Consider the following 55,762-nt stretch of genomic DNA (forward strand, 5'->3'; position numbering starts at 1 on the left):
CGAGAGCGGCCGCCAGTTCGGCCCGGGCCGTGATGCCGAGCTTCGGGAAGAGACGGTAGAGGTGGGTGCCGACCGTGCGCGGCGACAGGAACAGCTGGCGGCCGATCTCTTTGTTCGTCAGGCCTTGCGCGGCCAGCGTGGCGATCTGGAGCTCCTGCGGGCTGAGACTGTCGCGGGCGTTGCCGGCCGGCCGCACCGTCTCGCCGGCCGCGCGCAGCTCCCGGCGCGAGCGGGCGGCCCACGCCTCGGCGCCGAGCGCCTCGAAGACGGTGATGGCCGAGCGAAGGTGCGGCCGGGCCTTGCCGTACTGGCGGTCGCGGCGCAGCCGGACGCCGTACGCGTGGTCGGCGCGCGCCTTGTCGAACGGGTGGGCGGCGAGAGCCGTCGCGGTCTCCTCCGGCGAGTAGTCGTCGAGGGAGTGTTCGAGCCGCACCGCCGCCCGCGCGTAGACCAGCCCGGCCCCGAGCGCGGGCGAGCCGCACAACTTCTCCTCGGCGTCCAGCTGGTCCAGCATGGGTGCCAGCTCATCCGTACGACCGGCGATGATCGCCGACTCGGCCAGCGTGCCCACCGCCCAGAACCGGATGGTCGGGTGTAGGCCATGTCGGCCGCGTCGAACGTACGGCTCAGATGGTCGAAGGCCGCCGTCGCGTTGCCGGAGGCGAGCGCGGTCGTGCCCCGGATCAGCTGGACCAGGCAGAGCATGCCGTGCAGTCCGGCGCCCAGCAACGCCTTCTCGGCGCCGTCGGCCATCTGCGTGGCGATCGCGTCCTCGCCGCGCAGCGCCGCCACCATGCCCTGGGCCATGCGCGCGGTCGCGGTCCAGTGCGGCCATCCGGTCTCGTCGCCCAGGCGCACCGCTTCGGCGGCGGCACCGTCGGCGGCGTACGCGTCATGCCCGAAAGCACTGGTCCAGGCCTGGGTGACCAATGTCTGCGCCAGCAGGCCGACCCGTTGCTGCGTGCGGCAGCGGGCCGCCGCGGTGCCGAGGAACTGCTTGGCGAGGCTCAGCGAGCCGACGGCGAGGGAGGTGGCGCCCAGCAACATCTGGAACTGGGTGTCGATCGGCTGGGTGAGTTGGTGCGGCAGCGCGTCGAGTACGGCGCGGCCGTTGTCCAGCGGAGAGATCAGGCCGAGGAAGGCGAGGACGTGCTGGTCGTCGAGGCCGCGGCCGCTGCGCTCCACGAAGGCGAGCGCGGCCTGTCGAGTGCCGGGCGCCACGTTGATGAAGTACAGCCGGAAGACGATCATGATGATCAGGTCGAAGGCGCCGTCGACATCACCGGCGTCGAGCCACTGCTCCGCCGTACGGATGAAGGTCATCAGCTGCGCGTCGCCCATCTCGCCGTAGCCGTCGACGGCGTTGCGCCGGGCCACGATCGACAGCATCTCGTGCGGGGTGAGGCGGCTTTCGTCGATCAGCGGCCCCAACCGGTTGATGGCGGCCAAGTCCCCCGAGTCGTAGCCGCAGTCGATGGCCTTGACGAGGCGGTAGGCGCGCCGGCCGGGATCGGCGGTGAGCTCGGCCGCGCGTTCCCAGGCCGACAGGGCGGTGTGGGAGGCGCCGCGCGTGCGCAGCCGGAACGCGAGGCCGGCCATCGCCTCCCCGAGCGCCTCGTCCTGACCCGTGACGGCGGCGGCGCGATGCCAGGTGCGCCGGTCGTCGTCGCGCACCGCCGCCGCCAGCGCCGCGTGGACGGCACGCCGCTCGGCGGCCGGGATCGAGCGCAGGACCGCCGACCGGATGAGGGGATGACGCAAGCGCAGGGCGCCGTCGCCGAGCTCGGCCAGGCGGGCGTCGATCGCCGGCCGCACCGCCGCCGCGGTCAGGCCGGCGGCGGCCAGGATCTCCTCGGCGTCGTCGGTGTCGTGCAGGGCCGCGACGCGCAGGACGTGCCGGCTCGGGGCCGGCAGGTCGGCGATCGCGGCCGAGAAGGTGTCGTCGAGCCGCTGGGGAAGGGGAAGGCCGCTCGGCACCAGCGCCCGCTCCCCCGCGGACGAGGCCGCCGTGGCCAGCTCGTGCAGGCCGAGCGGGTTGCCACCCGCCTCCTCGACCACCCGCAGCACCAGAACGGTGGGCAGGCCGGGCGCCTCGCCGCCGACGATCTCGCGGGCCGCCTCGTCGCTGACCGGGCCGATCGTCATCTCCGGCAGCCCCGATCCGGTGAGCCGCCGCGTCGTCTCCTCGCCGTCGCGCATGCTCATCAGCAACAGGAAGGCGTCGTCGCCGAGGCGGCGGCCGACGTAGCTGAGCACCTGCCAGGTCGCCTCGTCGAGCCATTGGGCGTCGTCGACCACCATCAGCGTGGGCCGCGCCTCGCCGTCGTCGAGGCGCTCCAGCACCGCCAGGGCCACCCGGTACGGCCGCAGATCGGCCTCGTCCGTCTCGCCGTCCAGCAGCATCTCGTCGATCGACTGCCGCCGCGAGGCGGTCACCACCGGCCGCAGCAGGCGCTCCAGCCCTCCGTACGGCAAATTGACCTCGGCCTGGACGCCCGCCGCACGCAGCACCCGCCAGCCCTGCCCGCGCGCCTCGGCGGCGGCGTGCGCGACCAGCGTGGTCTTGCCGATGCCGGCCGGGCCGCGCAGGACGAGCGCCTGCCCCTCGCCCCCAGCGACTTCCTGGAGGACGGCCGTGAGCCGCTCGAGCTCTCTTTCCCGGCCACGAAGATGCGGCGTCACCCGGCAAACCTACCCTGACCAGCCCGTCTAAACTCCTTACGGATGAGCGAAGTCTCCCTGCGCCCGATGCGGGCCGCCGACGCCGGGGCCGTGCTGGCCATCTACCAGACCGGGCTGGACGGCGGCGACGCCAGCTTCGAAACGGCGGCGCCGTCCTGGGAGGCCTTCGACGCCGGCCGGCTCCCCGCCCACCGGTTCGTGGCCGTCGACGGGCCTTCGGTTCTGGGCTGGGTCGCCGTCACGGCCGTGTCGAGCCGTCCGGTGTACGCCGGTGTGGTCGAGCACTCCGTCTACGTCGACCCGGCGGCGCGGGGCCGCGGCGTCGGCCGGGCCCTGCTGGGCGCGCTCATCGACTCCACCGAGCGGGCCGGCATCTGGACCATCCAGTCGGGCATCTTCCCCGAGAACGCCGCCAGTCTCGCCCTGCACCAGGCGGCCGGTTTCCGCACGGTCGGCGTCCGCGAGCGCCTCGGCCGCCACGGCGACCGCTGGCGCGACGTCGTGCTGCTCGAACGCCGCAGCCCGCTCGTCTAGGCTTTCCAGGGCAGGAAAACGACACCACCGATCAAAGCCGTTGCGAGTACGGCCAATGCCGTCCGCACCGACGTGGCGGCGGCCAGCGCGCCCGCCGCCGCGATGACGACCGGCTGCACGACCTTGTTCGCGACCGACCAGGACATCACCACGCGCGCCATGTGCCCGTCGCCGGTGGCGTTCATCCGGTAGGTCGCGAAGGTCGGGCTGAACATGCCGGCGAACAACACCATCAGCGTCTCCGCCGCCACGACCAGGACCAGCCCGCCCGTGGACGCCGTGGCCAGCGGCAGCAGGCCCATCCACAGATTGCGCCCGACCCCGGCCACCAGCAGCACCCGATGCTCGCCGATCCGCCGCCGCAACGGCCTCACCAGCAGCGAACCCAGGATTCCGGCCACGCTCGAGACCCCGGCGATCAGCCCGTACTGCCAGGCCGGAAAACCCAGATCTCGCAGGACGAAGACCGCCAGCAGGGGTACGGAGGCCAGCACGCATCCGCCGAAGATCATCGAGTTCCAGAACAGGGCGGCCAGACCGCGATGCCCGAAGATGTGCCGCCATCCGCCGGCGAGGTTCTTCTCCTGCACGGATGACGGCGGCTCCGGAACACGCATCCCGCGCAACAGCACGGCGGAGACGAGGAAGCTGACCGAGTCCACCACCATCGTGGCCGTGGCGCCCAGCCACGAGATGAGCACTCCCCCAGCCGCCGGCCCGACCGCGTTGGCCGTCCACATTGTCGTCTCGAAGCGGCCGTTGGCCTCCGCCCGGTGCTCCATCGGCACGAGCGCCCGCAACTGCGCCACCCCGGCCGCGTCGAAGGCCAGCCGGGCGACCATCTGCACGACCGCGACCACGCACAGGTGCCAGTAGGTCAGCACCCCGAGGAAGGCCGCCGCCGGCACCGATCCGACGGCCACGACCCGTACGAGACCGGCCGCGACCATCACCGGCACCTTGCGCCGCTGTTCGATCCAGGGCCCCAGCGGCAACGCGGCCACCGCGCTGACCACCCCGGCCAGCACCGTCAGGAGCGACACCTGAAAATCGGAGGCCCCGAGCATCAGCACCGCCACGACCGGCAGAGCCGTGTAGCCGAAGGCGCTGCCGAACTCGCTCGCCCCGAACGCGGCCCACCGCCGCCGGAAGTCGCGTCGCCACACTCCCTTTTGCATATCACGGTTCGTCGATATGGTCGGACGCGTGAGATTACGCATCGTCGCTGCCCTCGCGTCCCTGCTCGTCGTCCTCTCGCCGGCCGGCGTGGCCCGCGCGGCCGACGATCCGCTGCTCGACCAGCTGACCGCGATTCCCGGGCTGACCGTGGTCTCGCAGACGCAGGGCACGGGCTACCGGTTCTTCGTGCTGACCTACCGCCAGCCGGCCGACCACCGCCACCCGAAGCAGGGCAGCTACGAGCAGCGCCTCACGCTGCTGCACCGGTCGGCCGACAGCCCGGTCGTGCTGTCAACGAGTGGCTACGGCCTCGCGGCCAGCCCGCGGCCGTCGCAGACGGAGCCGACGGCGCTGCTGAACGCCAACCAGGTCTCGGTCGAGCACCGCTTCTTCACCCCGTCCCGGCCCGCGCCGGCCGACTGGTCCGACCTGAACATCTGGCAGGAGGCGAGCGACGAGCACCGTATCGTGACCGCCTTCAAGACCCTCTACGACACCAAGTGGATCCAGACCGGCGGCAGCAAGGGCGGCATGACGTCCGTCTACCACCGGCGGTTCTACCCGAACGACGTCGACGGCGTCGTCGCCTACGTGGCCCCCAACGACGTCATCAACCCGGCCGACACGGCCTACGACAAGTTCTTCGACAAGGTGGGTACGGCTTCGTGCCGCACCGCCCTGGACGATGTGCAGGCCGAGGCGCTGCGCCGCCGCGACCGGCTGGTGCCGCGGCTGCAGGCCGACGCGGCCGAGAACGGATGGACGTTCGCCCGGACGATCGGCACGGCCGACCGCTCGTTCGAGATGACCGTCCTCGACTCGGTGTGGGCGTTCTGGCAGTACAGCAGCGAGGCCGACTGCGCGACCGTGCCGGCGGCCGCCACGGCCACCGACGACCAGCTGTACGACTGGATCGACGCGGTCGCCGGCTGGAGCTTCTACACCGACCAGGCCCTGGAGTACTACTGGCCGTACTACTACCAGGCGGCCTCCCAGCTCGGCTGGCCCAGCCTGCGCTTCGAGCACCTGCGCGGCCTGCGCAACTACCCGGGCCTGTATACAGCGAACTCGTCCCTGCCGCCGGAGCTGCGCCGCCCGCACAACCCGCTGCCGATGATCGACGTCGACCTGTGGGTGCGCACCGCCGCGCAGCGGATGCTGTTCATCTACGGCGAGAACGACCCGTGGGGCGCCGAGCGGTTCACCCCGAGCCGCCGCGACTCGGCCCTCTACGTGGCCCCGGGCGCCAACCACGGCGCGAACATCGCCCGCCTGAAGCCGGAGGACGCCGCCGCGGCCACCGCCATGCTCCGCCGCTGGGCCGGCGTGCCCGCGGCCGCCACCACCGCGCAGCTGTCGGCGCCCCTGCCGCTGGACGACATGCTGCCGGACCGCCACCGCTACTAGGACGCCAGATCGGTGACCACACGCGTAGCCGTGTCATAGCTCCGGGCCGCCACGAAGAACCCAGCGGCCCGGGGCAGGTCTCCCAGCGCGGCCGGCACAGCTTCGTGCTGGCCGGCCGGCACCCGCAACGCCAGGCTCACGTGCGGCACCCACTCCTGCGGCGGCGGCCAGGCTTCGTCCAGCGCTTCCCAGACCCGCGCCTGAAGCTCCCGCAACTCCGCCGTGGGCCGCACCTCCCAGACCACGGCCCGCCCCAGGGACCGGACCGCCCCGAGCTCCGCCCTCAACGGCAGCTCCACACCCGAGAGCCCGGCCAACGAGGCCGCCGTGGCCACCGTCAGATGCGGCCGGTTGCTCGCGTGCCCGTGCGTGGCCAGGCTCGGCAGGCCGGCTTGCTTCAGGCGAAACCACATTTGGCGTACGAGGGACTCGAGCCCGGAATCAAGCAGCAGCTCAACGGTATGCACGCCTAAAGATGTACCCGCGCGGCGTTAATGGGGCGATCTTCCGGTGCGGCTCGACCTATAGTTGCCCGATGCCGCAGGGGAGGCCGACGCTGGCCGATGTCGCCCGGCGCGCGGGTGTGTCCAAAGCGGCCGTCTCTCGCGTGATCAACGATGCGCCCGGAGTGGCGCCGCAGACCCGTGAGCACGTTCGCCAGGTCATCGCGGCGCTGGGTTTCCGGCCCGATCCGGTGGCGCGGGCGCTCGCCTCGGGGCACGGCGAGGTGATCGAGCTGGTCGTCGTGGACGAGCCGTCGATCTTCGGGTCCAGCCCGTACTACGGCCGGGTCACCGCGGGGATCCTCCAGGAGCTGGCCGGCGGGAACGCGCAGCTGCGGGTGCATGTGGTGGACGAGGCCGGGGCCCGGGCCCTGCTGAGGCGGATCGCCGACACGGTGACGCTCGGCGTGCTGCTCATCAACGTGCCGCCGGAGATCGCCGGTGAGTTCTACGCCCGGTGTGACCGGGTGGTCGCGATGAGCCCGTCGGCGCCCGGCGTCCCGTACATCGGCCTGGAGAACGCCGAAGGCGCACGCGCCGCCGTCACCCACCTGCACGAGAGTGGCCGCCGCCGGATCGCGGCGTTGCACGGGCAGGACGGCAACGCGTGCGCGGAGGGGCGCCGGGAGGGCCACCGCCGGGCCGTGCTGGAGCTCGGGCTGCCCGACATCTCGGCGACCGGCAAGTTCCGCCGCGAGGACGGCTATCTGCTGACCCAGCGCCTGCTGGCCGAGGAGCCGGAGATCGACGCCTTCTTCGTCGGCTGCGACCTGATGGCCACCGGCGCCATGCAGGCCCTGGCCGACGCGGGCCGGCGCATCCCGCAGGACGTCGCCGTCGTCGGCTTCGACGACAGCGTCATAGCGGAATGCGCCACCCCACCGATGTCCTCGGTCCACCAGCCGGTCGAGGCCATGGCCGCGGCCGCGACCAGGGCGATGGTCGGCCGCCAGCTGGCCCCGCACTGGCGCTGCGTCTTCCCCGCCGACCTACGGGTCCGCCAGAGCTCCCACCCCAGCACCACCTGAGACGACACCCTCTTCCATCGCCCCGACAAACGCGAGCGCCGCGAACGCGCGAACGTGCGCGAAGGCGCGAACGTGCGCGAAGGCGCGAACGTGCGCGAAGGCGCGAACGTGCGCGAAGGCGCGAACGTGCGCGAAGGCGCGAACGTGCGCGAAGGCGCGAACGCAGGCGAAGGCGCGGACGCTCAGGAAGCTGGCCGACGGCCCTCAGCCGGGCGGGAACGATCGAAACGCATGCGCGAACGTGCAGGAAACGTGCGCGAACGTGCGGGGAGCATGCGTGAACGCGCGGGCAGCGTCAGGAACGCCAAGCCGGCGGTGAGGACGGCCAGGCCGGCCCAGGAGAGGGCGGGCAGGCGCTCGCCGAGGAGGACGACGCCCAGCAGGGCTGCGACGGCGGCTTCGGCCAGGGACAGCACCGTGGCGGTGGTCGCCGTGGTGTGCCGGAGGCCGTAGCCGAAGAGGCGGTAGGCCGCGTATGTCGGCACCAGGGCGAGGTAGACGGCGACCGCGGCGCCGCGGGCCGAGAGCAGCCAGCTGGGGCCACCGGCGAACACCACCGGAAGGACGAGCAGGCCGGCGGTACCGAACATCGTTCCCATCACGGCTCCCGACGGGTGGCCGCGGGCGATGAGGTTGCCGCCGACCATCGTGTACGCGGCGTACGACAGGCCGGCGACCAGGGCCAGCGCCACGCCCAGGACGTCCATGCCGGCGCCGCCGCCGGTCAGCTCGGGCCCGAGGACGAGGACGGCGCATCCGGCGATCGCCGCGACGGTGCCGACGGTCCAGCGCCGGGCCGGGCGTGCACCTTGGAGGAGCCAAGCGAGCAGACCGGCGAACACGGGCGCGCTGCCGAGCGTGATGACGGTCGCGACGGCCACCCCTGAGCGCGCCACCGCCGGATAGAAACTGAGCGGGTAACCGGCCACCGTGACCGCGCCGAGCAGCAGGAGCGGCCACTCCCGCCGCGGAAGCGCCCGGCCGCGGGGCCCGCCGGTCCGCAAGATCGGGCGCAAGTCGGTCAGGAAGAGGAGCGATCCGCCCAGGACCAGGCCGGCGGCGCCGATGGCGGCGGCGGGGGCGGCGGACGGGGCGAACGAGGCCGCGGTGCCGGTGGTTCCCCAGAGGGTGGCGGCGGCGAGGACCGGTACGGGGCCGGCCAGCGGGTTGACGTGGTGGTCAAGGACGGCGGGACGTGTCGTGACAGACAAGAGAGTGAACTTCCGTGTCGAATTCCGGGCAAGGGCGGGAATCGTCACGGGCGCACGGAACAAGAACCCGGGCCGATGTGGGCATCGGCGGGGCCGCGGAACAGATCGTCAGCGGGTGCGCCCGGTTACGGGCGGACCGGCGGGGAGACGACGTGCCAGTACTTGTTCACGCAGCGATGCTACCTCGCCACGCTCAGAGAGCCGCCAGTACGTGGTCGCGGGCTCCCACGATGTGGTCGACGATCACCCGGGCGAGGGCCATGGCGTCGCCCTCGCGCAGGGCGGCGACCATATGCCGGTGCTCCTCGTCGATGCGGTCGAGGTCGCGGCCCGAGCGGACCCACTGCCGGCTGTACGGCTCGACGAGATGCAGCAGCTGATCGATGAACCGGACGGTCAGCCGTCGCTCGGACAGCTCATAGATGCGCGAATGGAACTGATAGTTCAGCGCCGCGCGCGCCGCCGCGTCGGCTCCCTTGTCGTGAATCTGCTCGGCCAGGTCGCGCAGCGCGTCGACGTCGCGCGGGCGGCAGCCCCGTACGATCTCGTCGGCCAGGCTGGGCTCGAGCTGAAGGCGCAGGTCGAACAGCTCGTCCACCTCGTCGCGGCCGAGCTCGGCGACGACCATGCCCCGGTTCGGCTTGTTGACCACGAGTCCCTCGGCGGCCAGCATGTGCAGCGCCTCACGTAGCGGAATGCGGCTCACCGCGAGGTCGGAGGCGATCTTCTCCTGGACGAGGCGCGCGCCGGGAAGGAACTCGCCACGGCGCAGGGCGGAGCGCAGCCGCTCGGCGATCACATCGGCACTCACGGCGGAATCATATCGTGTACGCCGCATACATTTACTACAGACGCTGCGACTGTATACATTCGCAGCGTGAATGTTGACGTCGCCATCATCGGAGGCGGGCTGCTCGGCCTCGCCACGGCTCGAGCGCTGCTGCGGGAGCGGCCGGATCTGAGCGTCACGGTCCTGGAGGCCGAGGACCGCTGGGGCGCCCACCAGTCCGGGCACAACAGCAACGTCATTCACTCGGGGCTCTACTACAAGCCCGGTGGGCTCAAGGCCCGGCTCGCCCGCGCCGGCGGCGAGGCGATGATCAGTTACTGCGAGGCGAACGGCGTCCCGGTCAAGCGCACCGGCAAAATCGTCGTGGCCACCACCGAGCGCCAGCTCCCGCAGCTGGAGATGCTCGCCGCGCGGGGCCGGGCCAACGGCGTGACCGTCGAGCGGCTCGACCGGCGCGCGATCAACGAGCGCGAGCCGAACATCGCCGGCGTCGGCGCGCTCTGGGTCGCCGAGACCGCCATGACCGACTTCGGGGCCGTCGCCCGCACGCTCGCCACGGAGCTGACCGGTCTCGGCGCCGGCCTCCGGCTCCGTACACCCGCGAACGCCTTTGAGACTCGCGGCGACCGCACGGTGATCAATGGCGAGGTGAGCGCCCGCGTCGTCGTCAACTGCGCCGGGCTGCACAGCGACAAGATCGCCGAGGCTCTGGGCGAAAAGCCGCCGGTGCGCATCATGCCGTTCCGCGGCGAGTACGCCGAGCTGCGGCCCGGCCTGCGCAACCTCGTCACGAACCCGGTCTACCCGGTGCCCGACCCGGAGCTGCCGTTCCTCGGCGTGCACGTGACCCCGATGCTCGACGGCACCGTCCATATCGGACCGAATGCGGTTCCGGCCCTCTCCCGGCACGGATACCGTTGGCGCGACGTCGATCCGAAGATGCTCCGCGAGCTGCTCGCCGACCCCGCGCTTCGCGGCCTGACCAAACGCTTCTGGCGGTACGGGGTCACCGAGATCAGCCGATCGCTCGTGTGGCCGCTTTTCGTGCGCGAGGTGCGCAAGATGGCGCCGAGCGTCCGCGGCCGCGACATGCGCCGGCACGGCAGCGGCGTGCGCGCTCAGGCCGTGACCCGCGACGGCGCCCTGGTCGACGACTTCGTCATCCAGCGCACCGAGCGCGCCGTGCACGTCCTCAACGCGCCCTCCCCCGCCGCCACCTCGAGCCTGCTCATCGGCAGCCGCATCGCCGGCGACGTCTTCGAGCAGCTCGGCGACGACGACGCTTCCCGCGCCGTCCTCAAGGACGTCCCGTGACCGACCCCCGCGCCGTCCCGTGACCGACCCACGCCCCGTGACCGAGCCCCGCGCCGTCCTCACCCACGCCCCGTGACCGAGCCCCGCGCCGTCCTCACCCACGCTCTGTGACCGAGCCGCGCGCGCGGACGAGCGGCAGGTAGACCTCGTCGACGATCTCGCGCAGCACCTCGTCCGGGGCGGTCGGCGCGCCGCGGGTGACGAACTCGTTGCGGAGCAGGTCGATCGCCACCGTGGCGACCCGCGGGTGCAGGGCCTCGGGGTGGGCCTCACCGCGGGCCACCGCACGGCCGAGGATGAGCAGCCAGGTGGCGGCCGTCGTGTCGGCTGAGCGGTCGGACAGCTGGGCCAACAGCTCCTGAGCGGAGCCGGCGGCGGCCATCAGCTCGCGCAGGATCGCGCCCAGCGGTGAGCTCCAGTGCCGGTTGGCCAGGCGCAGCGTCTCGAGAGCGTCCTCGCGCAGCGCGCCGGTATCTGGTGGCTGGAACGACTTCGCCAGCAGGCGGTAGGCCGCGATGCCGAGCGCCAGCCGGTCGGGCCAGCGCCGGTAGAGGGCGTTCTTGTTGGTGCCGGCCCGGCGGGCCACCCGGTCCATCGTCAGCCCGGCGTAGCCCGACTCGGCGAGCTCGTCGGCCGCCGCGCGCAGCAGGGCGTCCTCCAACTCGGCGCCCCGGCGCCGGGTGGCACGTTTCGTCATGACACCAGCATCGGGTTGCTACCGCGCCGTCGTCAAAATAGGGTACGGCTAGTACCTAATGAGGAGGCACCCATGCGGGGTAAAGGCATCACGTACGACACCGGGTTCGTGCTGCGCGGGCGCAACTCGCGGCCGGTCTTCGACCTGAAGCAGGTGGAGCGGGAACTGAGCGTCATCAGGCGGGATCTGCACTGCACGGCCGTGCGGATCAGCGGCGGCGACCCGGAGCGGATCGAGGCGGCGGCGGCGATCGCCCTGCGCGAAGGGCTCGAGGTGTGGTTCTCGCCGTACCCTCTCGAGCTGACCGAGACCGAGATGCTGGCGCTGTTCGCCGACTGCGCGCGGCGCGCGGCCAAGCTGGCCGGAGACGTCGTCTTCGTCGCCGGGGCCGAGCTCAGCCTGATGAGCCCGGGGTTCCTGCCGGGCGGCGACACCCGGGAGCGCGTCGCGGCACTGCGCCGGCCGGAGGGCGTACGGGAAACGATCCTGACTTTGACCGCTCGTATCAACGACTTTCTGGGGCGGGCCGTGGCGGCCGTGCGCGAGCATTTCGACGGCCCGATCACCTATGCGTCGGTGCCGCTGGAACGGGTCGACTGGACGCCGTTCGACTTCGTGTCGGTGGATCTGTATCGCTCCGCGCAGGTGGCGGACCAATTCGCCGAGGGTGTACGAACCCTGGTCGCGCAAGGAAAACCGGTGGCGATAACCGAGTTCGGCTCCGCGACGTTCCGGGGCGCGGGCGACCTCGGGGCGGAGGGACTGGACATTGTGGAGTACGACCCGGACGGCGGGCCGACACGGTTGACCGGCGACCACGAGCGCGACGAGGACGGGCAGGCCCGATACTTGCGGGAGACCCTGGAGGTCTTCGACACCGAAGGCGTGGACACGGCATTCGTCTTCATCTTCGCGCTCGGCGACCACGTGCACCGCCCGGACGGCGACCCTCGCGACGACCTCGATCTGGCCAGCTACGGCATCGTGAAGGCGTACGAGGACCGCACCGGCGAGACGTACCCGGACATGCCGTGGGAGCCGAAGGCCGCCTTCCACACGGTGGCCGCCCTCTACCGCTGATCGCGCGGGCGCAGGGCCGGGGCGCTCGCCGCCACGAAGACGGCCAGCAGCACCGGGATCCCCAGCGCAACCGGCAGGGTGACCACGGTGGCGGCGGCGCCGATCAGGACCGGCCCGAGCAGGAAACCGAGATAGCCGATGCTGACCACAGTCGACAGTGCGCGGCCCGCCCGCTCCGGATCCTGGTCACCGGCCGCGGTGAAGAGCTGCGGGGCGATGCAGGACAGTCCCGCTCCGAGCAACCCGAAACCCACGACGCCCGCGATCGGCTGGTTCACGAGCAGCGCGGCGCCGAGGCCCACGGCGGCCAGCAGGCCACTGAGCCGGACGAGAAGGACCGGGCCCAGCGTACGGGTCAGCCGGTCCCCGAAGATCCGGCCGACGGTCATCATGACCGCGAACGCCGCATAGCCGTACGCCGCGAAGCCCGCACTGGTTTCGAGGTTGTCCCGCAGGTAGACAGCGCTCCAGTCGGCCGCCGCCCCCTCGCCGACAAGCGTGCACAGAACGAGAACGCCGAGGAACATGAGCATCAGCCGCCGCCCACCGCCCGCCGTCGAAGATGCGCGCCTGGCAGCCGAGGAGGCGGAACCACCGGGCGGAACGGAGGAAGCCGGGGCGGCGGAATCGCCCGTCGGAACGGAGGCAGCTGAGGAAGCAGAAGCGCCCGGCGGAACGGAGCCAGCCGAGGAAGCGGAAACGCCCGGCGGAACGGAGGCAGCCGGGGAAGCGGCGGCGGACGACTGAACGGAGGCTGGCGAGGAGGCGGCCGCCTGAGTGGCTGGCCGCGCCGGCAGGAGCCAGGACGCCGAGCAGATGGCCAAGGCCACGACGGCGGCGCCCGCGGAGAGCAGCGTGACGCCCACGCCGGCGCCGGAGCGGGCGAACAGGCTGCCGATCATGGCGCCGAGGAAGCCGCCGATGCTGTAGACGGCGTGGAACGACGACATGATGGGCCGGCCGGCCGCGCGCTGGACCTCGATCGCGTTGGCGTTCATGGCGATGTTGAGCGTGCCGTGCGTGGCGCCGAACAGGAACAGGGCCACACACAACGCCACCAGGCCGCCCGCGAACCCGGGCGGCACCAGCAGAACACCCTCCAGGACCATCGCCGGCACGAGCACCCGCGCGCTGCCGAACCGGTCGCTCAACCGGCCGATCAGCACCATCCCGGCGATGCACCCGGCGGCAAACGCCAGCAGCGCGATGCTGAGGCGCCCGTCGGTGAGGCCGAGGTTGGCCTTGATCGCGGGAATGCGCGCCGTCCACACACCGAGGGCCGTCCCGAAGCCGAGGAAGGCGAGCGACGCCGCCACCCGGCCCCGCCGCACACTCCGATCGACCAGTGTCAGTTCCATAGCGACCACTCAAGGTCACATCGCGCCTTTAATCAAGCCCTGACGCCGGCGTGCGCTCGGCGGATCATCGAGCGAGCAGGACCACGGCGACCTCCTTCGTGGTGGGGCCGGTGTGGGCGGTGTCGAGGCCGTCGCGCAGGGAGGCGTCCGGGTCCTTGAGGCCGTTGCCGCTGAGCGTGACGACGATGCGGGCGCCCGGCGGGACCGCGCCGGCCCGGTGCTGCTTCAGCAGACCGGCGACGCCGGCCGCGGAGGCGGGCTCGGCGAAGACGCCGTCGTGGCGGGCGATCAGGCCGTACGCCTCGAAGATCTCCTCATCGGTGACGGCACCGATCAGCCCGCCCGATTCGTCCCGCGCGGCCAGAGCGGGGGCCCAGGTGGCCGGGCGGCCGACGCGGATGGCGCTCGCCTCCGTCTGCGGCCGGGCCACAGCTTCGCCGCTGACGAAAGGAGCCGCGCCGGCCGCTTGGAACCCCCAGATCCGAGGAAGCGCCTGGGGCAAGGGGGCGGCGGACGCAGCCTCGGCACCGGCGGACGCAGCTTCAGCAATGGCGGACGCAGCCTCGGCACCGGCGGACGCGGCCGTGGGAGCAGGGGACGAGGCGGGGGCAGGGCTGAAAGTAGGCGCGGCTGCGGAAAGGTCGCGCGCGGACGAAGCGGCGTACGTGCGGTACCCCTGCCAGGTCGCGGTGATGTTGCCGCCGTTGCCGACCGGGAGGCAGTGAATGTCGGGGGCGGCGCCCAAGGTGTCGACGATCTCGTAGGCGACAGTGCGCTGGCCGGACAGGCGAAGCTCGTTGCCGACCGAGTTGACCAGGGCCACCGGGTGGTTAGCGGCCAGGTCGCGAGCGATACGCAAGCAGTCGTCGAAGGTTCCCGTGACCTCGACGACGCGCGCTCCGTAACGGACGGCTTGGCCCAGCTTGCCCTTGGCTACGCCCGATTCGGGGATCAGGACGGCGGCGGCGATGCCGGCGCGGGCGGCGTAGGCGGCGGCCGAGGCGCTCGTGTTCCCGGTCGAGGCGCAGATGACCAGCTCGGCGCCGTCGGCCGCGGCCTGGGTGATGGCAACGGTCATGCCGCGGTCCTTGAAGGAGCCGGTCGGGTTCGCACCTTCCACTTTCAGCCAGACGTTACCGCCGGTCACCTGCGAGAGATACGCCGAGTGCAGCAACGGCGTGTTGCCCTCATGGAGAGTGACGGCCGCCGTCTCGGCCGCAAGCGGCAGGAACCGCCGGTAGGAGCTGTTGATCAGGCCACGCCAAGGGGTCATGCCGAGCAATCTAACATTTGTTTCATCCGTAGCAAGGCGTGTAACGTTTGTCATCGTGATCGACAGGCTGAGGGAGATCTATCCGGAGCTGACGCACGGCGAGCAGGCGATCGCGCGGGTGCTTCTCGACGACTACCCCTACGCGGCCCTGGGTTCGCTGCGCGCGCTGGCCGATCGGGCCGGCGTCAGCCCGCCGACCGCGTCGCGCTTGGTGGCGCGGCTCGGGTTCGACGGCTTCGCCGATTTCCAGGCGGCCGTACGGGCGCAGGACCGCTCACGACTACGTTCGTTCGTGAGCGAACCGTCAAATTTGGACGGCGCGGCGAACAGTCTCCGCGCGGGCCTCGACGGGTCGCTGGCCGCGGTGCCCGACGAAGTACTGACCGAGATAGCCCAGCAGTTGATCACGGCCGGCCGGGTATGGGCCCTGGGCGGGCGGCTCAGCGAGCTCGCCGCCGAATACCTGGTCCGGCAGCTCGCGAGCCTGCGGCCAGGGGTGAGTCACGTTCCCGGCCCGGCGTCCGCTCGGGCGCGGGTGCTGCTCGATCTGCAGGCGGGGGATGTCGTCGTCGCGTACGACTTCCGGCGCTACTCCCCCGATACCGCGCGTTTCGTCACCGCCGCCAGAGGCCGCGGGGCGCGGCTGATTCTGATCACCGACGAGGGCGGCACCGCGCAGGCCGACGTGGTGGTCCGGCTGCCGCGCGAGGCGGCCGGCCCGATCGACCCGATCACCCACGAGGTCGCCGTGACCGAACTGATCCTGGTCGCGGTCGCCGCCCGCCTCAGCCCAGCCACACGCTTGGCCGAACTGGAAGACCTCACCCGCACGCTCAACGGCTGAGAGCGCCCGGCGCGCGGCCGCGGAGTCCGCAAAAGCGCGGGCGCGAAAGCGCGGGCGCGAAAGCGCGGGCGCGCCGGCGAGCGGGCGGGCGCGAGCGGGAGGGAACCGTCAGGGGACGGGCGTGGGCTTGTCGGCGACCACCTCGTAGACCAGGTCGGTGCTGATGGGGCCGATCTGGGCCAGGTCGTCGGTGATCTCCTCGAGGTCGCGCAGGCCGGTGGCGACGATCTCCATCATGTAGCAGGACTCGCCGGTCACCCGCAGGCAGCGCACGATCTGCGGGTGGCGCTCGAGGACCGTCGCCACCTCGGCGTCGAAGAGCGGGCCGTTCACTTTCATGCGCACCACGGCGCGCAGCGCGTAGCCGACCGCCTCGGGGTCGACGTGGGCCGCGTACGCGGTGATGATCCTCTGCTCCTCCAAGGCGCGCAGGCGGGCGCGGGTCGCCGAGACGCTGAGCCGGATCTCGACGGCCAGGTCACTCAGGGTCGCGCGGCCGTCGCGCTGCACGGCCTCGAGCAGCGCATGGTCTGTTTCGTCCAGCTCTTTCAGAGCGCCGCCGTTCGTCACCCGGCGATGATGCCGCAGAACCGGCGGCGCGTCGGTAAATGTTCGGCAAATGTGCGGCGCGGGTGGGGCGGATCACGGCGCCTGAACCCCGGCGGGCCGGACGCGTCATCGCAGATATGAAGATCGGAATCGGACTACCCAATCACGTCCGCGACGTCGACGCCTCGACCATTCCGGCGTACGCGGCCCGGGCCGAGCAAGCCGGATTCGCGACGCTCGGCACGATCGGGCGGATCGCCTATCCGGGCGTGATGGACACCGTGGCGCTGGCCGCCGCCGCGGGCGCGACCAGCACGATCGGCCTGCTCAGCAACGTGCTGCTGGCCACCGTGTGGCCGCCGGTGCTGCTGGCCAAGGAGGTCGCCTCGATCGACGGTGTCTCCGGCGGCCGGCTCGCCCTCGGCGTCGGCATCGGACAGCGACCGGACGACTTCGTCGCCGACGGGCTCGGCCCGCGCGGGCTCGGCCGCCGCATCGACGCCGACCTGGAGATCTACCGGTCGGTGTGGGACGGCGAGCCGGTCGGCGGCGGCGACAACGGCGCCGTGCCGCTGACCGCGCGGCGGGTGCCGATGATCTTCGGTGGGCGCAGTCCCGCCTCGTACGACCGAATGGCCAAGTGGGGTGACGGCTACATCGCGCCGGCCGTGCCGCCCGCCTATCTGGCCGAGAACTTCGACACCGCCCGCCGAACCTGGAAGGACGCCGGCCGCGACGGCTCCCCGCGGCTGATCGCCATCAACTACTTCGCCTTCGACGACCTCGACAAGGGCCGGGCCGGCGTGGCCGACTACTACGGCACCGCACCGGCCGAATACCGCGACATCGTCGTCGGCAGCATCGCCGCCGGCGCCGGGGCGGCCCGAGCCGCGGTTCAGGCGTTCGCCGACCTCGGCGTCGACGAGCTCGTCTTCCAGCCGTCCACCGCCGACCCGAACGGCATCGAGAAGCTGGCCGCCGCCGTCCTCTGACACGCGGCCGCGTGCGATTGCGCGAATGAGAGAAGCTCCCCGCGGCCGTCCTCTGACAACGCAGATGCGCGAGATTGCGCGAATGAACAGCATCGGCCGGCCGTTCGCACCAATTCCGTCAAGCATCTAGCCGCGGCCGTCCTCCAGCGGCTCCATGGGGTGGCGTTCCTCCTCGCGGAACGCCACCCACTCCATGGCCCGCAGGTACTGGGGCCGGGTGATCGCGCCGGAAGCCAACTGGGCCGCGAGAGCGCCTTCGAGACTTTCGGGCGAAAGCGACGGCGACGGCGACGGCGACGGCACGGTCGAGGGCGCGGAGCCCGGCGCAGCCGGGGGCGAAGGCGAGCGCAAACGCCGAAGCAAAGACGAAAGAGCCGGCGGCCAAGGCGCTGGGGACGACGGCTCCGAGGAGGGCTCCGGCGAGAACTCCGATGAGGGTGCCTGTGCAGACGGCGGGGGCACCCGGAACCAGGACACCATCACGCCGATCATCAAGGCCAGCAGGATGACCAGCACCGCGACCACCATTTTCATGCACCTCCGCCAACCAGCCTCGTCGTGGAGCGGGGCGGGCGACAGGGTCCTAAGTCCCACCCTCCCGGAGCAGATCGCCTCTGCCGCGCCGAACGGCGGCGGCCGACGATCGAAGGCACGGAAGGGAGAACGGCTATGAGGAATCCGGCAGTGGTCGTCGGCACGGACGGCACCGCCTGCGGCACGGCGGCGGTCGAGTGGGCGGCGGGCGAGGCCCGGCGGCGGGGTGCGGTGCTGCGGATCGTGCTCGCCTACGACTGGGATCTGCACGACTCGCGCTTCGCGATCGGCAGCGAGTACGCCGATGTGGCGCGCAACCTCGCCGAGACGACGGTGGCGGCCGCGCACAGCCGGGCCCGGGCCCTCGAGCCGGGCATCAAAATCGAGACAGACGTTCTTCCGGGGTACGCCGTACCAAGGCTCCTGGAAGCTTCCACAGGAGCCGCGCTGCTGGTCGTCGGCAGCCGCGGGCACGGCGGCTTCGCCGGGATGCTGCTCGGCTCGGTCGGGCGCAAGATGGCCCTGCAGGCGCCGTGCCCGGTGGTCGTGGTGCGGGGCCGCAACGCCCCCGCCGGCCCGGTCGTGGCCGGCCTCGACGACTCCGACGCGATGCTGGCCACGGCGTTCGAGGCGGCCGCCGCCCGCGAGACAGGGCTGACCGTGGTCCGCGCCGTGCGGCCCGCCGTCCCGCTGTGGCTGGGAGTGCCGGCCGCCGCCGTACCCCTGCCCGAGGACGACGACACCGAGCGCAAGCAGCTCGCCGCGCAGCTGGCCCCCTGGATCGAGAAGTACCCGCGCGTGCCCGTGACGACGGTGCTGTCCCACGACAGCGCGGCCGCCGCCCTGGTCACCGCCTCGGCCAGGGCGCAGCTGGTCGTCGTCGGCAGCCACGGCCACAACAACGTCAGCGGCGCCCTGCTCGGCTCCACCGGCCTGCAGCTGCTGCACCACGCCCACTGCCCGGTCCTGATCGACCGCCCGGCGTAGCCCCACGCCCGCGCGAGCCTCAGGCCAAGGCCGCAGGCCGCCAGGCCCGCCGCCCACATGGCCCTCAGGCCAAGGCCGCAGACCGGCCGGCCAGGGCGCCGCGCAGACCCGTCCGGCCGGGGCGCTGCTCGCGCGGGGCCCTGGCCGGAGGCGCGGTCGTCAGGCCTTGAGCTGCTTCAGCAGTGCCTCGGCGGCGGCCTCGGAGGACTGCGGGTTCTGGCCGGTGACCAGGTTGCGGTCGACCTCCACGTGGGAGGACCACGGGGCGGCGGCCTCCACCTTGATGCCGGCCTCGTTGAGGCGGTCCTCCAGGAGCCAGAGTGCCTTGGCGGCGTGGCCGGCCTGGGTCTCCTCGGTGTTGGTGAAGGCGGTCACCCGGTAGCCCGCGAACGCGTTGCGGCCGTCGCCGTCCACGGCGGCCAGCAGCGCCGCCGGGCCGTGGCAGACCACGCCGAGCGGGGTTCCGGCGCGCAGCGCCCCGGCCAGCAGCTCGCCGGAGCGGGCGTCGACGGCCAGGTCCTCCATCGGGCCGTGGCCGCCGGGGACGTAGACTGCGGCGTAGTCGTCCAGGTTCACGTCGGCCAGCGCGATCGGACTTTTGAACTCGGGCGCGGCGTCGAGCACCTCACGGAACTTGGCGGCCTCGCCGGCCAGGCTGCCCTCGTCGACCGGGGGCACGACGCCGCCGGGGGTCGCGACGACGATCTCGTGGCCCGCCTGCTTGAACCGCTCGTACGGGACCGCGGCCTCCTCGGCCCAGAAGCCGGTCGGGTGCTTCGAGCCGTCCTTGAGCGTCCACGCGTCGGCGCCGGTCATGATGAACAAGATCTTCGACATGCCTCAACGCTAAGCCGCGCACCCATCGGACGGCCAATAGTCGAAAGCATGCGTGCCATCGGCTTCCTGATGGATCAAAGGCCGGGAGACGAAGGCATCGCGATGTCGTCGACCTTGACGTTGACCCCGGTCACGGTCAGGCCGAATCCGGAGACGGCCGAGGACACCGCCGCCTGCACCGCCGTGATGACGTCGGCCACGACGGCGCCGGCCGCGATCACCAGCACGACGGTGACCTCGACGCTCGCGCCCTTCACCGACGCGTGCACGCCGCGGGTGGCGTCGCCGACCTCGTCCAGGCCGATCCGGTCGAGCACCCGGTCGAAGAAGCGGGCCACGTCGCCGCCCAGCTCGGCCACGCCGGGCACCTCGCGGGCCGCGGCCGCCGCGATCTTCTCCACCACCTCGCGGGAGACGCTGTTGACACCCGCCACGCCGTCGCTCATGACACTCCTCACGCCTGTCCGGAAACCCGGGCAGCGTATCAACGATCATGGAATGTCGTTGCTCTGCACGGCGACCGTCGGCGTCGACCGCCATCCGTCGCCGTTGATGGCCCGGGCCCGGCCGGCAAGCCGTTTCAGCGCCTCGTCGGCGGCTTCGCTGCGCTCGGCCCCGCTGTAGCCGATGAAGGCGATCAGGCCGGGCTGGGGCTCCCACGCGATCGCGCCGTTGCCGCCGAAGACCGAGCTCAGGCTGCCGGTCGCATAGAGGTGATCCTCGTAGCCGCCGGCCGCCGCCACGCCGGTGAAGGTCAGTCCGCCGCCGAGGGCTTCCCGCTCCCCCAGGTCGGCCGTGCCGTACCGCACCTCGCGGATCGACGCCGGCCGGTAGGTGCCGGAGGCGACGACGGACAGGCCCGCCGGCGGGGTCAGGACCGGCCGGCCCCCGGAGAGCCGAACCCGGTCCGCGATCGCCCGCAGATCGGCCACGGGCAGATCGCCGCGGACCCGGACGTGCTCGCCGCCGAGCGCTTTGACGACCATGCCACGAGCGGCGGCCGAGGGAGCGGCGGTCGAGGGGGCGGCCGGTGAAGCAGCACCAGGTGAAGGGGCGACGGGATAGGTGATCACGGCGCCGTCGTGGCCGAGCGAACCGCCCGGGCGCCGGACCACGATCGTCCATGGGCCGGCGCCGGCCACGGTGTCGCGGCGGTCGAGGGCGGCGCCGGCGGTGCACGCGCCTTCGATCACGATCGCGACCGGCGAGGCGCCCGTGACCGCGGACGGAAATCCCAGCGAGGGGGCGGGGGCTGACCCCGTACACAAAGAAGGGGTGACGGTGACCGGCGCCGCCTCCTCGCTCCCGCCGCGGTTGAAGAACAGGAAGGCGACGAGGGCCAGAAGGAGGACGACGACCGCGCCCACCACGGGAAAGCGCTTGTCCGATCCGAAGGTGACGACGTCGGGCACGGGTCTAAGTATCGTTCAACTTCGAATGGTGGCGGCTGTAGAAGAAGTAGACCGCCGCGCCGAGCAGGAACCAGATCACGAAGCGCAACCACGTCACCGGGTCGAGGAACGTGATGAGCCAGATCGAGAAGAGCACGCCGACCGCCGGCACGACCGGCATGCCCGGCACCTTGAAGGACCGGTGCAGGTCGGGCCGCCGGTAACGCAGCACGATGATGGCCACGCAGACCACCACGAAGGCCAGCAGGATGCCGATGTTGGTCAGTTCGGCCGCCTCCCGGATCGGCAGGAAGCCCGCGATGATCGCCGACGCGATGCCGGCGATCCACGTAACCCGGCTCGGCACCCGCCGCCGTGGATGCAGGCCGGCGAACCACGCGGGAAGCAGGCCGTCGCGGCTCATCGAGTACCAGACGCGGGTCACCCCCAGCATGAAGGTGAACATCACGGTGAGGATGCCGATGATCGCGCCGACCGCGATGACGTCGGCCAGCCCGGACAGGCCGACCGCGGCGAAGGCCGACGAGAAGCCGCTCTCGGGGTCGATGTCCTGGTAGTTCTGCATGCCGGTGAGCACGAGCGTGGCCAGCACGTACAGCACCATCGAGATGGCCAGCGAGTAGATGATCGCGCGGGGCAGGTGGCGCCGGGCGTCCTTGCTCTCCTCGGCCGCGGTGCTCATCGCGTCGTACCCGAAGACCGCGAAGAAGACCGTCGCCGCGCCGGTGACCGCGCCGCTCCAGCCGAACGGGAAGAACGGCGTGTAGTTGTCGGTGTTGATGTGGAAGAACCCGACGACCACCACCAGCAGCACCACGAACACCTTGATCCCCACGACCGCCGTCTCGGCCCGGGCCGCCGCCCTGATGCCTTGATTGAGGAGGTACGCGATCAGGAGGCACAGAATCATGGCGAAGAGGTCCACCACGTGCCCGTCGCCGCTGCCGGGGGCGCCGAGCATCCAGGCCGGCAGGTCGAGGCCGAGCTCGCCCACCAGGAACGAGAAGTACCCGGAGATGCCGATGGCGACGACCGCGACGATCGCCGTGTATTCGAGCAGCAGGTCCCACCCGATGAACCAGCCGACGACCTCACCGAGGACCACGTAGCCGTACGTGTAGGCCGACCCGGCCTTGGGGATCATGCCGGCGAATTCGGCGTACGACAGCGCGGCCGCCGCCGAGGCGATGCCCGCGATGAGGAACGAGATCAGCACGGCCGGGCCGGCCGTCTCGTGCGCGACCGCCCCGGCCAGCGCGAAGATGCCGGCCCCGATGATGCCGCCCACTCCGATGGCCGTGAGCTGCCACAACCCGAGCGAGCGTTGCAGGTGGGTGTCCCGCTCGTCTTCCATGTCCTCGACGGGCTTGCGCCGGAAGATGCCCTCCATTTCCTCACCTTGCATCAACATCCATGGATGCGCCAGACGGAAACCGACGCCCGCCGGCGCCGAGCTGATCGCCGGCTTCACCACCGCGATGGCCGCCACCGACGGCCTTAGCCGATCCTTCACAGATCGGCCACCCCTTCTCCCCGTCCGGTCCCTAGCGTTCGCGGCATGCGCGTCACGATGATCCTGCCCGCGTTGACCGAAGCCACCAGCCCGCTGTTCCGGCCGATCAAGTACTCGCTCTTCCCGCCGCTCGGCCTGGCCACGCTCGCGGCCTATCTCTCCCCCACCGACGAGGTCCGGATCCTCGACGAACACGTCACGAAGCTCGACGTGGACGACGACACTCCGGACCTCGTGGTCATCCAGGTCTACATCACCTCGGCCCGGCGCGCGTACGAGCTGGCCGACGCGTACCGGGCCCGGGGTGTCAAGGTGGCGTTGGGCGGCCTGCACGTGACGTCGCTTCCGGACGAGGCGGCCGCCCACGCCGACGTCATCTTCCTCGGCCCGGGCGAGGACACGTGGCCCCAGTTCCTGGCCGACTTCCGCCAGGGCTCTTTTTCGAGCAGATACACCAGTTCCCGCCGTACGCTCGTCGGGCTCCCGCCGATCCGCAGGGACCTGATCCAGCGGCACCACTACCTCGTGCCGAACTCGATCGTGGTGACCCGGGGCTGCCCGCACCACTGCGACTTCTGCTACAAGGACGCGTTCTTCGAGGGCGGGAAGTCGTTCTACACGCAGTTGGTGGACGACGCGCTGGCCGAGATCGACCGCCTGCCCGGCAAGCACCTGTACTTCCTCGACGACCACCTGCTGGGCAACAAGCGCTTCGCGTCGGCCCTGTTCGACGGCATGCGCGGGATGGGCCGCCTGTGGCAGGCGGCCAGTACGGTCGACGCGATCCTGGCCCCCGATCTGCTCGAGAAGGCGGCCGAGGCCGGCCTGCGCAGCATGTTCGTCGGCCTGGAGACCATCAACGCGGCCAACCTGCCCAGCCAGCGCAAACGCCAGAACGTGGGCCGCGACTACGCCGCAGTGGTCCGCCGCCTCCACGACACCGGCGTCATGATCAACGCCAGCTTCGTCTTCGGCATGGACGACGACGACCCCGACGTCTTCGACCGCACGGTCGCGTGGGGCGTCGAGCACGGCCTGGAGACGGCCACGTTCCACATCATGACGCCGTATCCCGGCACAGCCCTCTACAAGCGCATGGAGCCCCGGCTGCTCCACAAGGACTGGGACCTCTACGACACCCGGCACGTCGTCTACGAGCCGAGCGGCATGACCACCACCCAGCTCGAGGAGGGCTATTGGCGGGCTTACCGCGACTTCTACCGCTGGTCCAACATCTGGCGCGGCGCCGCCGGCAAGCCGGCCCGCGCTCGGATGCGCCACCTGGCGTACGCCGGAGGCTGGAAGAAGTTCGAACCGCTGTGGGACGCCCTGATCAGATCGGGTCAGGTGCTGCGCGCCCTCCCATTGTTGGAGCGTTCCCTGTCCCTTCCCGATGGCGATCACATTAAATCAGAAATGCGGCGGAAACTGAATACGGCGGTGAGGAGTATCTAACGGCAGGTTGTTCCGGATGAAACCTCGCTGAAACCGCCGATCCCTTGACTGGCTCCAGCAACAGCGGCTTGACCTGGGGCTAGGAGGCACGAGGATGCCGGAGCGGTATGTGCTGGCGCGCTGGCCGGATGGGACTCGACAGCGAATCTATTCACCGTCCACCGTGGTCGAAGACTATTTCTCCGACGACCATGAATACGCGGTGGCCGACTTCGTGAATCGCTGCCGTACGGCATTGCGCATTGCCAGCGACCGAGTCCAGCAGGCTTACGGATTTCCCTGTTCCCGCGCCGCCGCCTCTCTCGTCCAGGTCGAACAGCACGCCGTCCGCCACAGCACCGGCGCCGTGACCGTCGAGGGGATCGAAGCATGAGCACGCACCACACGGTCGTGATCGTCGGTGGCGGCCAGGCCGGGCTGGCGATGAGCTGGCACCTGAAGCGCCTCGGCGTCGACCACGTCGTGTTCGAGCGCGACCGGGTCGGTCACGAGTGGCGCGACCGGCGGTGGGACTCCTTCTGCCTGGTCACCCCGAACTGGCAGGTCGACCTGCCCGGCTTCCCCTACACCGGCGACGATCCGGACGGCTTCATGCCGGGCGCCGAGGTGGTCACCCATCTCGAGGCGTACGCGGCCTCGTTCGCCCCGCCACTGCGCGAGGGCGTCACCGTGACCCGGCTTCGCCGTACCCCCGACGGGGTCTTCCACCTGGAGACCAGTGCCGGCCCGTGCACCGCCGGCCAGGTCGTCGTGGCGACCGGCCCCTACCACGCCCCGGCCGTGCCGCGGCTCGCCGAACGGCTGCCCGCCGGCGTCGTCCAGCTGCACTCCTCGCAGTATCGGCGCCCCGAGCAGCTGCCCGACGGTGACGTGCTCGTGGTCGGCACCGGCCAGTCGGGCTGCCAGATCGCCGAGGACCTGCATCTGACCGGCCGGCGGGTGCATCTCGCGGTCGGCAGCGCGCCCCGGGCCGCCCGCCGCTACCGCGGCCGCGACACCCTGGCCTGGCTGGACGCCATGGGCCACTACGCCAAGGGCGTCGACGAGTTCGGCGACGTGGACGAGGTCCGGCTGCGCGCCAACCACTACATGACCGGCCGCGACGGTGGCCGCGACATCGACCTGCGCGCCTTCGCGGCGCAGGGCATGCAGCTGTACGGCCGGCTGCGCGACATCACCGCCGGCAGCCTCGGTTTCGCCGGTGATCTGGCCGCCAACCTGGACAACGCCGACGCCGTGGCCGAGGGCATCAAGGACGCCATCGACCGCTGGATCGCCGCCAACGGCGTCGACGCCCCGGCCGAGGACCGGTACGTGCCGGTGTGGCAGCCGCCGGCCGGCGAGCGCACCCTCGACCCGGCCCGGCTGGCCGCGGTCATCTGGGCCACCGGCTTCCACCGCGACCACCGCTGGATCCAGGTGCCCGTGTTCGACGGCCGCGGCTACCCCACACACGACCGTGGCGTGACCAGCTGCCCCGGCCTGTACTTCCTCGGCCTGCCCTGGCAGTGGACCTGGGGGTCGGGCCGGTTCGCCGGCATCGCCCGCGACGCCGCGCACCTGGCCGGGAGGATCACGGCGGCGGGCCGGGCCCGGATGGCCGAAGAGGTCAGCTGGCTGGCCGGCACCGCCACCGAGACCTTCCCGCGGCTGGAGTGGGCGGCATGAACGACGCCCACCGCCACCTCGGCGTCCTGCCCGCCTACCCGTTCTACGGCGGTCCGGCGGTCCACCCGGACACCACCGCCCGCGCCACCATCGACGAGCTGATCGCCGACCTCGACGCCGAAGGCACCGAGCGGGCGCTGGTCCTGCCCAACTACGGCGTACCCGACCCGGACGTGGCCTTCGGCTTCAACGACCTGGTGGTCGAGGCCGCGCAGCGCGACGACCGGATCCGGGCCGGGCTGTGGGTCTCGGCCAAACCCGAGGACGGCGAGCGGACGGCGCGGGCTCTGCGATTGGCCGGGGAGCCGGGCGTACGGGCCCTCAAGCTCAGCTTCCTGCTCGGCGGCGGCGCCGGCGACCCCGGGCTCGACGCCATCTTCGCCGCCGCCCGCGAGCACGACCTCACCGTCCACGTACACACCTCCCCGGGCGCCGCCTCCGACATCGACCGGGTCGGCACGCTGGTCGACCGCTACGGCGACGACGTCCGCGTCCACCTGGTGCACTTCGGCGGCGGGATGAGCGCCCACATCAAGCTGATCGGCGGCCGGTTCTTCGACTGGATCACCGCCGGCAAGCAGGTCTACACCGACCTGTCCTGGGCCATCGGGTTCGCCCCGCGCTGGCTGGCCCAGGAGATCGACCGGCGTGGCATCGGCCACGACCGGGTGCTGTTCGCCAGCGACGAACCGTGGGGCGATCACGCCGGGGAGTACGCCCGGCTGCGTGCGGTCGCCGCCGGCTCCGAGCTGTCCCAGTCCGTTTTCCACACCAATTTCGCCAAGTTGTACGGCTGAAGGAGTCCCCCATGTCCGAGCTGACCGACCTCGAGCAGAAGAGCCTCACCGAGATCCCGCACCCGTCGCTGCCCGAGGGCTCGAGCATCTACGGCACCACCAAGGTGTTCCCCGACTACCAGGCCGAGAACGGCGAAACCTACTTCACCCTGGTCCACGGCATCGCCCACGAGTCGTCGGTGAGCTTCGTGGCGATCCTGCAGGCCACCCGGGCGCTGCGGAAGGGCTTCGAATCGGCGATCTACTTCTACGGCCCGGGCTCGCTCAACGCGCTGGCCACCCGCGGCTTCCCGACCACCGGCACCTCCGCCTTCCCGGGCGAGCACAACATCAACAACGCGCTGAAGACGTTCATCGCCGAGGGCGGCAAGGTGTACTGCTGCCGGTTCGGGCTCTCGCTGCACGGCGCCCGCGAGGAGGACCTCATCGAGGGCGTCATCCCGACCCACCCGCTCGACGTGCAGGACGCGATCATCCACTACGCCCGCAAGGGCGCCATCATCAACTCGACGTACATGGTCTGACATGTCCATCGACGTTCGATCCGACCTGGCCGTGCGCGGCGTGCGGGTGGCGACACCCGTGCGCCGCCCGGCCGGTGCGGGCCCCAGCGACGACGGGCACCTGGTCATCGACGGCGGCAACGCCGCGCTGCCGGTGAACCCGGCCAGCCCGTACGAGATCCGCGACGACAAGATCTGGCTGGGCGAGACCGACACCGGGCTGTCGCTCCAGGTCGTACACCGGCCGCGGTTCTATGACCTGACGACCGCCGACGGGGTGCCGTACGAGAAGATCGCCCGGCTGCACGGCCGCAACATCCTCGCCACCACCGTCGTGCAGACCTGCATCCGGTACGCCGAGGACCAGCGCTGCCGTTTCTGCACCATCGAGGAGTCGCTGCGCACCGGCGCCACCGTCGCCGCCAAGACGCCGGCCCAGCTGGCCGAGGTGGCCGAGGCCGCGGTCCGGCTGGACGGCGTCGAGCAGATGGTCATGACGACCGGCACCACGACCGGGCCCGACCGGGGCGCCCGCAACCTCGTCCGCTCGGTCGCGGCCGTGCTGGCCGCGGTGCCCGGCCTGCCCGTCCAGGTGCAGATCGAGCCACCGGGCGACCTGCGGGTCATCGACGACCTGCACGCGGCCGGCGCCTCCGCGATCGGCATCCACGTCGAGTCCCTCGACGACGAGATCCGCCGCCGGTGGATGCCCGGCAAGGGCTCGGTCCCGATGGCCGAGTACGAGGCCGCCTGGGACCGCGCCGTGCAGGTGTTCGGCCGCAACCAGGTCTCCACCTACTTGCTGATCGGGCTCGGCGAGGACCCGGACGAACTCGTGGCGGGCGCGGCCCGGCTGATCGAGCGGGGCGTCTACCCGTTCGCCGTGCCGTTCCGGCCGATGGCCGGCACCCTGGCCCGGCGCGACGGCCTGACCGCCCCGGCGCCCTCGCTGGTCCGCGACGTCAGCGAGCGGGTGGCGGCGCTGCTGCGCGAGGCGGGAATGCTCGGGCGCGACCAGAAGGCCGGCTGCGCCGCGTGCGGGGCCTGCGGCGTCCTCCAGGCGGCCGGCGGATGACCGACCTGGCGCCGGCACTGACCGGGACACCGTCCTTCGTCATCTCCCCCGACGACGACCGCCGCGACTACCACCGGCTGCGGCGGCGGGTCTTCGTCGACGAGCAGGCCCTGTTCACCGGCGACGACCGCGACGAGGCCGACGACGATCCGCGGACGGTGGTGCTGGTCGCCCGGGACTCCGGCGGCACCGTTCTCGGCGGGGTCCGTCTCGGCCCGGCCGGGCCGGGTCCGGACATCGGCTGGTGGAACGGCGGCCGGCTGGTCGTCGACCCCGCGGTGCGCGGCACCCGCGGCATCGGGCCCGCCCTGATCCGCGCGGCGTGCGCCCACGCCGAATCGGCCGGCGCCCTTCGGTTCGACGCCACCGTGCAACACCGGTGGGAAGCCATGTTCGGCCGGCTCGGCTGGCAGCGGGTACGCCGCACGGTGGTGGCCGGCCGGCCGCACACGCGGATGCGGTGGCCGATCCGCCGCCTGCACGACCTGGCCGCGGCGGCCAAGAGCCCGCTCGGCGACCTCGTCCACGGCCTCGCCCCGGCCGGCTGGGCCGGCGACGACGGCGCCCCCGTCCCCGGCAGCGATCTGATCGCCGCCTGCGACGCCATCCTGCCGTCCATGGTCGAACGGGACCCGGAATGGGCCGGCTGGTGCGCCGTCCTGGTCAACGTCAACGACCTGGCCGCCATGGGCGCGGCGCCGGTGGGGCTGCTCAACGCGGTCGCCGGGCGCGACGCCGCCTTCGTGGCCCGGGTCCTGACCGGGCTGCGGCGCGCCGCACAGGCGTACGGCGTGCCGGTCCTCGGCGGGCACACCCAACTCGGCGTTCCGGCCGCGCTGTCGGCGACCGCGCTCGGGCGCGCCGCCCACCCGGTACCCGGCGGCGGAGGCCGTCCCGGGCACCGGATCCGGCTCACCGCCGACCTCGGCGGCCGCTGGCGGCCCGGCTATCAGGGCCGGCAATGGGACTCGACCAGCCGGCGCAGCCCGGCCGAGCTCCAGGAGATGACCGGCTTCGTGGGCGCGGCCCGGCCGGCCGCGGCCAAGGACGTGTCCATGGCCGGCATCGCCGGAACGCTCGGGATGCTGGCCGAGGCCAGCGGTTGCGGCGCGATCCTCGACGTCGCCGCCGTTCCCCGGCCGGCCGCGGCGACCGCCGGCGACTGGCTCACCTGCTTCCCCGGCTTCGCCATGCTCACCGCCGGCGAGCTGCGGGCGGCGCCGAGCGGCCCCGCCGTCACCGCCGGCTGCGGCGAGCTCGTCGCCGGACAGGGGGTCCAGCTGCGCTGGCCCGACGGAGAACTCACCCCCGCGATCGGCGGCGGTGTCACGGGATTGGGGACGGCCACATCATGACCAGCATCCGGATGGCCGCGGTCGCGGAGCCCTTCGACCGCGACCTGGACGGCGACTTCACCCGCATCGAGAAGATCATCGGCGCGGCGCGGGCCGACGGCGTACGGCTGCTCGCCCTGCCCGAGGCGGCCCTCGGCGGATATCTGGCCGACCTCGACGGCGACGCCGAGCAGCCGCCCGCGCTGCGGATCGACGGCCCCGAGATCGCCCGGCTCGTCGACCTCGCCGGCGACATGGTGGTCTGCGCCGGCTTCTGCGAGGCGGACGGTGACCGCCGCTACAACACCGTGGTGGCGGTCGGCGCGGGCCGCGTCCTCGGCCGGCACCGCAAGGTGCACCAGCCGTTGCGGGAGAACGCCAGCTACGACTCGGGCGACGGCTTCGCCGCCTTCGACACGCCGGTCGGCCGGATCGGCCTGCTCATCTGCTACGACAAGGCGTTCCCGGAGTCGGCCCGGGCCCTGGCGCTCGACGGCGCGCAGATCATCGTGTGCGTGTCGGCCTGGCCCGGCAGCCGCACGAACGCGCCGGACGACCTGGTCGACGACCGCTGGACCCGCCGCTTCGACCTGTTCGACCGGGCCCGGGCGCTCGAGAACCAGGTCGTGTGGCTGTCGGCCAACCAGGCCGGCCGGTTCGGCTCGCTCCGATTCGTGTGCAGCGCCAAGGTGGTCGACCCCGGCGGCGACGTGCTGGCCACCACCGGCTGCGCGGCCGGCGTGGCGGTCGCCGACGTCGAAGTGGCCGAGTCACTGGCCGCCGCCCGCCGGTACATGGGTCACCTGCGGGACCGGCGCCCGGACACGTACCGATCGTGACGCTCACCCGCATCGCCGCGGCGGCCGCGCACTTCGGCCGTGACATCGAGTACGACCTCGGCCGCATCGGCAAGCTCATCGGCGACGCCCGGCAGGCCGGCGCCGACCTGCTCGTGCTGCCGGACGCCGCGATCGGCGGCTACCTGGCCGACCTGCGCCGTCCCGATCCGGACGCGCTGCCGCCCGCCTTCACCGCGGACGACGCGGTCCTGCGGCGGGTCGCCGCGCTGGCCCGGGAGATGGTGGTGTGCGTCGGCTACTGCGAGGCCGACGGCGACGACCGCTACAACGCGGCGATCTGCCTGTCCGGCGACGGGATCCTCGGCCGGCACCGCAAGGTCCACCTGCCTGCGGCCGAGGTCACCGTGTACCGCCCCGGCGACGACTTCACCCCGTTCGACACCCCGGTGGGCCGGATCGGCATGCTCATCGACTACGACAAGACGTTCCCGGAGTCGGCCCGGACCCTGGCCCTCGGCGGCGCGCGGATCCTGGCCTGCCTGTCGGCGTGGCCGGCCAGCATCACCAATCAGGCGCCCAAGCTGTCCCAGGACCGCCAGTCGCGGCTGTTCGACCTCTACGACTGCGCCCGCGCCGCCGAGAACCAGGTCGTCGTGGTCTCCTCCAACCAGACCGGCGCGGTCGGCGGCCTGCGCTTCCTCGGCCAGGCCAAAGTGGTCGGCCCGGCCGGGAACGTCCTGGCCCGGACCTGGGCCAAGGCCGGTCTCGCGGTCGCCGAGCTGGACGTCGAAGCCGAGATCAGCGCCGCTCGCCGGGTCCTGCGCCACCTCGACGAGTTGCGACCCGACACCTACCGGACGGCGGCGCCATGAGGATCGCCCTGCTCACCTACTCGACCCGCCCGCGCGGCGGCGTCGTCCACACGCTCGCGCTGGCCGAGGCCCTGGCCGCCCTCGGGCACGACGTCACCGTCTGGACGCTGGGCCGCGGCGGTGGCTTCTTCCGGCCGGTCGACCCGGCCGTCACCCTGCGGGTCGTGCCGTTCCCGCCGGTCGAGGGTGAGAGCGTCGGCGCGCGCATCCTGCGCTCCATCGCGCTGTTGCGAGAGGCGTTCACCCCTTCGGCGTACGACATCGTGCACGCCCAGGACTGCATCAGCGCCAACGCCGTCGACCGCTGCGTCCGGACGATCCACCACCTCGACCAGTTCACCACCCCGGAGCTGAAGGCCTGCCACGAGCGGGCGATCGTCCGCCCGTACGCCCACCTCTGCGTCTCGCAGGCGGTGGCGGCCGAGGTCCGGGCGGGCTGGGGTCTCGAACCCGGCGTGATCCCCAACGGCGTCGACGCCGCCCGTTTCGCCGCGGCCGAGCCGTCGGCCGCGCACGGCCGCTACCTGCTGGCCGTCGGCGGCATCGAGCCCCGCAAGGGCTCGCTCGACCTGCTGGAGGCCTACGCCCTGCTCCGGCGGGACCACCCGGAGCTCCGCCTGGTCGTGGCCGGCGGGGAGACCCTGTTCGACTATCGCGCCTACCGGGCCGAGTGGGAGGCCCGGGCCGCGGCACTGGCCGTGGAGCCGGTCGTGCTGGGCGCGGTCGACCACGACGAACTGCCCGGCATCGTGGCCGGCGCGGCGGCGTTCGCCTTCCCCTCGACCAAGGAGGGCTTCGGCCTGGCCGCCATGGAGGCCCTGGCCGCCCGGGTGCCGGTGGTCGTCCGCGACCTGCCCGTCCTGCGCGAGGTGTTCGGCGCCTCCGTCCGATACGGCAGCGACCCCCACTCACTCGCCGCGGCCCTGCGCGAGGCGGTCGAAAACCCCGGCCCCGGCCGGGAGAAGGCCGGTCAGGAGCTCGCCTTCGCCCACACCTGGGAGGCGGCCGCGCGAGCCCACGTCAGGTTCTATCAGCAGCTGGCGTGACGCCTCGTACGTGTGCCCGTTCGCCCTGCTTGCCGACGAGGCTGAGGAACTCCACGGGTCCCGAGCTGGTGGCCCCGAACCAGTGCGGGGTCCGTGTGTCGAACTCCGCGGCCTCGCCCGGCTCGAGGACGAGGTCGTGCGGGCCGAGAACGAGCCTCAGCCGGCCGTTGAGGACGAACGCCCAGTCCCAGCCCTCGTGCGTGCGCAGACGCGGCTGATCGTCGTCGCGGCCGGCCGGCAGGACGAACTTGTAGGCCTGGATACCGCCGGGGCGGCGGGTGAGCGGCACGATCGTCGTGCCGTCCGTGGTGGCCAGCGGGCGCATGTTGACGCGGGGGTCGCCGGTCGGCGGCGCGTCGACGAGCTCGTCCAGGGTGACACCGTACGCGCGGGCCAGCGGCAGCAGCTGTTCGAGCGTGGGCAGCCGGAGACCGCCCTCGAGCCGGGACAGCGTGCTGATCGAGATGCCGGTCCGCTCGGCCAGGTCGGTCAGGGTGATGTCGCGACGCCGGCGGAGCTCCTTGAGCCGGGGCCCTACGCCGCCGAGGGTGCGTTTTGTCGAGTCGTCCATAGCGCCATTTTGCCATTCGGCAAAACTCTTTGCCGCATGGACGCGGGCTTGCGCATGCTCGTCGAGCGGGTGCCACACGGCCCCGTTGAGCTGCTCCTTCGGCCTTCGTGAGGAAGAACCATGAGCAACACCATCGACGACCCCCGACGGCGCCGCCTGATCCTGATCGCGGTGTGCGTGGCCTTGATGGCCGTCATCGCCTCGGTGACCGGCCTGAATGTCGCCCAGCCGGAGCTCGCCGTCGAGTTCGGCGCCTCGCAGAGCGAGGTGCTGTGGATCATCAACAGCTACACCATGACGCTGGCCGCCCTGCTGCTGCCGCTCGGGGCGTTCGGCGACCGGCGCGGGCGCAAGCCGGTGCTCCTGCTGGGCCTGCTTCTGTTCGGCGCCGCGAACGTCGCCGCCGGCCTGGCCACCTCGGCCGAGATCATGCTCGCGTCCCGCATCGTCTCCGGCGCCGGAGCTGCGATGATCATGCCGGTCACGCTGGCGGTGATCACGTCGACCTTCCCCGAGGAGGAACGGTCCAAGGGCATCGGGGTCTGGACCGCGGTGGCCGGCGGCGGTGGCATCCTCGGGATGTACCTGTCCGCCCTGCTGGTCGATGTCGCCACCTGGCGGTGGCTGTTCGTCCTGCCCGTCGTGCTCGTCCTGGTGTCGTTCGCGATGGTCGCCCGGTCCGTTCCCGACTCCCGCGAGCACACCGCGCACCGGTTCGACACCGTCGGGTCGGCGGCCTCGGCCGTCGCCGTGCTCGCTCTGATCTTCGTCCTGCACGAGGGCCCGGTGAACGGATGGACCAAGCCTTCGACGGTCATCGGGCTCGGCGCCGGTCTGCTGGCCGCGATCGGATTCGTCGTGGGGGAACTGCGCCAACCGGCGCCGCTGCTCGACATCCGGCTCTTCCGCCGGCGGGGTCTGGCCGGCGGGTCACTCGTCCTCCTGGTCGTCTTCGGAGTGCAGGCGGGCATCTTCGTCGTGCTCTTCCCGTTCCTGCAGGCCGTGCTGGGCTGGTCGGCGCTCCGGGCGACCCTGGCCATGATGCCGATGGCGCTGCTGATGATGCTCGCCTCCGGCCTCGCCCCCAAGGTGAGCGCCCGGATCGGAAGCCGCGCGACGATGGCCCTGGGCATCCTGGCTGGAGGCGCCGGCCTCGCCCTCATGGCGATCCTGGTCTCCGTCGACGGCGGCTACCGGTCGGTGCTGCCCGGCACGCTCGCCATGGGCCTGGGCATGGGCCTGTCCATGACGCCCTCGACCGAGGCGATCACCGGTTCCCTGCCGGCCGAGAGTCAGGGCGTCGCCTCCGCTCTGAACGACGTGACCCGCGAGTTCGGCACCGCCCTCGGCGTCGCCCTGCTCGGCGCGGTGCTCTCCGCCGGCTACCGCGGCGCCATCGAGTCCCGGCTCAACGGCGTGCCGGCGGACGTGGCCGGCACCGCCCGCGAAGGCGTCGCCAACGCCATCGCCGTGGCCGGTGAGAGTGGAACGCGCGCCGAGGCGCTGCTGTCGGCGGCCAAGGAGTCGTTCGTCGACGGGTGGCAGCAGGCGATGTGGGCCGGAGCCGCCGTCATGGCCGCCCTCCTCGTCTACGTCGTGGCCCGGGGCCCGCAGCGCGTCGCGCCGTCAATCACGGGGAAGGTCCCGGTGGCGGGCGAACCAGCGCTCGGCGTAAAGGCCTCCGCCCAGGGCGGCCATGGCCGGGACGAAGAGCAGTAGGGCCGTGATGAACGAGTAGTCCTTGCCGTCGGCCGCCAGCAGGGCGATCGGCGGCAGGAGCAGCAGGCCGACCATTACGTACAGCCAGACGGGCTGCTCGCGGGGAAGGCGGCGCAGGAATCCGGTGTGGTTGGTCATGTTTCCGGCATACCCGAAACGGGCGGGACCTATCGTTTCGCAGGTGACATCGCAACAAATCACCCTCGCCCGCGTCATCACCGAAGTCTTCGCCCCGGCGGTGCTGGTCACCGCCCTCCTGCTGGTGGTGGGCCGCTGGTGGGGCGTCCCGGCCGCCGTCTTCACCGCGGGCATTCCCATGGCGTACGTCTTCCGGGGCGTCCGCCGCGGCGACTGGGCCGACCACCACATCCCCGAGCGCTCCCACCGCAAGGCCCCGCTGCTGTTCGGGGTGGCCTCGGTGGCCGTCGGCCTGACCGCGCTGATCCTGCTCGGCGCGCCGCGCTCCCTGCTCGCCCTGATGATCGCCGGCGTGGCCGGCCTGCTCGTGTTCGGCGCGGTCACCGCGTTCTGGAAGATGTCCATCCACGCCGGTGTCGCCGCCGGCACGGTCGCCGTGCTGGTCACCGTCTACGGTCCGTGGGCCCTGGCCGGCGCGCTGTTGCTGCCGCTGATCGGCTGGTCCCGGGTGCGGCTCACCGCGCACACCCCGGCCCAGGTGATCGCCGGAACGATGACCGGCGCCCTGATCGCCGGCACTGTCTTCCCCACACTGCGCTGATCGAAGGGGGACAATGAGATCATGACGTATCCTCCGCCGCTGTATCACGGGGACAAGGGCGAGGTCAGCGCGACCTACCGCCCGGACGGCACCGCCCCGGAGCTCGTCTATCCGACCAACGGCACCCGCGTGCACTATCTGTCCACGGGCGCCTCGACCAACGGGCTGTTCGGCCTCTACCGCTGGGAGTGCGGTCCGGGTGTCACCGGGCCCGACCCGCACTTCCACCATTCGCTGGCCGAGAGCTTCTACATCCTCAACGGCGTCATGAGCATCTACAACGGTGAACGCTGGATCGAGGCGTCACCGGGCGACTACGTGCATGTCCCGCCCGGCGGCATCCACGCTTTCAAGAACCGCTCCGGCGCCCCGGTCTCGATGCTGCTGCACTTCTCGCCGGGCGCGCCCCGCGAGGGCTACTTCGAGGGCCTCGCCCACGTGAACGAGATGAGCGACGAGGAGAAGGCCGCCTTCTATCTGGAGCATGACAACATCTGGCTGTGACCCAGTCAGTGATCGATCTCTTCGACCGTGTGGCCGACCGCTACGACGAGGTGCTGCCCTTCTTCTCGGAGCTGGGCCGCCTCGTCGCCGAGCGGCTCCCCGGCGAAAACGGCGGCCGTCTTCTCGACATCGGGGCGGGCCGCGGTGCGATCGCCCTCCCGGCCCGCGACCGGGGTTTCGCGGTGACCGCCACCGACGCCGCTCCGCGCATGGCCACGCTGCTGGCCGCCGAGGGCGTCGACGTGGCCGTGGTGGACGCCGAACATCTGCCGTTTCCGGACGCCACCTTCGACGTGGTCACCGCCGGGCTCGTAATGCACCTTCTGGACAACCCCGATTCGGCCGTACGGGAGGTACGCCGCGTCCTGAAGCCCGGTGGCCTGTTCGCTTTCACGACGCCGGGCCGCGTGCCGGACGGCTTCGAGTTCGCCGACGGCGCGAACGCGCTGTTCGCCGAGTTCTCACGACACCTGCCGCCCGGCGGGAGCATGGGTGCGCCGTTCGACGAGTTCGAGTCCTTGGCCGCGGCCGGCTTCGCCGGGATCGAGGAGGCCGACCTGCGGGTCGAGATCCCGGTCGACGGCGCGGAGACCCTGTGGGAGTGGTTCCGTACGCACGGCACCCGCAAGTTCCTCGACGACCTCGGCGACGAGCACCGGGCCCAGTTCCGGGCCCGGCTGCTCGCCGACCTCGAGGCCCGCGACCGCGTCGTGCTACGCCGTTACGCGTGGCTCTACACGGCCCGGGCCTGACCGCCGCTCAGTCGTCGTCCCCGTCGTCGCCGCCGTCGTCATCGTCGTCGTCCCCGTCGCCGCCCGGGCAGCCGGAGAGGGTGAGCACCGTGGCGACCCCACCGGCCGCCAGCAGCACCCGGCCGAAGAAGGCTCGCCGTCCGATCCGTTCCTCATCGTCCATACCGGCATTCTGGCAAGCGGGGACGGGTGTCAGGAACCCACCGATATCGTGAAGCGGCGGTACGGGCCCGGCGCACCGTGATCAATCTCGGTCATGCCGAGCCCTTGCAGAATCCGGACCGACGCCGTGTTGCCGGTCAGCGCCTCGGCCCAGATCTCGGTGAGGCCGAGCACGCCGAATCCGTAGGCCAGCCCGGCCCGGGCCGCGGCGCCGCCGTAACCGCGGCCCCACCGGTGGGAGTCGCCGATGACGTAGCCGAGCTCGCGCCGGCGCGGCTCGTGGCCGTGCAGGTCGACGTAGCCGACCAGCTCCCCCTCGTGCACGGCGCCGAGCCGGATCAGGTCGGCCGGCGGATCGGTCACGATGCGGAGCTGGAAGGCGACGTGCACCTCCAGGGACAGGTCGGGCGTCCAATCGGCGCCCGCCACGAAGCGCGGGTCCAGCGACCACGAGGCGATCGTCGCGGCGTCGGCCGAGACGAGCGGGCGCAGCTCGACCAGTGGTGGTGTCAGTGGAGCAGGGACGGCATGGCCTCCTGGAGCATCGGGCGCCAATCGGGCAGCGGGGCCACGCCGGTCGCGGCCCAACGGTGGTGGCCGAGCACGCTGTACGACGGGCGGCGGGCCGGGCGGACGAAGCGGTCGCTGGTCGTCGGGCGTACGCGGGAAGGGTCGTGACCGGCCTCGGCGAAGACCGCCTGGGCCAGCCCGAACCAGGTGGTGGAGCCGGCCGCCGTGCCGTGGTAGATGCCCGGGGCCGCCTGCGACAAGCCTAGGGCAACGAGTTGCCGGGCGAGGGCGTACGACCAGGTGGGCGGCCCGGTCTGGTCGTACACCACGTCGACGGTGTCGCGTTCGCGGGCCAGGCGCAGCATCGTACGGACGAAGTTGTTGCCGTGTTCGCCGTAGAGCCAGGCCGTGCGCACCACCGTGCCGCCGGAGGCCAGAACCGCCCGCTCCCCCACGGCCTTGCCCCGGCCGTAGGCGTTGACCGGAGCCGGAATGGCGTCCTCGGGGTACGGCGAGGTGGCCGTGCCGTCGAAGACGTAGTCGGTGGAGACGTGGAGGAGGCGTTTGCCCGCGGCCGCGGCCAGGACGGCGACGGCGTGCCCGTTCACCGCGGTGGCCGCCGCCTCGTTCGCCTCCGCGCCGTCGACGTCGGTCCACGCGGCCGCGTTGAGCACCACGTCGGCCCCATCGACCGCGTCGCGCACGGCTGCGGCGTCGGAGATGTCCAGATCGGCCCGGGTCGCGGCGACCACGTCGGTCTCGCCGGCCTCCGACAGCGCGGAAACCAGGTCACGGCCCAGCATGCCGCCGGCGCCGGTGACGAGCCAGCGCATCAGAGACCGGCCCGGGCCTTGAGCGGCTCCCACCACTCGCGGTTCGACCGGTACCACTCGACCGTCGCGTCCAGTCCGGCGGCGAGGGTGACCGCCGGGGCGTACCCCAATTCCTCGGAGATCTTGGTGATGTCGAGCGAGTAGCGGCGGTCGTGGCCCTTGCGGTCCTCGACCGGACGGACCATGTCCCAGCCCGCGCCGCACGCCTCGAGGAGGAGCGAGGTCAGGTCACGGTTGGAGAGTTCGGTGCCGCCGCCGATGTTGTAGACCTCGCCCGCGCGGCCCTTGGTCAGCGCCAGCTGGATGCCGCGGACGTGGTCGGAGACGTGCAGCCAGTCTCGGACGTTGCCGCCGTCGCCGTACAGGGGCACCTGCTTGCCGTCGAGCAAATTCGTGACGAACAGCGGGATGACCTTTTCCGGGAACTGGTAGTGGCCGTAGTTGTTGGAGCAGCGGGTCACCACCACGTCCATGCCGTGCGTGCGGTGGGCGGCCAGCGCCATCAGGTCGGAGCCGGCCTTCGAGGCGGCGTACGGCGAGTTCGGGGCCAGCGGCCACGTCTCGGTCCACGAGCCCTCGTCGATCGACCCGTACACCTCGTCGGTCGAAACGTGCAGGAACCGGCCGACTCCGGCCCGGCGGGCCTCGTCGAGCAGCACCTGCGTGCCCAGCACGTTGGTGGTCACGAACGGCGTGGCGCTCTGGATCGAGCGGTCCACATGGGACTCGGCCGCGAAATGGACGATCGCGTCGTGTCCCGGCAGAAGTTCGCGAAGCAGCGCAGCGTCGCCGATATCGCCCTGAACGAAGCGGAGTCGCTCATGCGACACCGGCAGATTGGCCCGATTGCCCGAATAGGACAGGAGGTCGAGCACGGTGACGTCGGCGTATTCATCCTGAAGGATGGCGCGGACGTACTCCGATCCGATGAAACCGGCACCCCCGGTCACGAAAATGTGCACGGCTGGCGAGTGTAGACGTGCGCCGCACTCTGCGTAACCTGCGCGAGTGCGAGGAATTCTGCTCGCCGGGGGAACCGGCTCACGTCTCTGGCCCATCACCATGGCCATGTCCAAGCAACTCATGCCGATCTTCGACAAACCGATGATCTACTACCCGCTGACCACCCTGGTGTCGGCCGGGATCCGGGAGATCATGATCATCACGACGCCCGAGGACCAGCCGCACTTCCAGCGGCTGCTGGGCGACGGCTCGCAGTTCGGCCTGGCCCTGACCTACGCGGTGCAGCCGCGCCCGGAGGGCATCGCCCAGGCCTTCCGGATCGGGGCCGACTTCATCGGCGACGACCCGGTGGCCCTGATCCTGGGCGACAACATCTTCCACGGCGTCGGCCTGGGACGGCAGCTCACCCGCTTCGCCGAGCCCGAGGGCGGCCGCGTCTTCGCCTATCCCGTGGCCGATCCCGAGCGCTACGGCGTCGTCGAGTTCGACGACACGGGCAAGGTCCTCTCGATCGAGGAGAAGCCGGTCAAACCCAAGTCGACGTACGTCGTCCCGGGTCTCTACTTCTACGACGCCGACGTGGTGCGGATCGCCGAGAAGCTCGAGCCGAGCGCGCGCGGCGAGCTCGAGATCACCGCCGTGAACGAGGAGTACCGCCGCCAGGGCCGGCTCGACGTCACCGTGCTCGACCGGGGCACCGTGTGGCTCGACACCGGCACGTTCCAGTCGATGGTGCAGGCCTCGGAATACGTGCGGGTCATCGAGGAGCGGCAGGGCCTGAAAATCGGCTGCGTCGAGGAGGCCGCGTGGCGGCTGGGCTTCATCGGCGACGATCATCTGCGTGAGCTGGCCCAACCGCTTCTCAAGAGCGGCTACGGCCAGTATCTTGAACGCCTGCTGGACATGGGAGGTCCCCGGTGAAGATCCGCCCCTTGAGCATCGAGGGCGCGTGGGAGGTCACACCCGTGCAGCACGGCGACGACCGTGGCACGTTCCTCGAGTGGTACCGCTTCGACCGTCTGGCCGAGGCCGTGGGCCATCCGCTCGACCTGAGGCAGGCCAACCTCTCCACCTCCGCGCGCGACGTCGTGCGCGGTGTCCACTTCGCCGATGTGCCACCGGGACAGGCGAAATACGTGACGTGCGTGTCGGGCTCGATCCTGGACGTCGTGGTCGACCTGCGGGTCGGCTCGCCCACGTTCGGCGCCTGGGAGGCCGTTCCGCTCGACGACGTGGAGCGCCGCGCGGTCTATCTCGCCGAGGGGCTGGGCCACGCTTTCTGCGCGCTGACCGACGACGCCACGGTCACCTATCTGTGCTCGGCCACCTATCGGCCCGGCCACGAGCACGGCGTGCACCCGCTCGACCCCGAGCTCGGCATCGACTGGCCGGCCGGCGCGGCGCTGCTGTCGCCCAAGGACGCGGCCGCGCCGACGCTGGCCGAGGCGCGGGAGGCGGGGCTGCTGCCGCGGTACGACGAGTGCCGCGCATTCACCGCAACCCTTCGTCGGGTTCAAGACATTCATCCATCCCCGCCGGACGATTGACCGGCGGCCGATCGGTTGGTATGTGGCAAGCAATTCCGCGGCGGTGTGCGGGCATGCGAGGCGAGAACCGAAGATAGTCCGATGTGACCACTTTGGAGACTGTTTCTTCAGCGCCCTCATCCGAACCGTCATCGGACTCACACGGAAAGGCGTAGCGCGATGGCCGCGCATTCGAAAGTCTTTCTCGTGTGTGTCCGGCGGGTAACCCGCAGCGCCGCGTGTCCGGCATGTCCGATACGTCGGAGCCAAGGACATTGATCGAAGAAAGTCGATGACGGAGGCACGGAGTGCAGACAGTCGATTCAGTGTCGACCCTTGACCTCAGTGACAGAGTTCCGCAGCTCAACGGCCGCCCACAGGCCGGACGGGCCCGAGCCGGGTGGCAGAACAAGTACGTGCTGGCCCTCTACCTCATCGACTTCGCCGTGGGGCTGGCGGCCGCGAACTCGGCGCTGCTGCTGCGCTTCGGCACGCCGAACCGGGACCCGTTCGCCACCGGCTATTTCCTATTGACATTTCTCATTCCTGTTGCCTGGCTGGCCTGCCTCACCCTCAACCGCGCGTACGAGCCCCGTCACCTGTTCGTCGGCACCGACGAGTATGCTCGGGTATTCCGTTCAGGATTGGCGCTGACCGCGGTCCTGGCCATTGTTTCGTTCGCCTTCGACCTGCGTTTGGCCCGCGGTTACGTGATTATCGCGATGCCGTTGGCGGTGGCCGTCAGCCTCGCCGGCCGATTCACGCTGCGGCAGCTCCTGCACCGCACCTGGGCCCGCGGCCGGCACCTGCACCGGGTCATCCTGGTCGGCCACGAGCGGGCGGTGGCCGACATGGCCCGCCGGCTGGGCCGAGAGCGTCACCACGGCCTCGACGTCATCGGGGCCTGCCTGCCCCCCGGCCCGAGCCGCGGCGGCTTCGTGCTCGGTCTCCCGCCCGTCTACGGCACCTTCGACGGCGTGGCCGCGGCGGTCTCCCGCTCCGACGCCGACACCGTGGTCGTGCTCTCCTGCCCCGAGATCGACGGTCCCGCCCTGCGGCGCCTGGCCTGGCAGCTCGAACGCGACGAGATCGACCTCATCGTGGCCAGCACCCTGGTCGACGTCGCGGGCGACCGCACGACGATCCGCCCGGTCGACGGCCTGCCGATGCTGCACGTCGAGCACCCGCGGCTCAAGGGCAGCGCCCGGCTCGTCAAGGCCGCCTTCGACCGCGTCGGCGCCTTCGTGCTGCTGCTGCTCGCCTCCCCGGTGCTGGCCGTGGTGGCCGCGATGGTGGCGTTCGACCCGCGCGGCCGCGGACCGGCCATCTTCCGCCAGGAGCGCGTCGGCAAGGACGGGCGGCTGTTCACCCTCTACAAGTTCCGGACCATGGTGGTCAACGCCGAGGCCCGCCTCATCGAGCTGCGCAACCTCAACGACACCGACGGCGAGCTGTTCAAGATGCGCAAGGACCCGCGCATCACACCGATCGGCCGCTGGCTGCGCCGCTTCTCCATCGACGAGCTGCCCCAGCTGGTAAACGTGCTCAAGGGCGACATGTCGCTGGTCGGCCCCCGGCCGCCGCTGGCCCGCGAGGTCGCGGGATATCCGTCCGACATGCTCCGGCGCCTCGCGGTCAAGCCCGGCCTGACCGGGCTGTGGCAGGTCTCCGGCCGCTCCGACCTGTCCTGGGAGGAGTCGATCCGGCTCGACCTGACGTACGTCGAGAACTGGTCGCTCTCCATGGACCTGGCCATCCTGGCCCGCACGGTCAGCGCCGTCGCCCGCAGCTCCGGCGCCTACTGACGAACACACGGTGGATCGGCTCTGGATCGGGGGATCGCCTTGTTCGGGCAAGAGCACCGTCGCCGCGCTCATCGCCTCATCACGGGGCCGCCTGCTGTATTCGTGTGACGACGCCTTCGAACGACACGCGGCCACCGTCGAGCCGGCCGATGGGCCGACGCCGCCGGGCCGATAGTCGTGGAGGGCGCCGCCCTGCTGCCGGAGCTTCTCGAGCGCCATGACGTCGCCCGCGACCGAGCGGTGTGGATCGTGCCGGCCGAGGACTTCCAGCAGCGCCACTACGGGCGGCGCCGGTGGGCACACGACCTCCTCGCCGGGGCCGCCGATCCCGGCCGACGGCGTGGCCGGCACCGTCGAAGACCTCCTGCGCCTGTCCCCGGCGTGACCTCACCTCGATCGCCGCGCATGTGCGGCGGGAGGGACGCCGCGGCGGCAGGACGAAATCCGGCCCGGTCCCCGCATGGGGGCCGGGCCGGTTTCCCTTGCCTGTCAGGCGGGCGCGACCGCCGTGTCCCGGGCGTCGGTCGGGCGCAGCCGGACCGGCGCGGCCAGGTGCGCGAGCAGCACGTCGGCGATGCGGTCGCCGGCGTGGCCGTCCCAGAGGGCCGGAGCCCGCTTGGCCGGCGGATCGGCCAGGACCCGGCGGGCCGTGGCCACGATGAGCTCCGGATCGCGCCCCACGAGGATGTTCGTGCCCTCGGTCAGGGTGATCGGCCGCTCGGTCGAGTCGCGCGTGGTCAGGCAGGGCACGCCGAGCGCGGTGGTCTCCTCCTGGATGCCGCCGGAGTCGGTCAGCACCATCCGGGCCGACGCCTGCAGGGCGATGAAGTCGAGGTAGCCGGCCGGCGGGATCAGCCGGATGCCCTCGGGCAGGCCGGCCGTCTCGAGGCGGGCCGCCGTGCGCGGGTGCACCGGCAGGATCACCGGGAGTTCCTTGGCCACCTCGCCGAAGGCGCCCAGCAGCGCGCCCAGGATCTCGGGCGAGTCCACGTTGGCCGGGCGGTGCAGCGTCGCCAGCGCGTACCCGCCCGGGGTGAGCCCGTGCCGGTGCAGCGCGTCCGAGCCGAGGGCCCGGTCGAGGTTGGCGTGCAGCGTGTCGATCATGACGTTGCCCGCGAGGTGGATCTGGTCCTCGTGATAGCCCTCGGCCCGCAGGTTGTCGACACCGTCCGGCGACGGGGCGAACAGCAGGTCGCTGAGCCGGTCGGTGGCCAGCCGGTTGACCTCCTCCGGCATGCTCCAGTCACGGCTGCGCAGGCCGGCCTCGACGTGGGCCACGGTGATGCCGGCCTTGGCCGCGACCAGCGCGCAGGCCAGCGTCGAGGTGACGTCGCCGACCACCACCACCGCGTCCGGCTCGAGCTCGTCGACCAGCGGCTCGAAGGCGAGCATCACCCGGGCCGTCTGCTCGGCGTGGCTGCCCGAGCCGGTGCCGAGGTGGCGGTCCGGCTTGCGCAGCCCCAGATCGGTGAAGAACACGTCGTTCATCGCGGCGTCGTAGTGCTGGCCGGTGTGCACCAGCACCACCTCGGCGCCGCGCGCCTCGAGCGCGTCCATGACCGGCTTGACCTTCATGAAGTTGGGCCGGGCCCCGGCCACGCAGATGATCCGCGGCATCAGATCACCTCGACCGTGTCACCGGACAGCCGCCGGCGGGTGTCGAGCAGGCACGCGGCCTCGCGGCCGATCATGTCGTAGTCGAACTCGTCGTGGTCGGCCAGCAGCACCACCGCGTCGGCGGAGCGCACCTCCTCGGCGTCGGCCGTGACCATGGTGAGGTCGTCGGCGCCGTGCACGGCCTCGACCACGTGCGGGTCGGCCACCCGGACCTCCGCGCCCATCTGGCGCAGCAGCTGCACCACGCGGACCGCGGGCGACTCCCGGGCGTCGCCGGTGTTCTTCTTGTAGGCCAGGCCCAGCAATAGGATCCGGCTGCCGGAGACCGAGCGCTGGCGGCGGTTGAGCGCCTCCATGAGCCGGCGCACGACGTAGTCGGGCATGTGGTTGTTGATGTCGTTGGCCAGGTCGACGAAGCGGAAGCTCTGGCCCAGGGCCCGCTGCACCCGCCACGACAGGTAGGACGGGTCGATCGGCAGGCAGTGGCCGCCGACGCCGGGCCCGGGCGTGAACCGCATGAAGCCGAACGGCTTGGTGCTGGCCGCGTCGATCGCCTGCCACACGTCGATGCCGAGGTCGTGCGAGATCATCGCGATCTCGTTGACCAGCGCGATGTTCACGTGGCGGAACGTGTTCTCGATGAGCTTGGCCAGCTCGGCCTCGCGCATCGAGGTGACCGTCACGGTGGTCTCCACGACGCTGTCGTAGAACGCCTTGACCCGCTTGAGGGACTCCTCGTCGAGGCCGGAGACGACCTTCGGCGTGTTGACCAGGCCCCAGGTCGGGTTGCCGGGGTCGATGCGCTCGGGGCTGAAGCCGAGGTGGAAGTCGGCGCCGGCGGTCAAGCCGGACTCCTTCTCCAGGATCGGCAGGACGACCTCCTCGGTCGTGCCCGGATAGGTCGTCGACTCCAGCACGACCAGCGCGCCCGGGCGCAGGTGGCCGCCGAGCATCTCGGAGCAGGCCTCGACGTACGACAGGTCGGGCGCGCCGTCGCGCAGCGGCGTCGGCACCGTGATGACCGCGATGTCGAAGCCGGCGCAGTCGGCCGGATCGATGCTGGGCTTGTAGTTCCCGCCCGACAGGACGGCGCGCAGCCGCTCGGCCGGGATGTCCTCGACGTACGACTCCCCCTCGACGAGACGGCCGACGCGGACGGTGTCGACGTCGAAGCCGACGACCTCGTGACCGACCTCGGCCGCGCGGACGGCCAGCGGCAGCCCCACGTAACCCTGGCCGGCGATGACAACTCGCATGGTGCTTTCCCCTTTAGTTGCGCTCGGCGGCCGGTGCGGGCCGGACGGTCCGCACCCACTCGCGGGCGACGAGCCCGACGAAGGCGACGTTGGTGGTCAGGTAGCGGCGCCCGAGCCGGCGCGGCTCCTGCAGTGCCCGGTAGAGCCATTCGCAGCCCACGCGCTGCCAGGCGGCCGGCGCGCGCTTGACCACGCCGGCCAGCACGTCGAAGGAGCCGCCGACGCCGTGCACGACCTTGGCGCCGGTGCGGGCGCCGTGTGTGGCGACGAAGACCTCCTTCTTGGGCGAGGTCATGCCGAGGAAGAGCAGGTCGGCGCCGCTGGCTTTGATGCCGTCGGCCACCGCCTCCGACTCCTCGGCGGCGTAGTAGCCGTCGCGGTAGCCGGCGATCTTCAATTTCGGATGCTGCTTGCGGATCCGCTCGACCATGGTCTCGAGCACCTCGGGCTTGGCGCCGAGGAAGTAGACCGAGTGCCCGCGCAGCTCCGCCATGTACATCAGGCGCTGGAACAGGTCGATGCCGGCGACCCGCTCGGGCAGCGGCTGCCGCAGCACCTTGCTGGCCCAGACCACGGACTGGCCGTCGGCGACGATGAGGCCGCAGCCGGTGACCGCGTCGCGCAGGTCGGCGTCGGCCCGCATCTTGACGATCTTGGCCGCGTTCACGACGCCGACCTCGAGCAGCTCGCCCTTGCCGACCGAGTCGAGGCAGCGCTGCACGGTCTCCTCGAGGGTCAGCGCGTCGAGCGGCATGCCGAACATCTCGCGACGGCCCTCGGCGGTGGTGGAGGTCGTGGTGCTCATCGCGCGATCCCTTCCGCCGGGACCTCGACGGAGGCGAGCCAGGCGAAGTAGAGCCAGCCGAACTCGTACGGCCGGCACTCGCGGTCGAGCGAGAGCGGCTTGTAGACGCGGTCGATGACCGACAGCTTCAGGCCGGATCGGGCCCGGGTCGTCACCGTGTGGGCCGCGCGCACGATTTTGCGCGGGTCGCCGCGGAAGACCTTCCGGACGGTGAGGCCCTCGTCGTCGAGCAGCATGGGGTTTTCCGTGTCGCCGAGCTCGGCCGGGCCGAGCAGCCAGAGCAGGCCCTTGCGGATCGGCTCGTCGAAGTCGGTGATGCCGCCGGCCGCCTCGGCCAGGTCGAGCAGCGCCATCGGGCCCATCGCGTGCTGGTGGACGGTGTAGACCGGGTAGCCCTCGACGACGCCGCCGGTGCGGGCGTCGTAGTGCCACCACCACTGGCCGTCCGGGCCCTGGAGCCGGCAGATCTGCTCGGCCGTGGTGCGGGCCGCCTGCAAGGCCTCGGCGTCGCCGCCGTCGGCCGAGTGGTGCAGCCGGGCCAGCGCCTGGATCGGGTAGACCTGGTCGGCGAAGCAGGCGACGTGGTCGCGGTAGGGCTTGACGAGGCCGGGGCCGGTCGCGTGCGGGAACAGCGGGCTGCCGGGCCGGACGCTGTCGAGCAGCCGCCGGCGGGCCGCGGCCAGGTGATCCTCCACATCGGCCTGCTTGCGGGCCGTGGCGAGCGCGGCGACGACCCAGGAGGCCTCCACCACGTACTCCGCGGCGGTGCGCCGGTCGAACGCCCGGAGCCGCTCCAGGGCCTCGGGAAGGCGCGGGTGCCCGATCTGGGCGGCCGCCCAGGCGACGAGCGCGATGTCGCCGAGGTTGCTGCTCGTCGCCTGCCGGTCGACGAGCAGCGCCACGAACTTCTCCAGGTCGTGGCCGCCGAGCAGGGCGGGCACCTGGTCGGCCGGGAGCCAGGCGACGCCGAGCGCCACGATCGCGGCGTAGCGCAGGCTCGTTCCGGACAAATGCGCACTCACCAAGCCATTTTCGGCCGTAAATACCCGGGTGAAGGCGAACTCGTCCGTTTCGGTGCGGTACATCGTGGGCAACCCGCGCGACGCGAGCGCGAGAAGCCGATTGGTCAGGTCGATCGTCTCGCCGTCGAGGTGGACGTATCTCGCTGGTGCTGACGTCATGGCGTCCTTCCGGAGGCAGGGCGACCGGCGGGCTGGATCAGGGTGCCCGCCAACGTTTTTTGCGTGGCCGACGCTGAGGCTACTGAGGACGATCCACCGGAAGGAAGGTATGACGGGTTGCTGACTCGCCGTTACGGGCGATTCGCGCGGAGCCTTCCGTTTACTCCGACCGTACGGCAGACGCCTCTTTCAGAATGGTCAATGCGGATTCGACGTTTCGGACCGCGCTATCACACCTTCGGCCGATGGCCGAGACAGCGAAAGAGGGCCCGCCGTACGGCGGGCCCTCATCGTTCGCCGTGACTACCGCCGGGCGACCGTCACTGTTGACGGCGCGGACACCCGGACGTTGCCGGACGAGTCGGTGACCAGGGCCTGCAGGGTCACCTTACGGCCGGCGTACTTGGCCGAGGCGGTCCACGAGAACCCGTACGGGGAAACCGATGTGGTCCCCGCCTTGGCCCCGTCGACCAGCAGCGTCACCGACCGCACTCCGAAGTCGTCGGTGGCCCGCACCAGCGGGTGCACGGTCTCGCCCACCTTGACCGCCGGCCGGGCGCCGGGGTCGACGATCGCGGCCGTCGGGCGGGTGTCGGCCACCCGCCCCACGCCGGTCGGCAGATGGCGAGGCTTGGGAGTACTCACCGTGCCGGCGTCGGTCAGAACGACACCACCGGTGATGCGGCTGTCCTTCACGAATCCGTCGGCTCCGTAGGTGAACTGCACGGGACCCGTGACGACCGTACTGCTTACATAGCCGTGATTGCGGATGCCGCTACGGACCGTGTTCTCCGGGGCGCCGTCCTTTCCGCGCGCTCCGTCGAAGAGGATGCCGCCCGTGACCACGCTGCCGGTGACGGTGAGTTCGCTCTCGACCGTGGCCGGGCCGGACCCCTGGATTACTCCGGTCTTGACGACACCCCAGCCGCCGGCCTTGACGACGCTGTCGCTGAGGCGCCCGGCCGCGCCGAAGTAGGCGATACCGGCCTCAGCCTCCACTTTGCCCGACGTGACCGTGACGCCGGAGATGTCGACGAACATCTCATTGGTGTCGGTCGAGCCGAGCGACTGCCGGGACACCGTGATGACGTTGCCGCCGCCGTCGCGCAGGTACGGCTGGTCGCCGGCCAGGGTGGTCAGCGACTGGTCGGGCTCGATGACCACCTTGTCCGCCCCGGCGCCCTTGATCTTCAGCGGCTTGGTGATGGTCAGGCCGTTCTTCGAGCCGGCCTGCACCGGGTTGGAGTTGTGGTTCACCGGGGTCGACGACTCCTGGTAGATGCCCTCACAGACAACGATCGTGTCCCACGGCGACGCGGAATCGACGGCCTTCTGCACCGAGGTGAACTGCGCGTTCGGGCACTGCTTGCGGTCGTCGTCGACGGTCCAGACGGTGCCGCTGTCCTTCAGCGCGACGGTGCCGGGCGAGTTGGCGTACGCGGCCAGGGTGGCGGCCGGAGTCGTACCACCGGAGTGGTAACGCCCGTAGCCGGCGCCGTTGGCCTTGGTCACGCCGTCCGAGAGGATCTGCGCGCCGGACGCGCTCTCCTGGAAGCGCACGTCGGCTAGCTGGATCGAGCCCGACTTGGGCATGGCGCCGGTGCCGAAGCGCAGCTCCAGCGAGGCCAGCGAGCCGACGTCGACGCCCTGCCGGGCGAACTCGGTCAGCGGGACCCGGATCTGGTCGAGCACGATGTGCGTGTTCGGGGTGTTCGTGCCGGTCGACATGTGCAGCGCGTTGCCCCAGCGCGGGTCGCCGGCCGCGACGACGGCCTCGCGGCCGGTCGTGTCCTTCAGCGCGATGACGAAGTCCTGGGTGGTCGACGCCGGGTCGAAAGAGACGGGCTTCTCGTTGGGCCACACCGGGCTGGCCGCGGTGCCGTTCACCGCCGTGTCGCGGGTGTTGTCGCCGCGGTTGTCGGCGCCCGGGTTGCGGGTGTCGAAGAAGTTGACCGCGGCGTCGAGCGCGAGCGCCTCCAGGCCCTTCAGGTTCTTGGAGGCGGCCGGGATCTGCGCGGTCAGCTTCGCGGCCGAGCCCTGCTCCCAGGCCAGGGTGAGCTGGCGACCGTACGAGTGGTTGACCGGCGCGTTCTCGCGGGTGCCGTTCTGGCCGCCGAGCGCGGTCGCGGCCGGCAGCGGGCACTGCTTGGCCGCCGCGGGCAGGCCGGTCTTGCCGAGCTGGGCCGGCGCGAAGTCCTGCGGCTCCGGGTTGCACCAGTCGAATCCCTGCGGGGTCGCCGCCGGCTTGGTGGTCACTCCGGCCGCTTGGGCGTACGGGTCGGCGAAGCCCTGCCCGGCCAGCGAGCCGCCGAGCGCGTTCAGGGTGAGCGGATTCTCCACTTCGGGACGGATCAGGTCGACCCGGGCGCCGGCGCCGGCGAAGTAGGTCGTGTTGACCCGCTCCTCGCACGGGATGGCCGTTCCCGAGGTGCTCGTCGGGCAGGCGCTCGCGGGCACCTGAAGCTTGGACGAGGTGTTCGAGAGCTCGCCGGTCATGTACGGCTCGAACGCGCCCTCGCCGCCGATGTAGCGCCGGAAGAACGCGGCCATCGTGGCCAGGCCGAGCTTCTCCTGGTCGCCCATCCGCTGCGGGTCGCCCGAGATCTTCGTGTTCTTGGCCGGGTTCAGCGGGTCCGAGTTGTCGATCGCGTAGTTCAGGGCCGGGTCGGTGTAGGAGGCGGCGCCGCTGAGCCGCAGGTTGTTCGGGTGGACGTTGTTGGTCGCGAACGGCGCCGAGTTGCCACAGGCGGCGTCGTTGTTGGCCTGCCCGTCGGCGCCGCCGTCGGCGTACCAGACCGAGTTGTACCAGTTGTGGATGGCGCCGAGCTGCTCCACCTGGATCCGCGGGAACGGGTCACCGGGGCTGACGTACTGGGAACGCTCGAACTCGCGCGCGCCCATCAGGTTGGAGACGTCGCCGTCGCACATCGGCAGGATCGTCATGAACGGCATGCCGTACGGCGCCTTGCGCTCGTAGTCGGTCGGCGCCAGCGAGATGACGCCGTTGATCGGGTAGCGCGGCCCGTCCGTGCGGATGCGGTTGTAGTCGAGGAAGTTGGTGACCGCGTCGCCGCCGCGCGAGTGGCCCATCAGGCCGATGCGGGTCATGTCGAGGTGACCGGCCAGGGTCTTGCCGATGGTGGTGTGCTCGTCGACCGGCAGGCCCTTGGCCTTGGCGGCGGCGGTGATGGCGTCGAGCGTGGCCGACAGGAGCATGCGGCGGTTGTGCATGCCTTTGCCCTTGCTGTTGTCCTGCCGCATCATCAGCTGGTCCTGCGAGAGGGAGAACGTGGTGTAGCCCCAGGTCGCGAGGTTCTCGGCCAGGTAGGCGTAGCCGCTCTCGTTGTGCTTGTACTGCGCGCACGTCGCCGTGGCGGAGTCCTGACCGGAGTCGCAGGAGCCGTGGTTGCCGTGCACCAGCACGATCAGCGGCGACGGCTGGGTCCGCTTCTTCCAGTCGGGCATGTAGAGCTGGCCGCGGATCTCGACGTCCATCGGCGCCTGCGCCGTTCCGGTCGTGGGCGCCGCGCCGTCGGAGTTGGGCTCCTGAATGGCCGCCAGGCCGAACTTGGCCTCCTGGACGACCTGGTGACCGTACGGCCCGCGGGCCGTGGGATCGGGAAGGGAAGCGGGTTTGGGGCTGGTCGCCGCCGCGGCCGGAGCGGAGAGCCCGGCCAGCGAGACGACGACCGGCAGAGCGATCCCGAAAACGCGCCTAAGTGTTCCGTGCACGCATTTCTCCCCAGAAAGGAGTGAAAGAAATTACGAGCGGAACGTTAAGAGTCAGACGTTTCTCAGCTGTTTCTTATCTAATTCAAAGGCGGGAAGGGCAGCGTGGCCGGGCGGACCAGCGCGGTGACGGCGCGCCGGCTTCTCTGGTGTCCCAGGGCAGCTCGGGACGCCTCACGGAGGAAGACCGCCGACCAGTAGAAGGCGGACGCGGGCGCGGAATGCCGCATTCGATAGAGCCTGACCCGGTTGACGGTCAGCAGGCTCCACAAGGCCGGCGACACCCGCGACTCGCCTCCGATATGGACAACCTCGGCATCGGCCACCAACTCGGTCACGAAACCACGATCCCGGGCGCGCAGGGCGAATTCCGTCTCCTCGGAATAGAGGAAGAACCGCTCCTCCCACGGCCCGCACGCCTCGAGGCAGGCGCGCGACATCAGCATCACGGCGCCGGTCGCCCAGTCGGCCGTGCCGTCGGTGAAGTACGCCTCGCGGTCGAGCACGGTCTCGCCCAGCGCCGGGAAACGGCCGGCCCGCTGGCCCAGCACGGCCTCGCCGAGAGCGCGGCCCACGGTCGGCTCGCGGCGCAGCGAGTACGCCACGTGCCCGTCCTCGCCGAGGATGCGCGGCACCGCGATGCCGACGCCCGGCTTCTCCAGTCGGGCCGCCAGCTCGGCCACCGACCCCGGCTTCAGACGGACGTCGGGGTTGAGGATCAGGACGGCGTCGTACGGATCGGCGACGCGCAGCGCGGCGTTGAAGGCGGCCGCATATCCCGCGTTGCGGCCGGTCTGCTCGATGTGGCAGCCCGGCACGAGCTCGCGGGCGATGGCGACGCAGTCGTCGGCCGAGTTGTTGTCGGCGACGTAGAGACCCCAGTCGAGGCCGCTCAGGCCCTCGTCCAGGGAGCGCAGCAACCCCGGCAGCACCGCGGCGCTGTTGTAGGTGACTACTACTACCGCGACTCTCATGCTGTCCTGCTGCTTTCGTCTCGGAGCCAGGTCGTGAAGTCGCCGGCGCGCACGGCACGCTTGGCGCGGCGCCGGGTGACGAGGGTGACGGCCAGGAAGACGGCCAGCTTGGGGGCGGCCAGGGGATTCGCCCGGACGATCCCGATCAGATCGGCTTTGGTGGTACGGGCCTCGTCCACCGCGTCGGGCAGGGCCTGCTGGAGCTGCGTGGTCGCGGTGACCGACCGGACCCGCCGGCGGATCAGGTCGCCCAGGGTGCGCGGCGGATGCACGATGACCCGCGAACCGGGCACGATCCGGCGCTCGGCCGCGGTGAACGCGACCGAGGCGGCCAGGTCGTCGCCCATCACGTCGGGCACCGCCCGCAGCCGCTCGCGGGCCTCGCCGGTCACTGCGATGACGCCGCGGCCGAACAGGCCCTCGCGCACCACCGGCAGTTGCTGCCAGACGTCGTAATACCACCGGACGGGCCACGACGACCGGTCCGTCGGGACGACCCGCTCGGGCGCGGCCGCGAGCACGCCCGGCTCGCGCAGGGCCTCGGCCAGCCGCCGGATGTCGCCGGCGGTCATCTCCACGTCGGCGTCGAGGTAGACCACCTCACTGCCGGTGGCCCGGTCGTCACCGGCCCGCATCGCCGCGTACTTGCCCGCTTGCGGAACGTCGACCACCTCGACGGGCGGGCCGAAGCCGGCGGCCACCGCCGCGGTGTCGTCGGTGCACCCGTTGGGCACCACCACGACCTGCAACTCGCCCGGCCGCGCGCCGGACACGAGCGACCGCAACAGCCGGCCGATGACGGGCGCCTCGTTGTGCGCCGGGACAACCACGCTGATCACGCTGGCAGTATTCCGGTGGCCGCCGATCGACACCACCCTCTGTCGGATCCCCGCGCAAGGACACGCCGGACGGTCACCGTGGACGGACCGTCGGATATTCAGCCTCGACCGGACGGCCGACTGCCGCGGACCCGGGGTTATGCGAAAGGGTGGTGGAGCAATCCAGAAACACCAGGAAAGGCAGGGCAATACGTGTACGTCTCGGTACGCGACCGGCCGGCAGCCCAGCCGGGCCGCACCGCCGGACGGGTGGCGACGACCGTGGTGCTCCTCGGCGTGGTCAGCATGTTCACCGACGTCTCCTCGGAGATGGTCGCCGCGGTTCTGCCGCTCTACCTGACCACCCAGGTCGGCCTCGGCTACCTGGCGTACGGTTTCGTCGACGGCCTCTACCAGGGCGTGAGCGCGGTCGTCCGGATCGGCGGCGGCTACGCGGCCGACCGCAACGGTCACCCCAAATGGATCGCCGTCCTCGGCTACGGCGTGTCCGCCCTGAGCCGCATCGCCCTGCTCCCGGCGCACGGCTTCGCCACCATCGTCTCGGTCATCTCGGCCGACCGGCTCGGCAAGGGCCTGCGCACGGCCCCGCGCGACGCGCTCATCGCCGCCTCCAGCGACCCGGCCCAGCTCGGCCGCGCCTTCGGCGTGCACCGCACGCTCGACACCATCGGCGCGGTGCTCGGCCCGCTGGTGGCTTTCGCCCTGCTCGCCATGGTTCCGGGCAGTTACGACTCGGTCTTCGTGGTCTCGTTCGCCTTCGCGATCGTCGGCCTGGCCGTCCTGCTGCTCTTCGTGCCGAACATGCGCACCCACGCCGCCACGGCCCGCACCGGCCTGCGCGTGGTCTTCCGCGAGCTGGCCGGCAAGGGCCTGCGCAAGCCGCTGATCGCCACCGCGATCCTCGGTGTGCTCACGGTCGGCGACGGCTTCCTCTACCTCTCCATCCAGCAGCGCGACGACCTCACGGCCAGCCTGTTCCCGCTGCTGTACGTCGGCACGAACGTCGCCTACCTGGCGTTCGCGCTGCCGCTGGGCCGCCTGGCCGACCGCGTCGGCCGGGCGCGCGTCTTCGTCGGCGGCCACGTGGCGCTGCTGGCGGCCTACTTCGCGGCCGGCGGCCAGTTCGGCGGCATCGCCACCACGGTGCTGGTCCTGCTGCTGCTCGGCACGTACTACGCGGCCACCGACGGCGTGCTGCCGGCCCTGGTCAGCCGCCTGGTCAGCGAACAGACCCGGGGCAGCGGCATCGCGGCCGCGCAGACCGTCGTCGCGCTCTCCCGCTTCGTCTCCGCGCTCGCCTTCGGCAGCCTGTGGGTGCTGGTCGGGCGGGGCAACGCGCTGCTGATCGTCGGCGTGCTGCTGGCCGCCGCCCTGCCCGCCGCCTGGATGCTGCTGCGGCCCTCCGACAAGCCCGCTGAGGCCGCCGCGTGAGCACCCGCATCCGGGTGGCCGCCCTGGCCGCCATCGTCGTGCTGTCCCTGGTCGCCGCCGGCGTCTACGTGCTGCGCGTGCAGCGCGAGCAGGCGTCGGAGGCCAAGGCGGCCCCGGCCGTGCCCGTCTCCGACCTCACGACCGCCATGGCCGGGCCGCATCTGCTGTTCCGCAACACGGCCCTGGGCAACGGTTACGGCAAGCTCGCGGTCGTTCCGCTCAGCGATCCCGGCGGCCCGCGGGCGCTCACCGGCGTGTCCTGCGAGCGGGCGTACTCGGCCGCCGGGCGCTCGGTGTGCCTGTCGGCCCGGCGCGGCATCACCAACACGTACAAGGCGCAGGTCCTCGGTGACGACTGGAAGGCCGTCGGCGACCTGCCGCTGACCGGGCTGCCGAGCCGCGTCCGGCTCTCCCGCGACGGCGCGCTCGCCGTCACCACCACCTTCGTCTACGGCGACTCCTACGCCACCGTCGGCCAGTTCTCGACCCGCACGCTGGTCACCCGCATCGGCGGCAAGGAGTCGGCCGACCTCGAGAACTTCAAGTTGTACGTCGACGGCAAGCGCATCACGGCGGCCGACCGCAACCTGTGGGGCGTGACGTTCGCCGACGACGACACCTTCTACGCGACCGCCGCCTCGGGCGGCAAGACGTGGCTGGTCAAGGGGAGCCTGTCCGGGCAAAGGCTCGATTCCCTGCGTACGGACGTGGAATGCCCCTCGCTCTCCCCCGACCGCACCCGGATCGCCTTCAAGAAGCACGGCGACCTGCCGAACGGCGAATGGCGCCTGGCCGTCTACGACCTGCGCACCGGCAAGGAGACCGTCCTGGCCGAGACACGCAGCGTCGACGATCAGGCCGAGTGGCTCGACGACAGCACCGTCCTCTACGGCCTGCCGCGCACCAGCGACAGCGGCGCGGCCACCAGCGACGTGTGGGCCGCCGCGGCGGACGGAACGGGCAAGCCTCGCGTACTGGTGCAGGATGCCTGGTCGCCGGCGGTGATCCGCGACTGACTGACACATTCGGTACCCCAGTTGATCACCGTCCGAGGCTATCGTTCCGCAGGACGTGTACCGCATCGATGAGGGAGCACGATGACCACCGAACCCGGAAGCCACCTCCGCGAGCCGAAGCGAGGCCTGATCATCCTGGCCGGCGCTCTCGCCGTCGCGGTGGTGACCGCGCTCGTCGTGATCGGCACCCGGCCCGAGCCACCCCAAACCACCGGCGCCATCGCCGGCGGGCAGTCGCCGACGCCCGCCGGCCCGGTGACCACCGCCGCGTCGGCACCGTCGGTGCCCCCGTCGGCCGTGCCCAGTTCCGTGCCCCCGTCGCCCAGCAACTCCGTACCACCGTCAAGCGCCGCCGCCGCAAGCACCAAGCCCGCGCCCAAGACGACGTCGGCGAAGCCGGCGGCGCCTCCCGCCTCCCTGCCGTCGTCCTTCCCCAACGCCTCCAACACCGGCGTCCGGCCCGGGGTCAAGCTCAAGGCCCGCGGCGACATCACCGTGACGAAGAACGGCACGGTCCTCAACGCGCTCGACGTCACCGGCGTCATCACGGTCCAGG

At 71.6% G+C, this 55,762-nt stretch carries 57 protein-coding genes (3 of these 57 cut by a window edge); 29 read left to right on the forward strand and 28 right to left on the reverse strand.

The window, feature by feature from the left end:
* Positions 1-33 carry the 3' end of a helix-turn-helix transcriptional regulator gene (locus CRP55_RS41175; protein ID WP_097327438.1) on the forward strand. It extends 2,553 nt beyond the left edge of the window, so 33 of the gene's 2,586 nt are visible here — the last part of the coding sequence; its start codon lies beyond the left edge, outside the window; its stop codon occupies positions 31-33.
* Here the strand turns inward: CRP55_RS41175 and CRP55_RS56390 are convergent.
* Together CRP55_RS56390 and CRP55_RS41180 are read right to left on the reverse strand one after the other, a co-directional pair.
* Positions 1-196, reverse strand: the 5' portion of a protein-coding gene (locus tag CRP55_RS56390; protein ID WP_179855556.1) for a helix-turn-helix domain-containing protein. 11 nt of this gene lie to the left of the window's left edge; 196 of the gene's 207 nt are visible here — the first part of the coding sequence; its start codon is at positions 194-196; its stop codon lies off the left edge, out of view. The two genes, CRP55_RS41175 and CRP55_RS56390, sit on opposite strands and share 44 nt — an antisense overlap.
* Positions 118-2,682 carry an ATP-binding protein gene (locus CRP55_RS41180; protein ID WP_097327439.1) on the reverse strand — a complete coding sequence of 855 codons (2,565 nt, stop codon included), beginning with the start codon at positions 2,680-2,682 and terminating at the stop codon, positions 118-120. The genes CRP55_RS56390 and CRP55_RS41180 overlap by 79 nt, the downstream gene beginning before the upstream one ends.
* A gap of 42 nt (positions 2,683-2,724) precedes the next feature.
* Between CRP55_RS41180 and CRP55_RS41185 the strand changes: the two genes are divergently transcribed.
* Positions 2,725-3,216: a GNAT family N-acetyltransferase gene (locus CRP55_RS41185; RefSeq protein WP_097327440.1), complete on the forward strand. Its 492-nt coding sequence runs from the start codon at positions 2,725-2,727 to the stop codon at positions 3,214-3,216.
* Here the strand turns inward: CRP55_RS41185 and CRP55_RS41190 are convergent.
* Entirely contained in the window at positions 3,213-4,382 is a 1,170-nt protein-coding gene (locus CRP55_RS41190; RefSeq protein ID WP_245923690.1) for an MFS transporter, read from the reverse strand. The two genes, CRP55_RS41185 and CRP55_RS41190, sit on opposite strands and share 4 nt — an antisense overlap.
* A gap of 40 nt (positions 4,383-4,422) precedes the next feature.
* Between CRP55_RS41190 and CRP55_RS41195 the strand changes: the two genes are divergently transcribed.
* Positions 4,423-5,802 carry a S28 family serine protease gene (locus CRP55_RS41195; RefSeq protein WP_097327506.1) on the forward strand — a complete coding sequence of 460 codons (1,380 nt, stop codon included), beginning with the start codon at positions 4,423-4,425 and terminating at the stop codon, positions 5,800-5,802.
* Here the strand turns inward: CRP55_RS41195 and CRP55_RS41200 are convergent.
* Positions 5,799-6,269 carry a 2'-5' RNA ligase family protein gene (locus CRP55_RS41200; protein WP_097327442.1) on the reverse strand — a complete coding sequence of 157 codons (471 nt, stop codon included), beginning with the start codon at positions 6,267-6,269 and terminating at the stop codon, positions 5,799-5,801. The two genes, CRP55_RS41195 and CRP55_RS41200, sit on opposite strands and share 4 nt — an antisense overlap.
* 68 nt (positions 6,270-6,337) lie before the next feature.
* Here CRP55_RS41200 and CRP55_RS41205 point away from each other — a divergent pair, with 68 nt between their 5' ends.
* Positions 6,338-7,333, forward strand: a complete 996-nt coding sequence (locus CRP55_RS41205) for a LacI family DNA-binding transcriptional regulator (protein WP_097327443.1) — start codon at positions 6,338-6,340, stop codon at positions 7,331-7,333.
* Between the two features lie 182 nt (positions 7,334-7,515).
* Here CRP55_RS41205 and CRP55_RS41210 read toward each other — a convergent pair whose 3' ends face one another.
* Positions 7,516-8,544, reverse strand: coding sequence for a DMT family transporter (locus tag CRP55_RS41210; RefSeq protein WP_097327444.1), 1,029 nt, complete (start codon positions 8,542-8,544; stop codon positions 7,516-7,518).
* A gap of 193 nt (positions 8,545-8,737) precedes the next feature.
* Positions 8,738-9,355: a GntR family transcriptional regulator gene (locus CRP55_RS41215; protein ID WP_218854845.1), complete on the reverse strand. Its 618-nt coding sequence runs from the start codon at positions 9,353-9,355 to the stop codon at positions 8,738-8,740.
* 66 nt (positions 9,356-9,421) lie between these two features.
* Between CRP55_RS41215 and lhgD the strand changes: the two genes are divergently transcribed.
* Positions 9,422-10,648 carry an L-2-hydroxyglutarate dehydrogenase gene (gene lhgD, locus CRP55_RS41220; RefSeq protein ID WP_097327446.1) on the forward strand — a complete coding sequence of 409 codons (1,227 nt, stop codon included), beginning with the start codon at positions 9,422-9,424 and terminating at the stop codon, positions 10,646-10,648.
* A gap of 94 nt (positions 10,649-10,742) precedes the next feature.
* Here the strand turns inward: lhgD and CRP55_RS41225 are convergent, their stop codons facing one another.
* A complete protein-coding gene (locus CRP55_RS41225; RefSeq protein ID WP_097327447.1) occupies positions 10,743-11,345 on the reverse strand; it encodes a TetR/AcrR family transcriptional regulator in 603 nt (200 codons plus the stop codon).
* Positions 11,346-11,417: 72 nt separating this feature from the next.
* Here CRP55_RS41225 and CRP55_RS41230 point away from each other — a divergent pair, with 72 nt between their 5' ends.
* Complete coding sequence (locus CRP55_RS41230; protein ID WP_097327448.1) at positions 11,418-12,425, forward strand: glycoside hydrolase family 113 protein; 1,008 nt, start codon at positions 11,418-11,420, stop codon at positions 12,423-12,425.
* Here CRP55_RS41230 and CRP55_RS41235 read toward each other — a convergent pair.
* Both CRP55_RS41235 and thrC read right to left on the reverse strand, forming a co-directional pair.
* Positions 12,416-13,783 (reverse strand): MFS transporter, encoded by a 1,368-nt coding sequence (locus tag CRP55_RS41235; RefSeq protein ID WP_097327449.1) that lies wholly within the window; start codon positions 13,781-13,783, stop codon positions 12,416-12,418. The genes CRP55_RS41230 and CRP55_RS41235 overlap by 10 nt on opposite strands.
* Before the next feature lie 64 nt (positions 13,784-13,847).
* Complete coding sequence (gene thrC / locus CRP55_RS41240) at positions 13,848-15,056, reverse strand: threonine synthase (protein ID WP_097327450.1); 1,209 nt, start codon at positions 15,054-15,056, stop codon at positions 13,848-13,850.
* A gap of 55 nt (positions 15,057-15,111) precedes the next feature.
* Between thrC and CRP55_RS41245 the strand changes: the two genes are divergently transcribed.
* On the forward strand, positions 15,112-15,900 hold the full coding sequence (locus CRP55_RS41245; protein ID WP_179855557.1) for a MurR/RpiR family transcriptional regulator: 789 nt from the start codon (positions 15,112-15,114) through the stop codon (positions 15,898-15,900).
* Between the two features lie 108 nt (positions 15,901-16,008).
* Here CRP55_RS41245 and CRP55_RS41250 read toward each other — a convergent pair whose 3' ends face one another.
* Positions 16,009-16,470 (reverse strand): Lrp/AsnC family transcriptional regulator, encoded by a 462-nt coding sequence (locus tag CRP55_RS41250; RefSeq protein ID WP_097327452.1) that lies wholly within the window; start codon positions 16,468-16,470, stop codon positions 16,009-16,011.
* Positions 16,471-16,586: 116 nt separating this feature from the next.
* Between CRP55_RS41250 and CRP55_RS41255 the strand changes: the two genes are divergently transcribed.
* Positions 16,587-17,441 carry an LLM class flavin-dependent oxidoreductase gene (locus CRP55_RS41255; protein WP_097327453.1) on the forward strand — a complete coding sequence of 285 codons (855 nt, stop codon included), beginning with the start codon at positions 16,587-16,589 and terminating at the stop codon, positions 17,439-17,441.
* Between the two features lie 126 nt (positions 17,442-17,567).
* Here CRP55_RS41255 and CRP55_RS41260 read toward each other — a convergent pair whose 3' ends face one another.
* The gene (locus tag CRP55_RS41260; protein WP_179855558.1) at positions 17,568-17,975 is read right to left on the reverse strand and encodes a hypothetical protein; all 408 of its coding nucleotides are present in this window, start codon (positions 17,973-17,975) and stop codon (positions 17,568-17,570) included.
* Positions 17,976-18,110: 135 nt separating this feature from the next.
* Here CRP55_RS41260 and CRP55_RS41265 point away from each other — a divergent pair, with 135 nt between their 5' ends.
* Positions 18,111-18,962 carry a universal stress protein gene (locus tag CRP55_RS41265; RefSeq protein WP_097327455.1) on the forward strand — a complete coding sequence of 284 codons (852 nt, stop codon included), beginning with the start codon at positions 18,111-18,113 and terminating at the stop codon, positions 18,960-18,962.
* A gap of 159 nt (positions 18,963-19,121) precedes the next feature.
* Here CRP55_RS41265 and CRP55_RS41270 read toward each other — a convergent pair whose 3' ends face one another.
* The 4 genes from CRP55_RS41270 to CRP55_RS41285 all read right to left on the reverse strand — a co-directional run bounded on the left by CRP55_RS41270 (position 19,122) and on the right by CRP55_RS41285 (position 22,601).
* Positions 19,122-19,799 carry a type 1 glutamine amidotransferase domain-containing protein gene (locus CRP55_RS41270; RefSeq protein ID WP_097327456.1) on the reverse strand — a complete coding sequence of 226 codons (678 nt, stop codon included), beginning with the start codon at positions 19,797-19,799 and terminating at the stop codon, positions 19,122-19,124.
* A 74-nt stretch (positions 19,800-19,873) separates the two neighbouring features.
* The gene (locus tag CRP55_RS41275) at positions 19,874-20,245 is read right to left on the reverse strand and encodes an Asp23/Gls24 family envelope stress response protein (protein WP_097327457.1); all 372 of its coding nucleotides are present in this window, start codon (positions 20,243-20,245) and stop codon (positions 19,874-19,876) included.
* A 45-nt stretch (positions 20,246-20,290) separates the two neighbouring features.
* Positions 20,291-21,211, reverse strand: coding sequence for a hypothetical protein (locus tag CRP55_RS41280; RefSeq protein WP_097327458.1), 921 nt, complete (start codon positions 21,209-21,211; stop codon positions 20,291-20,293).
* Positions 21,212-21,215: 4 nt separating this feature from the next.
* Positions 21,216-22,601: an amino acid permease gene (locus tag CRP55_RS41285; RefSeq protein ID WP_097327507.1), complete on the reverse strand. Its 1,386-nt coding sequence runs from the start codon at positions 22,599-22,601 to the stop codon at positions 21,216-21,218.
* A 168-nt stretch (positions 22,602-22,769) separates the two neighbouring features.
* Here CRP55_RS41285 and CRP55_RS41290 point away from each other — a divergent pair, with 168 nt between their 5' ends.
* The 10 genes from CRP55_RS41290 to CRP55_RS41335 all read left to right on the forward strand — a co-directional run bounded on the left by CRP55_RS41290 (position 22,770) and on the right by CRP55_RS41335 (position 32,274).
* A complete protein-coding gene (locus CRP55_RS41290) occupies positions 22,770-24,179 on the forward strand; it encodes a B12-binding domain-containing radical SAM protein (RefSeq protein ID WP_097327459.1) in 1,410 nt (469 codons plus the stop codon).
* 94 nt (positions 24,180-24,273) lie between these two features.
* Complete coding sequence (locus CRP55_RS41295; protein WP_097327460.1) at positions 24,274-24,552, forward strand: MSMEG_0570 family nitrogen starvation response protein; 279 nt, start codon at positions 24,274-24,276, stop codon at positions 24,550-24,552.
* Positions 24,549-25,847 (forward strand): MSMEG_0569 family flavin-dependent oxidoreductase, encoded by a 1,299-nt coding sequence (locus CRP55_RS41300; protein ID WP_097327461.1) that lies wholly within the window; start codon positions 24,549-24,551, stop codon positions 25,845-25,847. The genes CRP55_RS41295 and CRP55_RS41300 overlap by 4 nt, the downstream gene beginning before the upstream one ends.
* Positions 25,844-26,644, forward strand: coding sequence for an amidohydrolase family protein (locus CRP55_RS41305; RefSeq protein WP_097327508.1), 801 nt, complete (start codon positions 25,844-25,846; stop codon positions 26,642-26,644). Before CRP55_RS41300 ends, CRP55_RS41305 begins: the two co-directional genes overlap by 4 nt.
* A gap of 11 nt (positions 26,645-26,655) precedes the next feature.
* Positions 26,656-27,168, forward strand: a complete 513-nt coding sequence (locus tag CRP55_RS41310) for an MSMEG_0572/Sll0783 family nitrogen starvation response protein (protein ID WP_097327462.1) — start codon at positions 26,656-26,658, stop codon at positions 27,166-27,168.
* A 1-nt stretch (position 27,169) separates the two neighbouring features.
* Positions 27,170-28,222: an MSMEG_0568 family radical SAM protein gene (locus CRP55_RS41315; protein ID WP_097327463.1), complete on the forward strand. Its 1,053-nt coding sequence runs from the start codon at positions 27,170-27,172 to the stop codon at positions 28,220-28,222.
* Positions 28,219-29,577 carry an MSMEG_0567/sll0787 family protein gene (locus CRP55_RS41320; RefSeq protein ID WP_097327509.1) on the forward strand — a complete coding sequence of 453 codons (1,359 nt, stop codon included), beginning with the start codon at positions 28,219-28,221 and terminating at the stop codon, positions 29,575-29,577. The genes CRP55_RS41315 and CRP55_RS41320 overlap by 4 nt, the downstream gene beginning before the upstream one ends.
* On the forward strand, positions 29,574-30,395 hold the full coding sequence (locus CRP55_RS41325) for a carbon-nitrogen hydrolase family protein (RefSeq protein WP_097327464.1): 822 nt from the start codon (positions 29,574-29,576) through the stop codon (positions 30,393-30,395). The genes CRP55_RS41320 and CRP55_RS41325 overlap by 4 nt, the downstream gene beginning before the upstream one ends.
* Complete coding sequence (locus tag CRP55_RS41330) at positions 30,392-31,228, forward strand: carbon-nitrogen hydrolase family protein (RefSeq protein ID WP_097327465.1); 837 nt, start codon at positions 30,392-30,394, stop codon at positions 31,226-31,228. The genes CRP55_RS41325 and CRP55_RS41330 overlap by 4 nt, the downstream gene beginning before the upstream one ends.
* Positions 31,225-32,274 (forward strand): MSMEG_0565 family glycosyltransferase, encoded by a 1,050-nt coding sequence (locus tag CRP55_RS41335; protein ID WP_097327466.1) that lies wholly within the window; start codon positions 31,225-31,227, stop codon positions 32,272-32,274. The genes CRP55_RS41330 and CRP55_RS41335 overlap by 4 nt, the downstream gene beginning before the upstream one ends.
* Here the strand turns inward: CRP55_RS41335 and CRP55_RS41340 are convergent.
* A complete protein-coding gene (locus tag CRP55_RS41340; RefSeq protein WP_097327467.1) occupies positions 32,249-32,845 on the reverse strand; it encodes a helix-turn-helix domain-containing protein in 597 nt (198 codons plus the stop codon). The genes CRP55_RS41335 and CRP55_RS41340 overlap by 26 nt on opposite strands.
* A 120-nt stretch (positions 32,846-32,965) precedes the next feature.
* On the opposite strand from CRP55_RS41340, the gene CRP55_RS41345 reads away from it, so the two are divergent.
* Positions 32,966-34,564, forward strand: a complete 1,599-nt coding sequence (locus CRP55_RS41345; RefSeq protein ID WP_097327468.1) for an MFS transporter — start codon at positions 32,966-32,968, stop codon at positions 34,562-34,564.
* On the opposite strand, the gene CRP55_RS41350 is transcribed toward CRP55_RS41345, so the two are convergent.
* Complete coding sequence (locus CRP55_RS41350; RefSeq protein ID WP_097327469.1) at positions 34,472-34,702, reverse strand: hypothetical protein; 231 nt, start codon at positions 34,700-34,702, stop codon at positions 34,472-34,474. The genes CRP55_RS41345 and CRP55_RS41350 overlap by 93 nt on opposite strands.
* A gap of 43 nt (positions 34,703-34,745) precedes the next feature.
* On the opposite strand from CRP55_RS41350, the gene CRP55_RS41355 reads away from it, so the two are divergent.
* Genes CRP55_RS41355 through CRP55_RS41365 form a run of 3 tightly spaced genes read left to right on the forward strand, consistent with a single transcriptional unit; the run spans position 34,746 to position 36,559 of the window.
* Positions 34,746-35,303, forward strand: a complete 558-nt coding sequence (locus CRP55_RS41355) for a phosphatase PAP2 family protein (protein ID WP_245923691.1) — start codon at positions 34,746-34,748, stop codon at positions 35,301-35,303.
* Positions 35,304-35,324: 21 nt separating this feature from the next.
* Positions 35,325-35,807, forward strand: coding sequence for a cupin domain-containing protein (locus CRP55_RS41360; RefSeq protein ID WP_097327470.1), 483 nt, complete (start codon positions 35,325-35,327; stop codon positions 35,805-35,807).
* The gene (locus CRP55_RS41365) at positions 35,804-36,559 is read left to right on the forward strand and encodes a class I SAM-dependent methyltransferase (protein WP_097327471.1); all 756 of its coding nucleotides are present in this window, start codon (positions 35,804-35,806) and stop codon (positions 36,557-36,559) included. Before CRP55_RS41360 ends, CRP55_RS41365 begins: the two co-directional genes overlap by 4 nt.
* 7 nt (positions 36,560-36,566) lie before the next feature.
* Here CRP55_RS41365 and CRP55_RS53595 read toward each other — a convergent pair whose 3' ends face one another.
* Genes CRP55_RS53595 through rfbB form a run of 4 tightly spaced genes read right to left on the reverse strand, consistent with a single transcriptional unit; the run spans position 36,567 to position 39,026 of the window.
* Positions 36,567-36,722, reverse strand: a complete 156-nt coding sequence (locus CRP55_RS53595; RefSeq protein WP_179855559.1) for a hypothetical protein — start codon at positions 36,720-36,722, stop codon at positions 36,567-36,569.
* Between the two features lie 29 nt (positions 36,723-36,751).
* Positions 36,752-37,276 (reverse strand): GNAT family N-acetyltransferase, encoded by a 525-nt coding sequence (locus CRP55_RS41370; RefSeq protein WP_179855560.1) that lies wholly within the window; start codon positions 37,274-37,276, stop codon positions 36,752-36,754.
* The gene (rfbD, locus tag CRP55_RS41375) at positions 37,231-38,064 is read right to left on the reverse strand and encodes a dTDP-4-dehydrorhamnose reductase (protein WP_179855561.1); all 834 of its coding nucleotides are present in this window, start codon (positions 38,062-38,064) and stop codon (positions 37,231-37,233) included. Before rfbD ends, CRP55_RS41370 begins: the two co-directional genes overlap by 46 nt.
* Entirely contained in the window at positions 38,064-39,026 is a 963-nt protein-coding gene (gene rfbB / locus CRP55_RS41380; RefSeq protein ID WP_097327473.1) for a dTDP-glucose 4,6-dehydratase, read from the reverse strand. Before rfbB ends, rfbD begins: the two co-directional genes overlap by 1 nt.
* Positions 39,027-39,072: 46 nt before the next feature.
* On the opposite strand from rfbB, the gene rfbA reads away from it, so the two are divergent.
* From rfbA to CRP55_RS41395, 3 genes are all read left to right on the forward strand, one after another.
* Positions 39,073-39,948 (forward strand): glucose-1-phosphate thymidylyltransferase RfbA, encoded by an 876-nt coding sequence (rfbA, locus tag CRP55_RS41385; RefSeq protein ID WP_097327474.1) that lies wholly within the window; start codon positions 39,073-39,075, stop codon positions 39,946-39,948.
* Positions 39,945-40,574 (forward strand): dTDP-4-dehydrorhamnose 3,5-epimerase family protein, encoded by a 630-nt coding sequence (locus CRP55_RS41390; protein ID WP_097327475.1) that lies wholly within the window; start codon positions 39,945-39,947, stop codon positions 40,572-40,574. Before rfbA ends, CRP55_RS41390 begins: the two co-directional genes overlap by 4 nt.
* 305 nt (positions 40,575-40,879) lie before the next feature.
* Positions 40,880-42,358 (forward strand): sugar transferase, encoded by a 1,479-nt coding sequence (locus CRP55_RS41395; protein ID WP_245923692.1) that lies wholly within the window; start codon positions 40,880-40,882, stop codon positions 42,356-42,358.
* Between the two features lie 489 nt (positions 42,359-42,847).
* Here the strand turns inward: CRP55_RS41395 and wecB are convergent, their stop codons facing one another.
* The 7 genes from wecB to CRP55_RS41430 all read right to left on the reverse strand — a co-directional run bounded on the left by wecB (position 42,848) and on the right by CRP55_RS41430 (position 52,759).
* Positions 42,848-43,975, reverse strand: a complete 1,128-nt coding sequence (gene wecB / locus CRP55_RS41400) for a non-hydrolyzing UDP-N-acetylglucosamine 2-epimerase (RefSeq protein WP_097327477.1) — start codon at positions 43,973-43,975, stop codon at positions 42,848-42,850.
* A complete protein-coding gene (locus CRP55_RS41405) occupies positions 43,975-45,231 on the reverse strand; it encodes a nucleotide sugar dehydrogenase (RefSeq protein ID WP_097327478.1) in 1,257 nt (418 codons plus the stop codon). The genes wecB and CRP55_RS41405 overlap by 1 nt, the downstream gene beginning before the upstream one ends.
* 13 nt (positions 45,232-45,244) lie before the next feature.
* On the reverse strand, positions 45,245-46,036 hold the full coding sequence (locus tag CRP55_RS41410) for a WecB/TagA/CpsF family glycosyltransferase (protein ID WP_097327479.1): 792 nt from the start codon (positions 46,034-46,036) through the stop codon (positions 45,245-45,247).
* The gene (locus tag CRP55_RS41415) at positions 46,033-47,217 is read right to left on the reverse strand and encodes a hypothetical protein (protein WP_097327480.1); all 1,185 of its coding nucleotides are present in this window, start codon (positions 47,215-47,217) and stop codon (positions 46,033-46,035) included. The genes CRP55_RS41410 and CRP55_RS41415 overlap by 4 nt, the downstream gene beginning before the upstream one ends.
* 303 nt (positions 47,218-47,520) lie before the next feature.
* On the reverse strand, positions 47,521-50,949 hold the full coding sequence (locus CRP55_RS41420; RefSeq protein WP_179855562.1) for an Ig-like domain-containing protein: 3,429 nt from the start codon (positions 50,947-50,949) through the stop codon (positions 47,521-47,523).
* Positions 50,950-51,026: 77 nt separating this feature from the next.
* Complete coding sequence (locus CRP55_RS41425) at positions 51,027-51,920, reverse strand: glycosyltransferase (RefSeq protein ID WP_097327481.1); 894 nt, start codon at positions 51,918-51,920, stop codon at positions 51,027-51,029.
* A complete protein-coding gene (locus CRP55_RS41430) occupies positions 51,917-52,759 on the reverse strand; it encodes a glycosyltransferase family 2 protein (protein WP_097327482.1) in 843 nt (280 codons plus the stop codon). The genes CRP55_RS41425 and CRP55_RS41430 overlap by 4 nt, the downstream gene beginning before the upstream one ends.
* Before the next feature lie 192 nt (positions 52,760-52,951).
* Here CRP55_RS41430 and CRP55_RS41435 point away from each other — a divergent pair, with 192 nt between their 5' ends.
* The 3 genes from CRP55_RS41435 to CRP55_RS41445 all read left to right on the forward strand — a co-directional run.
* Positions 52,952-54,190 (forward strand): MFS transporter, encoded by a 1,239-nt coding sequence (locus CRP55_RS41435; RefSeq protein WP_218854851.1) that lies wholly within the window; start codon positions 52,952-52,954, stop codon positions 54,188-54,190.
* Entirely contained in the window at positions 54,187-55,206 is a 1,020-nt protein-coding gene (locus CRP55_RS41440; protein ID WP_097327483.1) for a TolB-like translocation protein, read from the forward strand. Before CRP55_RS41435 ends, CRP55_RS41440 begins: the two co-directional genes overlap by 4 nt.
* A gap of 81 nt (positions 55,207-55,287) precedes the next feature.
* Positions 55,288-55,762: the beginning of a right-handed parallel beta-helix repeat-containing protein gene (locus tag CRP55_RS41445; RefSeq protein ID WP_097327484.1), read on the forward strand. Its footprint extends 638 nt past the window's final position; 475 of the gene's 1,113 nt are visible here — the first part of the coding sequence; it begins with the start codon at positions 55,288-55,290; its stop codon lies beyond the right edge, outside the window.

The sequence above is a fragment of the Paractinoplanes atraurantiacus genome (assembly GCF_900215205.1).
Taxonomy (GTDB): Bacteria; Actinomycetota; Actinomycetes; order Mycobacteriales; family Micromonosporaceae; genus Actinoplanes; species Actinoplanes atraurantiacus.

Coding starts and splice junctions, on each gene's coding strand:
- CRP55_RS41340 (WP_097327467.1), bottom strand. CDS start 32,845: ATGGACGACTCGACAAAACGCACCCTCGGCGGCGTAGGGCCCCGGCTC.
- CRP55_RS41255 (WP_097327453.1), top strand. CDS start 16,587: ATGAAGATCGGAATCGGACTACCCAATCACGTCCGCGACGTCGACGCC.
- CRP55_RS41260 (WP_179855558.1), bottom strand. CDS start 17,975: ATGAAAATGGTGGTCGCGGTGCTGGTCATCCTGCTGGCCTTGATGATC.
- CRP55_RS41335 (WP_097327466.1), top strand. CDS start 31,225: ATGAGGATCGCCCTGCTCACCTACTCGACCCGCCCGCGCGGCGGCGTC.
- CRP55_RS41310 (WP_097327462.1), top strand. CDS start 26,656: ATGTCCGAGCTGACCGACCTCGAGCAGAAGAGCCTCACCGAGATCCCG.
- CRP55_RS41275 (WP_097327457.1), bottom strand. CDS start 20,245: ATGAGCGACGGCGTGGCGGGTGTCAACAGCGTCTCCCGCGAGGTGGTG.
- CRP55_RS41410 (WP_097327479.1), bottom strand. CDS start 46,036: ATGAGCACCACGACCTCCACCACCGCCGAGGGCCGTCGCGAGATGTTC.
- CRP55_RS41345 (WP_097327468.1), top strand. CDS start 32,966: ATGAGCAACACCATCGACGACCCCCGACGGCGCCGCCTGATCCTGATC.
- CRP55_RS41315 (WP_097327463.1), top strand. CDS start 27,170: ATGTCCATCGACGTTCGATCCGACCTGGCCGTGCGCGGCGTGCGGGTG.
- CRP55_RS41425 (WP_097327481.1), bottom strand. CDS start 51,920: ATGAGAGTCGCGGTAGTAGTAGTCACCTACAACAGCGCCGCGGTGCTG.
- CRP55_RS53595 (WP_179855559.1), bottom strand. CDS start 36,722: ATGGACGATGAGGAACGGATCGGACGGCGAGCCTTCTTCGGCCGGGTG.
- CRP55_RS41290 (WP_097327459.1), top strand. CDS start 22,770: ATGCGCGTCACGATGATCCTGCCCGCGTTGACCGAAGCCACCAGCCCG.
- CRP55_RS41350 (WP_097327469.1), bottom strand. CDS start 34,702: ATGACCAACCACACCGGATTCCTGCGCCGCCTTCCCCGCGAGCAGCCC.
- CRP55_RS41300 (WP_097327461.1), top strand. CDS start 24,549: ATGAGCACGCACCACACGGTCGTGATCGTCGGTGGCGGCCAGGCCGGG.
- CRP55_RS41295 (WP_097327460.1), top strand. CDS start 24,274: ATGCCGGAGCGGTATGTGCTGGCGCGCTGGCCGGATGGGACTCGACAG.
- rfbD (WP_179855561.1), bottom strand. CDS start 38,064: ATGCGCTGGCTCGTCACCGGCGCCGGCGGCATGCTGGGCCGTGACCTG.
- CRP55_RS41415 (WP_097327480.1), bottom strand. CDS start 47,217: ATGACGTCAGCACCAGCGAGATACGTCCACCTCGACGGCGAGACGATC.
- CRP55_RS41235 (WP_097327449.1), bottom strand. CDS start 13,783: ATGGAACTGACACTGGTCGATCGGAGTGTGCGGCGGGGCCGGGTGGCG.
- CRP55_RS41320 (WP_097327509.1), top strand. CDS start 28,219: ATGACCGACCTGGCGCCGGCACTGACCGGGACACCGTCCTTCGTCATC.
- wecB (WP_097327477.1), bottom strand. CDS start 43,975: ATGCCGCGGATCATCTGCGTGGCCGGGGCCCGGCCCAACTTCATGAAG.
- CRP55_RS41225 (WP_097327447.1), bottom strand. CDS start 11,345: ATGACGAAACGTGCCACCCGGCGCCGGGGCGCCGAGTTGGAGGACGCC.
- CRP55_RS41360 (WP_097327470.1), top strand. CDS start 35,325: ATGACGTATCCTCCGCCGCTGTATCACGGGGACAAGGGCGAGGTCAGC.
- thrC (WP_097327450.1), bottom strand. CDS start 15,056: ATGACCCCTTGGCGTGGCCTGATCAACAGCTCCTACCGGCGGTTCCTG.
- CRP55_RS41230 (WP_097327448.1), top strand. CDS start 11,418: ATGCGGGGTAAAGGCATCACGTACGACACCGGGTTCGTGCTGCGCGGG.
- CRP55_RS41205 (WP_097327443.1), top strand. CDS start 6,338: ATGCCGCAGGGGAGGCCGACGCTGGCCGATGTCGCCCGGCGCGCGGGT.
- CRP55_RS41185 (WP_097327440.1), top strand. CDS start 2,725: ATGAGCGAAGTCTCCCTGCGCCCGATGCGGGCCGCCGACGCCGGGGCC.
- CRP55_RS41285 (WP_097327507.1), bottom strand. CDS start 22,601: ATGGAGGGCATCTTCCGGCGCAAGCCCGTCGAGGACATGGAAGACGAG.
- CRP55_RS41325 (WP_097327464.1), top strand. CDS start 29,574: ATGACCAGCATCCGGATGGCCGCGGTCGCGGAGCCCTTCGACCGCGAC.
- CRP55_RS41265 (WP_097327455.1), top strand. CDS start 18,111: ATGAGGAATCCGGCAGTGGTCGTCGGCACGGACGGCACCGCCTGCGGC.
- CRP55_RS41405 (WP_097327478.1), bottom strand. CDS start 45,231: ATGCGAGTTGTCATCGCCGGCCAGGGTTACGTGGGGCTGCCGCTGGCC.
- CRP55_RS41305 (WP_097327508.1), top strand. CDS start 25,844: ATGAACGACGCCCACCGCCACCTCGGCGTCCTGCCCGCCTACCCGTTC.
- CRP55_RS41270 (WP_097327456.1), bottom strand. CDS start 19,799: ATGTCGAAGATCTTGTTCATCATGACCGGCGCCGACGCGTGGACGCTC.